The sequence below is a fragment of the Actinocrinis sp. genome (assembly GCF_035946395.1).
Lineage (GTDB): Bacteria > Actinomycetota > Actinomycetes > Streptomycetales > Catenulisporaceae > Actinocrinis.
In genome coordinates this window covers 1-46,624 of sequence record NZ_DASYZI010000092.1, presented here as the reverse complement: position 1 = coordinate 46,624, position 46,624 = coordinate 1, and the positions used below count along the sequence as shown (strand labels likewise).

The following is a 46,624-nucleotide window of genomic DNA, read 5'->3' as shown; positions in this document are numbered from 1 at the left end:
CCGGCATCAAGATCCCTGACAAGGTCATCAAGGCCCTACCGATCACCCGCCACGACTGGCACGGCGACTGGAACTACACCCTCAACCCAACCGACACACCCGAACCAGGAGTCATTGATTCACGCTGAGCCCTTAGGGCACGGGAACTGCGACAGGGTTACGACGCCGGGGCGCGCGGGCCGGGCATATTTTCGCAGTACTCGTATTCTGTTCGGAGCGGGGACGAAAGCGTTCCCGGCCTGCGCAGACGGTGTTTTCGCAAGGGTGAGCCGCCTTGACACGTTCTGTGGCGGTTGGCTACGTTGTTCCAGGCAACGCAGGATCCTGTCTTCGTTTGCGTTCGTGTTTCCGCGGTGCCGCCCATCGCGAGCCGCGCGCCGCCCCGGCGCCTTTCCCAGAACGGTGACCGTGAGCACCACCACGGAGGACAGCGGCACACAGCAGGGCGTTCGGATCGGCGACCGGCGAAAGTGGTGGGCACTGGCCGTCGTCGCGGTGGCCCAGCTGATGACCGTGCTCGACCTGGCGGTCGTCTATGTCGCGCTGCCGAGCATGCAGCGGTCGCTGGGGATCTCGCTGGCGGACCGGCAGTGGGTCGTCTCGGCGTACGCGATCTCCTTCGGCGGGCTGCTGCTGCTCGGCGGGCGCCTGGTCGATCGGCTCGGCCGCAAGCGGACCTTCGTGTGGGCGCTGCTCGCCTTCGGCGCGGCCTCCGCGCTCGGCGGCGCGGCGACCAGCGGGGGGATGCTGTTCGCCGCACGCGCGTTGCAGGGCTCGATGGCCGCCGTGGTGGCCCCGGCCGTGCTCTCCCTGGTCACGGTCACGTTCACCGAGCGCGCCGAGCGGGCCACCGCCTTCGCCGTGTTCGGCATGGTCTCCGGCAGCGGCGCCGCGATCGGGCTGATCGCCGGCGGCGTGCTGACCCAGTACGGGTCCTGGCGATGGTGCCTGTTCATCAACGTGCCGCTCGCCGTGATCGTGGCCGCGGCGGGCGCCGTGGCGCTGCGCGGCGACGAGCCCGCACCGCGCAGGGGCTACGACCTCGCCGGTTCCGTGACCGTGACGCTCGGCCTGGCCTGCCTGGCCGAGGGCTTCACCCGCGCCGAGCCCGACGGCTGGGGGTCGTCGGCCACCCTGGTGCCGCTGGCGCTGGGCGCCGCGCTGATCGCCGCGTTCGTCGCCATCGAACTGCGCAGCGACGCCCCGCTGCTGCCGCTGCGCATCGTGACCGAGTATCACCGCGCCCTGCTTTACCTGGCGGCCCTGCTGGCGAACGCGGCACAGCTGTCGCTGTTCCTGTTCCTGACCTACTACTTCCAGACCACCAGGCAGTACAGCGCGCTGCACACCGGCTTCGCGTTCCTGCCGTTCGCGCTGGCGGTGATCCTCACCGCGAACGTGAGCGCCAGCCGGGTCGTGCGGGCCGCGCCGATCACGCTCATGCTCACCGGGGCGGTGCTGAGCACCGGGGCGCTGCTGGCCTTCAGCACACTGTCGGCCGCCGACTCCTACCCCACGCGGGTCATGCTGCCGGAAGTCCTCATGGGCATGGGCGTCGCGCTCTCCCTCTTCCCGCTCAACAACGTGGTGCTGGCCGGGATCGACCCGGCTGACGCCGGTGTGGCCAGCGCGGCGATCGCCACCACCCAGCAGATGGGCGGATCGCTGGGCAACTCGCTGCTCAACTCCGTTTACGGCATCGCAGTCGCCGGATACGTCGCCGTCGGCTTGCAACGCGGTGATTCCACGGGCGCCGCGATGCGTGGATACGACGTCGTATTCCGCGCTGAGGCCGCGCTGTACGCGGTCTGTCTCGTCCTGTTCGCGCTGGTCGCCATGCACCTGCGCAAGAAGGCCGCCGCAGTGGGCTGATAGTCGATTCGGGGTCCGGCACAGGGCTTCGCCGGATATTCGGACGCAGCGACAGCCGCCAGCCTTGCGTTATGAGAATCGGCATCGCGATCAACGGAAGTCGTGGCGACATCCAGCCGTATACGGCGCTCGGGCACGCCCTCACCGCGGCCGGCCACGAGGTCGCGCTCACCGCGAACGTCGACGCGGCGCCGCTCGTCGCCGCGGCCGGACTGCGGTTCGTGCCGATGGACACGCTCGACACCCGCTGGTTCATGACCTCCGACGCGGGGCAGCACGCGCTGGCCTCCGGCACGCCGGAGGCGCTGCTGGACGGTGCCAACGCCTGGCTCACCGCCTCCCTGGACGGCATCGCGGCGGGTATCACCGCAGTGGCCGAGGGCGCCGACGCGGTGATCGCCGGCGCGCAGATCGACGACTACGCGGCCCCGATCTGCGAGGCGCTCGGCGTCCGGTTGATCGGCGGTTATCTGACGCCCTGGCTGCGCACCGCGGCCTTCGCCCAGGTCTTCAGCGCCGCGCGACAGCACGCCGCACAGCCGCGAACCGGCCCGGAGAACCTGCGCACCTATCAGGAGTTCGAGCGGGTCTACTGGCGCGGCAAGCACGACGCCGTCAACACACTGCGACGCTCGCTGGGCTTGCCGGCCGTGGACGCTTCGCTCATCCACACCGCCGCCGACGCGGATCTGACCGTCCTGCACGGCTACAGCCCGCTGCTCGTGCCGCGGCCCGGCGACTGGGGGCCGCGCAACGTGATGACCGGCTACTGGCGGCTGCGGGCCGACGTACGCGAGCGGCTCGGCGAGACGGCCGCCGTCGCGCGGCTGGAGGACTGGCTCGCGGACGGGCCGGCTCCGGTCTTCCTGGGCTTCGGCAGCATGCCGATCCTCGATCCCGCCCCGGTCCTGGAGATGGCGCTGGCCGCGGCGGCGAAGGCGGGGGTACGCATCCTGATCGGCGCGGGCTGGACGCAGCTGTCCGGGCTCGCCGACGCGCTGCCGCCGGACGCCGCGTTGGTCGGCGCGGTCGACCACGACCTGCTCTTCCCGCGCTGCCTGGCGGTCGTGCACCACGGTGGCGCGGGCACGACCGCCGCCGGGCTGATCGCCGGGCGGCCCACGTTCGTCTTCTCGATGTTCATGGACCAGCCGTTCTGGGGCACGCGCGTCGAGCGGTTGCGCGCGGGCGGCCGGCGCGCCTTCCGCGACCTCGACGTGCGGAGCCTGACCGAGGCGCTGACCCTGCTCGGCCGTCCCGAGGTGCGTCGGCGCGCGGCCGCAGTCGGCCGCCTCCTGCACGCGGAGGACGGTGTCGCGACTGCGGTCCGCGCCATTGAGACGGCGGTGGCTCAGCCGACCGGAACGTGAAGCTCTTCGAGCGCGGCGAGCGCCGCTTCGCAGCACGCCGCGTCCTGCTCCCCGGTGCCGCCGGCCACGCCGAGCGCGCCGGCCACCGCGCCGTCGCGCAGCACGGGCACGCCGCCGTGCAGGAAGCTGATCCGCGGCTCGGCCGCGACCAGGGCCTGCCGGATCGGCTCGGGGAAGACGCCGCTGGCCTCACGCGTCGGCATCCGGCAGTTCAGAGCGCCGAACGCCTTGCGGTCGGCCAGCGTGGCCGCGGCCGGGAAGATCCCGTCCATCCGTTGCGTGGCGACGGCCGCGCCCGCCGCGTCGAGCACGGTCGCGGCGACCACGGCGCCGTCCGCGCGGGCCTGCCGGACCACGGCGGCCAGCATCGTGAGGGCGTGGTCCAGCGAGAGTTCGGTCATGGTGATGGCTCCTCGGTTGAAGTGAGATCCCTGATGAAGGTGAGGATCGCGCCGGCGACCGTGTCCGGTTGCTCAAGGACCAGCATGTGGCCGGCCCCCTGGATCACGAGCAGCCGGGCGTGCGGAAGCAGCGACGCGTAACGGCGTACGGTCTCGGCGGGGACGATCCGATCGGCCCCGGCCTCGATCACCAGCGCCGGGCAGGTCACCCGGCGCAGCAGCCGCGGCTGCGGCGTGGTCAGGCCGATCGGCGCGATCAGCGTGAGCGAGCGCACCAGCGCGGGGAAGGTGGCCGCGAACTCGGCTGCGATCCAGCCCCCGAGCGAGTAGCCGACCAGGTCGAACCGGCCGCGCAGGCCCAGGGCCCGGCGCAGGTCGTCGTAGTGCACGACCAGGTCGCCCATGTCGCGCAGCCAGTCCTGCGCCGGGGTCTCGCCGCACCCGGGATGTTCGGGTGCGATGACTTCGGCGCCGGCGGCCAGCGCCTCGTGTACTTGCAGCCACTTACCGGTCATGCCCGCGCCGTGCAGGTACAGCAGTGGCGGCCCGGCGCCGCGGCGGCGCACCGCCACCGGGGCGCCCAGCACGTCGAGGAACTGCGCGTCGAGCACCGGAGGCAGCGTGAGACCGGGAGTCACGGCGTGCGTTCGGCTCGGCCGCGGCGCTCGACCCGCATCGGCAGGCCGGGCCTCGGGCGCACGATGATCCGGGCCTGCGGGCGCACCTGCTCGCGCCCGATGGCCGTGAAGCGCCAGGACTGGCTGATGGTGGCGAGCGCCAGCACCGCCTCGGTCTGGGCGAACACGTTGCCGATGCACTGGCGCGGGCCGCCGCCGAACGGGAAGTACGCGAACTTCGGGCGGTCGGCGCCGAGCGCGCTGCCGGCCAGCGGGTCACGCTCCCCCGCGTCCGGCTCGACCCAGCGCTGCGGGGCGAACCGTTCAGGCTGCGGCCACCAGCGTGGGTCGCGGTGCACGACCCACGGGCTCATCATCACCATCGCGTCCGCCGGAAGCCGGTATCCGGCCAACTCGCGCTCCCGCAGGGGCCGGCGGCCGACCGTCCAGACCGGCGGATAGATGCGCAGCGCCTCCTCGAAGACGGCAGTGGTCCAGCGCAGCCGCGGCAGGTCGTCGATCGTGGCGGGGCGTCCGGCGAGGACCTCGTCGACCTCCGCATACAGGCGGCGGGTCGCCTCGGGGCTCCCGGACAGCAGGTGGAACGCCCAGGCCAGCCCGTTGGCGGTGGTGTCGTGCCCGGCCATCAGCAGGGTCAGCGCCTCGTCGCGCACCTGCCGGTCGTCCATCGGCTCGCCGGTGTCCGCGTCGCGGGCCTGCAAGAGCAGGGACAGCAGGTCGCCGCCTTGTGCGCCGTCCGCCCGCCGCCGCGCGATCAGCTTGAACACCACCGAGTCCAGCGCCGCCCGGCCTCGCAGGAACCGGACATTGGCGGGCAGCGGGAGCCGGGCGAGCAGCCCGCCGGCGGGCATCAGCGCGTAACGCAGCGGGCCGTCGTTACGCGGCATCGCGGTGCGGATCGTCTCGGCCACGTCGCTTTCCAGCGCCACGTCGAAGACGGTGCGGGCCACGATCGCCATCGTCAGCAGCACCATCTCGCGCAACATGTCCACCTCACCGCCGTCCGGCCACCGCGCCGTGTGTTCCCGCGACAGCTCGACGAAGGCGTCGCCGTATGCCGCGATGCGCTGTTTGTGGAATAGCGGCTGGATCAGCCGCCGCTGCTTGCGGTGCAGGTCGCCGTCGCTGGTGAGCAGGCCCTGGCCGAGCAGCATCGTCAGCGGGGTCTGCCGCTTCCCGGTCGCGGTGCTGCGCAGGATGTCGTTGCCGTAGAAGCGGTTGGCGGTGACCAGCACCTCCTGGATCGCTTCCGGGTCGCTTACCAGGTAGATCGGCCGTTGCGGCAGCGGCAGCCTGACGAAGGCGCCGTAGCGTTCACGCATCGCGGCGAAGAACCGCGGCGGCTGCGTGGCCAGCGTGCGCACGGCGGAGAACGGAATGCGCTGCGGGCCGGGCATCAGCTCCGGCGCGCGCAGGGCGGTGTCGGCCATGGCGGCTACTCCTGACGGTCGGAAACGGATCGGCGGGCGCCGCCCGTGCTGCGAGCTATATACGTTCCGTGATACCCCCTGGCCCGTCCGAGCGGCGCGAGCAGCCGGAAGACCAGATCCTGCAACCAGAGCGGTGGTCCGGCGAGGTAGAGCTCGCCGCGGAAGTACATGCCGCTGGCCGCGGCCTGCAACAGCTTGGGGATGCCGCGTTCACTGGTCAGGCCGTCGGAGGCGAGCCCCCACATCGTCTGTAGCAGTTCGTCGGAACGCATCGCGGGTCGCAGTGTGCTGTACAGGTGCGCCGTGGCGGGGGTGTGGTTCACGATCCGGTGCGCGGTGCCCGGGGCGACCACGTAGGTCTGGCCGGGAACGGCGAGGATGTCCTCGCCGCCGATGCGGATGCGCACCGAGCCTTCCAGGACCTCGAAGGTCTCCTCCTGCCGGGGGTGGACGTGCGCGGCGGCGACGTACCCGCCGGAGGAGAGGTAGTAGTCGGCTTCCAGCAGTTCGCCGCCGGTCTCGTGCCGGGTGGAGCGGAAGACGGCCCGCTCTCCGGTCATGGTGTTCTCGATCACGTCTCCCGCGCGGGGCACGGTTCCTCCTGGTCGGCGCCTTGGATGAGGGCTCTTCAAACAGGGATGAGGCGGGCCGCGAGGTCCGGGCGGTCGGCCGGGCCGCGCAGCGCGATGTAGCGGTCGGGGCGCACCACGATCAGCGCCGCGCCACGCAGGCCGAGCGCCTCGGCCAGCCGCCCGCTCGGGTCGTCGACCACCCGGATCCCCGCCGGCAGCCGCGCCGCCTCGGCTTTGTCGAAGTGCTGACGGCCTGGCAGCAGGATCGTGTAGTCCAGCGGCGCGAGCAGGTCCCAGAGCGCGTCGTCGCCGACGCGGACGTCCGGCAGCCGGCTCCCGGCGCTCAGCGACGCTTCCGTCAACAGCCGTACGCGTGGCGCCGCCATGACCGTCGAGCGCGGCTGGCGGGCGGAGAGCCCCGCGAGCGCGGGCACGACCCGGCGTTCGATCAGATCCCTTCGCTGGGCGAACCGCCACAGCGCGTCACGGGCGGCGACGGCGGCGGGTAGGCGCAGCGTGCCCGCGCGGGTGGCCCGGTCGGTGGCCCGGACCGTGGCGCGGGCGGCGGGCCGCCGCTCGGTGTCGTAGCTGGTGAGCAGTTCGTCTCCGGCCCGGCCGAGGGCGACGCGCGCGAGCTTCCAGCCCAGGTTCGCCGCGTCCTGCAACCCGGCGTTGATGCCCTGCGCGCCGGCCGGGCTGTGCACGTGCGCCGCGTCGCCGGCGATCAGCACTCTGTTGTCGCGGAAGTGGGCGGCCAGCCCCTGCCGGACGCGGAAACCGGTCACCCACTGCGCCTCGGTGACGCGCAGTGGGACCGCAGCGCGCCGCGCCGCCTGCGCCGCGAGCCGTTCCAGCGGCCACTCGTCCGGGTCGGGCCGCACGCGCCCGACGTTCATGGTGATCCGCCAGAGCATGCCGTCCGGGCCGCGGTCGAGCAGCGGCACCACGTGCAGCACCCGGCCGCCGGCCAGGAAGTAGTTGACGCCGTCCGGGTCGAGCGCGGTGTCGAGCCGCACGTCGGCAGCGATCCAACCCGCCGGTTCGAGCCGCTGGTGCATCCGGATGCCAGCGCTCTCGCGCACCGCGCTCGCCGCGCCGTCGCAGCCGACCACCCACGCGGCGGTCGCCTCTTCGGCGCCCGACGGATGCGCGAGGCGCACACTGACCGCGCGGCCCTCCTGCCGAACAGCGACGCAGCGCATCCCGCGCTCGACCTTTCCGCCCAAGTCGGCCAGCCGCCGCTCCAGCAGCGCCTCCGTCTCGTACTGCGGCAGCACCAGCCCGAACGGGAAACGCGTGCGCAGCGTGTCGAGCCGGAAGCCGAGCGCGGGCCGGCCGCGGGACCAGACCGTGGAGCCGTGCAGCCGCACGCCGCGCCGCACGGCGGCCTCGGCGACGCCGAGACCATCCAGGATCTCCAGCACGCGCGGCCAGATCGCGATCGCTTTGCTGCGTGTGCCGCGCTCCCCCGCCGCCTCCACCACCCGGCACGGCACGCCGCGCCGGTACAGGTCGCAGGCCAGCGCCAGGCCCGTGGGCCCGGCCCCGACGACGATGATCGGGTCGGGTGTTGACTTCGACATCGGACCTCCCGGGCCGTGTGTCAGGGCCGCAGGTCAGGCCAGCCGGTAGAGCCGGTATTCCAGGCCCAGGCCAGCGGTGAAGCGGCCCTCGCCGACGAAGAGCGCCTGGTTGACCCACGCGTACTCCTCGGCACCGCACTCCAGGCGCGGCACGATCCGGAAGTAGTGGTCCTCGAACGCCGTCGCCTCGCCCTGCGCGATGGCCGCCGCGGCGGCGTCGTTCATCTCGATCAGGCCGTGGTACTGGGCGTAGATGATCGCGCCGTCGTCGGTCTCGAACTGGGCGCGCACGTCCATCCGGGCCCAGCCGTCCTGTCCCATCAGCGCCCAGTCGGCGCCGGCGGGCAGCACCTTGCCGTTGATCCGGGGTCCGGACAGCGCCCCGTCGGCGACGGAGAAGACCATGCGCACGCCGAACGGCCCGGCGCCGACCAGCAGCGGCGGATTGAGGGTCGCGGTGCAGGTCGCTTCGAACTGGAGGTCCATCGCGGTGTGGCCTACCCTTCGGGGTCGTGGCGGCGCAGTACGAGCGCGGTGTTGTGCCCGCCGAACGCGAACGAGTTGCTGACGGCCGCCTCGACGCGCTGCGCGCGGCCGCGGCCCGGGACGTAGTCGAGGTCGTGCCCGACGTCGGGCACGCCGTGGTTGATCGTCGGCGGGATCCAGCAGCGGTCCAGTGCCAGCGCGGTGATCGCTGCTTCGAGCGCGCCGGCCGCGCCGAGCAGGTGCCCGGTCATCGACTTGGTGGCGCTGACGGCCAGCGACTTGGCGTGCGCGCCGAAGGTGCGCAGGATCGCGAGCGCTTCGGCGGCGTCGGCCATCCGGGTCGAGGTGGCGTGCGCGTTGATGTACCCGATTCGCTCGGGCGCCAGGCCCGCGTCGGCGAGGGCGAGTTCGATCGCGGCGCCGGCGCCGGCGCCCGTCGGATCTGGAGCGGTCATGTGGTGCGCGTCGTTGGTCTGCCCGAAGCCGCACAGCTCGGCGTAGACGTGCGCGCCGCGCCCGACTGCGGCGTCGAGCGGTTCGAGGACCATGACAGCCGCGCCCTCGGCGAGTACGAAACCGTCGCGTTGGGCGTCGAACGGCCGTGAGGCCTTCTGCGGCTCGTCGTTGCGCGTCGACAGGGCCCGCATGTTGGCGAACCCGGCGACGATCGGCGAGACGAGGCACGCCTCCGCGCCGCCCGCCACCGCCGCCTCGGCGTAGCCGTCGCGCACCAGGCGCATGGCGTGGCCGAGGGCGTCGGCCGAGGCGGCGCAGGCGGTGACCGTCGCCGTGCTCGGGCCGCGCAGCGCGAAGCGCAGCGCCACGTGCGCGGCGGGCATGTTCGCGATCGAGTTCGGCACGAAGAACGGGGAGACCAGCTGGGGCCGGTCGATGTCGGTCAGCACGCCGCGGTGGATGCTGGCCGCACCGCCGATCGCGCTGCCGATCGCGGTGGCGGTGCGTTCCGGCGCGGCCAGGCCCCCGGCGTCGTCGACCGCGAGCTGCGCCGCCGCGAGCGCGAAGTGCAGCACCCTGTCGAGCCGGACCGCGTCCTTGCGCGAAACCCAGTCGCGCGGTTCGAAGTCGGGCACCTCCCCGGCGATGCGCACCGGGAGCCGGTCGGCGTCGAATCCGGAGATGCGCCGTACCCCGGAGCGGCCGGCGGCGAGGCTCGACCACAGCGCCTCGATGCCGGTGCCGAGCGGGCTCACCACGCCGATGCCGGTCACCGCGACCCGGCGCCGCGGTGGTGCGGCGGACGCGGCACGTCCGCGTGACGGGGCCGTTCGCGCCGCGCGTCCGCGCGGTGGGGTCGGCCCGCTCAATGTTCGGCGTCCGCGGCGAACCCGAAGAGCTTCTCCATGCGCATGGCCAGCCGCACGTCGCCCTTGACGTGCAGGCGACCGTGCAGCAGCAGGTCGACTCCGCGCCGTGCCGCGCTGGCCATCTCCACGAAGCCGACGCTGTCGACGGTGAGCGTGACCTTGGGCTCGGCCGCCGGGTCGGCCTCGGCCACGGCACAGTCCCGCGGGCCGATGAGCAGATCGCAGTCCACGAAGTCGTGCGGCGAGCGCCGCACCCGCCAGCGCACCAGGGTCTGGTCGAGAGACGGGTCGGGGACGTAGTACTGCGGCATGCGCCGGAAGGCGTCGCGCAGCACGTCCTCGCCGTCCGGGGTCTGCAACCAGGCGGCGAGGTCCTTGCGCGACAGCCCCTTGATGGCGGCCCGCACCTCGCCTCGGTGCCCGGAGCGCAGGCCCGCGACGCGTTCGGGGGACAGCAGCTTCGTATCAGTCATCGAGCTCTCCCGGTACGCTCAAGTTCGCGGTCGGCGGACGACGGCGCGGACGTGTTCACGGACGCGGTGGCCGTCGCGAGCGCCGCCGCCAGTTCTCCCGCAGGGTCGGTTCCGGGCAGCCGCGCTGCGACGTGCCCGTCCGGTCGCACCAGAACGGCCTCGCCGGCCGCCAGGCGGTAGTGCTCGGCGAAGGCCCCGGTGGCGTCCGTCCACGCCTGCGCCGGGCCCGCGCCGTCGCCCGGTGCCACGACCACCAGCCGCAGTGGCGCCGGCAGGGGTGCTGTCGGTCGTGATGGTGTCGGTCGCTTGGCGGCGCGCGCCGCCTCGGTCCAGCCGTCCGAGTCGGCTGTGAACAGCGCGAAGCCGGTCCCCGTGCAGTCCGCCACGGCGAGGCGGCCGTTCTCGCCGTCCAGCCAGGCGTGTGGCGCCAGCGCTCCTGGGACGGCGGCGGGGTGGTAGTCGACGATGTCCTGCACGACGGTGCCCACCGGACGCTCAGGGCCCGGATACCGGAAGCCGAGGGCCTGGCCGGCGAAGTCGAAGTGCGGCCGGTGCGACTCGATCAGCGGGGCCAGTTCACGTCGTGCCGCCCCCTCGTCGCTGGCGAGCGCGGCGGCGTACGGCACCGCGTCACGCTCCAGGAAGTCGCGCATCCGCAGGGCGTTGTGTTCGCTCTGTCTGGCGTTGAACGCGGCGACCGGACGGCGTTCGGCCTCATAGGTGTCCAACAGCGCGTCGCCGGCCCGGCCGCGCAGTACTGCGGCCAGCTTCCAGGCCAGGTTGTGCGCGTCCTGGATGCCGGTGTTCATGCCGAAGCCGCCGGTCGGTGGGAAGGTGTGCGCGGCGTCCCCGGCGGTGAAGACACGTCCTGTCGCGTCGCGCCAGCGGCGGGCGGTGGTCGTCGCCATCGTCCACGTGCGCACGGAGCGCACCGTCGGCCCGATGTCGGCGCCGACCGCGGCGGCGATCAGGGCCAGGTGGTCGGTGTCCGGGTCGAACAGCGATGCCTGGGTGTCGCCGTCGAGTGCGGGGATCTCCAGCAGCCACTCGTCCGTACGCGGTCCGACGCTGATGACGACGCCGCTGACCTCGCGGTTGGCCACCCAGTACAGGGCGCTGCGCCGGTCCTTGACCCAGGGTCCCAGCTCGCCGGTGAAGTGGATGTCCAGCAGTCGGCCGAGCACCCGCTCGGTCGCGGTCTCGATGCCGACCTGTTCGCGCAGCGGGCCGTGCAGGCCTTCGGCGAGCACCGCGTACCGCGCCACGACGGTTCCGGTCGTGCCCGATGAATCAACGCACGGCACGCGTACTCCGTGCTCGGGGCCGGCGGTCAGGGCCGTCGCGGTCCAGCCGGAGGCGAGCCGTGTGCCGGGCTGCTCGCGCAGCGCGGCGGCGAGGATCGATTCGAGCAGATGCTGGCCGCAAATGGCGGGCAGCACCGGGCTCTGCCCGGTCATCCGCATCAGGGCGCTGTCGGAGGGCAGCAGGTCGATCGCGCCCAGGTCGGCCCCTGCCATCCGGGTGACGAAGGAGATGCGCGCCAGCGAGTCGATCTCGGCGCCGGCCCGGCGCACCTCGCCATCCACGCGCAGCCAGCGCAGGATCTCCATCGTGCGGGTGTTGACCATCGTGGCCCGGGGATGAGCCGATGGCGTGGTACGCGTCTCCAACACGATCGAGCGCACGCCGTGTGCGGCCAGGCACAGAGACATGGCCAGCCCGACCGGGCCGCCGCCGACGATGGCGACCTCGGTTTCCGTCGGCGCCGTCTCGTTCACCGCGACCCCGCCGCGGCCGGGGCCCGGACCGGCGCCAGCCGTGCACGCACCGCCGCGTCGAGCCGCGAACGGCCGAGCAGCGAGACGAGCACGAGCAGCGGCAGTCCCAGCACGATGGCGCCGAGCAGGCCGGCGACGAACGCGACGGTCAGCGTGACGCGCCACGTACGCCGGGTGCTCGCGCGGATGATCCGCCCCCAGAGGGCGAATGCGCGCCCCGCGATGAGGTCGCCCGCCGCGATCGGCACGTCGACCGGCGCGGCGTCCCGCGCGGCCAGCACCTGCCGGACCCGCTCGTCGAGCGACGCGCCCGCGACGGTGTCCGTGCCGGTGCCCAGGCCGGTCGTATCCGTGCCGGCCGCGTCCGCGGTGAACCGGGCGGCCAGGGCCTCGCCGAGTTCGCCGAGCCGGGTGATCTCGCTCGCGCTGATCCCGGCCGGCGGCAGCCGCCAGATCGGCGCGCGCCGGCCGCGCAGCAGCCACGCCAGCGTCGTCACGAAGGTCACCGCCGCCGGAGCGGCGTCGATCGCCGCGACCGTGCCGAGGTAGCGGCCCTCGGCCCGCTCGACCCGGTGCCGTACGTCCAGCGCGGCCGAGTACCACATGTTGCGGCAGGCCACGACGCCGATCACGCTCTGCCCGCCGAACGATCGCAACGCCAGCAGCGAGCGCACGGGGATCGACGGGGCCAGATACCAGACCTGGAAGCCCAGCACCACCAGGTCGGCGCGCGGCGCGCGAGGCGGATCGACGTCGATGTCGACGACCGCCTCGGGATCCACGGCGTCCGGGAAGACTCCGAAAAAGCGCCGCAGCGGCCACGGGAACGGATAGGGCGCCTTCGGCCGGACCGCGATCCACTCGACCCGGCTGCCGGCCTTCTCCAACGGCGCCACCAGTGCGGTCAACGCCTCGTAGAGCTGCCCCGTCTGCGAGTACGCGTAGACCGCGAGGCTGGGCATGGCACACGGCCGCGGTACGACGGGCGTGCTGCGATCGGGTTCCATCCGGCTCAGCCCTGCCCGCGGCCGTCGGCTGTCACGGCGGTCAGGTGCATGAAGGAGACGGAGAACCGGCCGGACTCCGGCACCATGCACAGCATCGTGTCGCCCGGATCGACCAGCCCTCGGGCCAGGATCTCCTCCAGGATCACGTAGATGCTCGCGCAGCCGATGTTGCCGACCCGCGGCAGGTTGCTGTACCAGGCCTCGTCGGCGGGGCTGTGCGTGCCGCGCCTGCGCATCTCCCGCAGCACCATCTGCTTCATCCGCTCGCTGGAGTAGTGCGCGGGCAGCCAGCGCAGCCGGTCCGGGTCGAAGCGCCCGGCGGCCAGCAGCCGCTCGTACTCGTCGATGCCGACCTTGACCAGGTGCGGCAGCAGCGCGAGGTTCTGGCGCAGCGACAGCGCGCCGTCGGCCAGCGCCTCGGCCGGGGTCGCGTAGTCCCACCAGGACTTCGTCGCGGTGCTGCCGGGCAGGCCGAAGTACATGCAGGTGTCGGCGGTGTTCGCGTACGAGGTCAGCGATATCCAGTCGATGCGCAGGCTCACCCCGTCGGCGGCGGGCCGGTCGCGCACGATCGCCGCGCCCGCGCCGTCCGAGAGCATGTAGCGCAGGAAGGCCATCTCCATGGCCAGCGAGCCGTCGTCGTCGACCGGCCGCACCCCGGCCATCCGGCTGCTCTTGAACGAGCGGCTCGGGCTCTCGCAGGCCACTGCGACGGCGGTGTGCTGCTCGCCGACCGCGACGTGCAGGTACGCGCTCTTGAGCGCCATCATGCCGCTGTTGCAGACCCCGTGCGTGCTGATGATCTCGCACGGCGGGCTGCCCAGTTCGCCGTGCACCATGCTGGCCATCCCCGGAGCGATCAGATCGGGGATGGTGCTGCCCGCGGCGATCAGTTCGAGGTCGTCCAACCCGATCTCGCAGCGGGAGACCGCGTCGCGCACCGCCAGCGCGGCCATCCGCGTGTTGCTGTAGACCGTCTGCTGTTTCTTGTCGATGGCGTAGTGGCGGGTCACGATCCCCGCGTTGGCCAGCGTCTGGTCGCGCAGGCTGGTGGTCGCCCGGCCCGCCGTCCCGATGTAGTCCTCGATCTGGTCGTTGGGTATCGGCTCGCCGGGCAGGAATTTGCCCATGGCGGTGATGTACGCCGTCATCAGCTCTCGACTCCTTATGCCATCTGGTTGAGTACGAACGCGAGGATGTCGCCCACCGTGTGGATCTCGGCGATCGCCTCGTTGTCGAGCCGCACGGTGTACTTGTGCTGAAGCGCCTGCGCCATCCCGATCAGATCGAGCGAGTCGAGGCCGAGATGGTCGAACAGTTCGGTCTCCTCGGTCACCTGCGACTCCTCGACGCCGCACCGGGTGGTGAGCATCGACTTCACGTCGCCGTACAGGTCGTCTCGCAGGGCCAAGGTCCGCCTCCAGGTCCGTAGTGCCCGCGTGGTGCCGTTGCGGTCAAGACTGCCGATAACGGGTGATCCCTCACTATCCGGAGAACCCCGGCCTAAGACCCCGAATCGGCTCTTATCAGGGTTGCGCGACACCGGTCAGCTGGCCCGCCGGTCGCGCAGCGCCAGCGAGCGTTCGTGCTCGACCATCCGGGCCAGCAGGGTGCGCGAGGAGATGCCGAGCTTGGCGAAGATGCGGGTCAGGTGGGTCTCCACGGTCTTGCCGCTCAGCAGCAGCTGCGCCGCGATCTGCCGGTTGGTGCGCCCGGCCGCGACCAGTTCGGCCACCTGCCGTTCGCGCTCGGACAGCGGCAGTTCCTCGTCCTCGGACGGCGGCACGGCGACCGGCGGGGGCCGTCGGCCGAGCCGGCGCAGCTGCCGGGCGGCCTCCCGCTCGTGGCGTACGGCCGCGCAGAGCCGGAACTCCTCCAGCGCGCCGCGCAGCACACGGGCCGCCCGGTCGCGCTGGCCGGCGAGCGTGAGTGCGTACGCCTCGGCCATCTGGATGCGCCCCGTCTCGATCCTGCGGCCCAGGGGGGCGGCGGCCTGCGCCGCCCTGGCAGCGCTCTGCGCCGCGTCGGCGTACTGTCGGCGCGCGGTCAGCACGGCCGCGCGCGTCCAGCCCGCGTACGCGACGGCCATGGCCAGGCCGGTGGCCTGCGCGATCGCCTCCGCGGTCGCGGCCGCCTCTGCCGCCGCCTCCGGCTGCCCGTCGTCGAGGGCCGCCTGCGCCAGGCGGTGCTGCCACGCGCACTGCTGCGCGGGTCCGGTCCACGCGGTGTGCTGGGAGAGCCGCCGCACGGCCTCCAGGTCCACCGAACCCTCGCCGAGATCGAGCTGGATCGCGGCGCGGGCCTGCTCCATCACCGCCTGCAACGGGCTACCGTCACGTGCCGCCCGCACCGCGTCGCGCGCGGCGCGCACCGCCTCGGCCGCGTCGCCCGCCGCGGACAGGACGGCGGCGCGGATCGCCAGTCCGTGCGCGAGCACCGGTGGCGCGCCGCCGTCCCGGCCGAGTTCGATCGCCAGGTCGCTCGCCGCGGCGGCCCCGGCCAGCCGGCCGAGCGCCAGTTCGGCGCGGGCGACCAGCAGATGCGCCGGGCCGCTCCACCAGGCGCGGGCCTGGCGGGCGTCCGCCATCGGCAGCCGGCCCAGCAGTGCCAGGGCGGCGGGATAGTCCTCCAGCAGGATCTCCAGCCAGCCGAGCGCGAGCAGCGCGTGCGGGTGCTCGTCCCGCCCGCCGGGCAGGCCCGCGACGAGCGAGCGTGCCGTCTGCCGCGCGGCGCGGGCGGCGTCGATCCGGTGCCTGGCCAGTTCGCCGATCCCGAGCAGGCTTGCGGCCGCGGCCTGGCCGCCCGGATCGCGCGCGGCCTTGGTGTGCCGCAGCGCTTCCGCGGCGTGCTGACGCACCTGGTGCCAGTCGAGGCTCAGCGCGGCGGCGGACGCCGCGAGCACGAGCAGGAACCCGCTCTGCGCGCCGGCGGCGCCGCCCGCCCTGGCCAGCGCCATGCGCACCCGGGACGAGGAGAGCGCGGCGTCCCCGGTCAGCTGGTCGATCGTGGCGAGCGCGCCGATGGTGGCCAGCCAGCCGTCGGCCGGCTTGTCGGCGCCGGACCGCAGCGCCGCCTCGTACGCGCAGCGCGCTTCCGGCAGGCGGCCGGCGCCGGCCGCCGCGTCGGCGTGCGCGAGCAGGGTTTCGCGGTGCGCGGCCTGGTCGCCCCGAGACAGTTCGCTCGCTGCCCGCAGCAGTGCCACCGCCGTGTCGGGGTCTTGCACGAGGCTCTCCCGTCCGGCGCGCACGAGCACGTCGACGGCTGCGGGGTCGGGCGGGACCGCGAACCTGGCCAAGTGTTCGGCACGCTGGCGCACCGGGGCGTCGGCCAGTTCGAGCGCGGCGCGCCGATGCGCGGCGAGCCGCCAGCCCGGCGGGGTCAACTGGTAGACCGCCTGGCGGACGATCGGCCTGCGGAAGACGAACTGCCGCGGCATACCGGTCTCCCGCAACAGCCCGGCCGCCGTCAGCTCGCCCGTCGCCGCCGCGGCGGCCGCCGCCTCCGGCGCGCCGCTGACCGCGCACGCCAGGTCGAGATCGAACGCCTCGCCGAGCACCGCTGCCGCGGCCAGCACGTCGCGCGTGCCCGAGGAGAGCACGGCCAGTTCGCGGTGCACCGCCTCGGTGATGGACGGCGGCACGAAACAGTGTTCGTCCTCACCCCCCGCCTGTTGGACCGCAGCGCGGGCCAGTTCCCGCAGATAGAAGGGATTGCCTCCGCTCTGGCGCATCAGCCGCGCGCGGCGCAGCGGCCCCTCGACCGTGTCGAGCAGCGCCGCGGCGTCCTGCTCGCCGATCGGGCCGAGCCGCACCATCGCCCCGGGAAGCTCGCAGCGCAGCGAGAGCCCGGCCAGCGCCTCGCTGCCGAGGCCGCCGCGCCAGGCGCCCACGATCGTCAGCCTGCCGCGCGGCGGGCGTTCGAGCAGGTGCGCTATCAGCGCCAACGACTGCGGATCGGCCCACTGTAGGTCGTCGAGCAGGAGCACGAGCCCGGCGGGCTCGGCGAGCCGCTCCAGCAGCGCGCGCACCGCCCGATGGGCGCGATACGTGCTGTCCTGTAGGCCGACGCACTCCTGGTATCCGTATCCGGCCAGCGCGGGGAAGACGCGGGCCAGGTCCCCGACGCGTTCGCCGCCGAGTGCGTGCAGCCGCTCGGGTTCGAGCGTCGCGAGGTAGTCGTCGAGCGCGTGCACGAGCAGCCCGAACGGCACGTGGCTCTCGAACTCGCTGCCGCAGGCGCGCACCACCATCGTGCCGGAAGCCCGCGCCAGCGCGGCGACCTGCCGCAACAGCCAGGTCTTGCCGATCCCCGGCTCACCCGTGACGAACGCCCAGGCCGCGCCCCGCCCCTCGCGCTCCAGCAGCCGTCCGACCTGATCGAGCTCCTCCTGCCGTCCCACCCCGTTACCAGACCTCTGACTTTCCATCGTCCCGCTCTCCACGGCTCGTCCGGGCGGACCGTCCGGTGGCGCTCGTCCCCGTCGTCCGGCGCGCCGCGGCCCGGTGGGACCGGGGCCTCGGCGGCCGCGCTTCAATCAGAGCTCTTACCTCACGTGCACCGGTTTCCACCCGCCGCGCGTGCGCGCGCGGTCGGTCGGGCTCGAAGAGGGGTCACCGCGCCGTGACGACCATCCGGGCCTCGTCGGGACACATCAGCGCCTGAGGCAGTTCGCGCGGCGGACGGTCCGAGACGGGCGTCAACCGCCAGCGGGACGCGATGGCGGCCACGGTCGCGGTCATCTGCGCCCAGGCGTACCCGTCACCGATGCACTGCCGCTTGCCGCTGAGGAAGGGGATGTACGCGCCCTCCATCGGCTGCGGCGCACCGGGTGCCCAGCGCTCCGGGTCGAAGCGCAGCGGATCCGGGAAGGAGCGCGGATCGCGGTGCAGCGCGTACAGGCTGAACAGGGTCTCGGTGCCGCGCGGGAAGAGGTGTCCGCCGAGTTCCACCTCCGTGTTCGCCCGCCGCATGAACATCCAGCCCGGGTGATACAGCCGCAGGCACTCGGTCAGCAGCTGCCGAGTGTAGGTCAGCCTGCCCAGGTCCTCGATCCTCGGCGAGCGCCCGGCGAGCACGCCGTCCACCTCGTCGTACAGCCGCGCGGCTATCTCGGGATTGCGGCTGAGCTGGTAGAAGAGCCAGACCATCATGAAGCCGGCGGTCTCGGTGCCGGCGAACAGGATCAGGAAGATCTCGGCGGCGACCTGCTCCTCGCTCATCCCCTCGCCTGTCTCGGCGTCGCGGGCGGCCAGCAGCATCGAGAGCAGGCTGCCGTCCTGCTTCCCGCTGTCGCGCTGCTCGGCGACGGCTCCGATCACCGCGGCGCGCATCCGCCCGGTTGCCCGCTCGTACCGGCGGTTGCCCGGCGTCGGCAGCTTCTCCAGAGCATCGGTGGGCGCCATCGACCGCCATGCCAGACCTTTGAGGACGGTCGTCCAGGAGCGGCGGACCTCGGCCTGTACCCGGTCGCTGACATCCGCGGCGAACAGAGTCTTGGCGACCATCGAGAGCATCAGCGTGAGCGCCTCCTGTTTGAGCGGCACCTCCTGGCCCGGACGCCAGGAGGCGGCCATCGCGTCCGCCGACGCGGCCATCGTCTCGACGTACTCGGCGATCCGCTCGCGGTGGAAGGCGGGCTGGATCAGCCGCCGCTGCCGCTGGTGAAACTCCCCATTCGACACCGGCAGGCCGTTGCCGAAGGTTTCGCGGATCTTGTCGAAGTACTTGCCCTGGTCGTACTTGCGGCCGTCGGTGACCAGCATCCGGTGCAGCAGGTCGGGGGTGTTCACGCAGAGCACCGGCTTTGGCCCCAGGTAGATCCAGGCCAGGTCGCCGACCGTGCGCAGCGACTGCATGAAGGGCAACGGCCGGCGCAGCAGCTGCGGCACATGGCCGAGCACCGGCATCCGTCCTGGAGCGGTGGGTACGGCGGCGTCGTGCGGATTAAAGGTCACTGTGACTCCTTAATTGCGCGCCGCCCGGGATTCAGCGCAGCTGCGGCCCATGAATGTGAGAGGACAACAGGATTCTGCTTGAGCCTTCGGCGCCGCCATATCCGGGAAATCCCGATCCACTACCCCTAAGCTACGTTCACATCACCTCACAAACGTTCCGGCGAGCGGTACCGGAGCCCACATCAACGCTGCTACCTGGAATGATGACCTGCCAGAATCATAACATTGCCATAATCGGCATGGCGCGAGATCACCGTCATCCATGCGGCTTCCACAAGAAATCCGCGACTTTCCCGGCGGCTATTGACGATCCGGCGCGCCGCCGCTTTCCTTTGCGAGTATGGCGAACGAAAGGATACGCGTCGGGCGAATGGCAGATTCGGCCGGGGGCGCCGAATCCGTCGGACTGCCGCCGCAGGGTGGCCGGTCAGGCCCGGGGCACGGCCGATGACGACCGAAGCCGACGTCGACGTCGACGTCGACGTGCTCATCGTCGGCGCGGGACTGTCCGGCATCGGCGCGGCGTGCCGCATCCAAACGCGCACCCGGCACACGTACGCCGTGCTGGAAGCGCGCGATGCGATCGGTGGCACCTGGGATCTGTTCCGCTATCCGGGCATGCGCTCGGACTCCGACATGTTCACCCTCGGCTACCCGTTCCGCCCGTGGAAGGACCGCGACGCGATCGCCGACGGCGCCTCGATCCTGCGCTACATCCGGCAGACCGCGGCGGAGTACGGCGTGGACCGGCGGATCCGGTTCGGGCACCGGGTGATCGCGGCGTCCTGGTCGTCGCAGCGGGCCCGGTGGACGGTGATCGCGGCGGCCGGCCCGCAGCGGCGGCGCGTGACGTTCGAGTGCAGATTCCTCTACCTGTGCACCGGCTACTTCGACCACAGCCGGGGGCACGAGATCGACATTCCCGGCAGCGAGCAGTTCGCCGGCACGATCGTGCATCCCCAGCACTGGCCCGACGGGCTCGACCACAGCGGACGCGAGGTCGTGGTGATCGGCAGCGGCGCGACCGCCGTCACACTGGTCCCCGCGCTCGCGCGCGACGCCGCGCACGTGACGATGGTGCAGCGTTCACCCAGCTACATCGTCTCGCGCCCGGCCCGCGACCGGCTCGCGGACTGGCTGCGCGCCGCATTGCCCGGCGCGGTCGCGTACCGCCTGGTGCGCGGCAAGAACATCGCGCTCACAACGCTCGGCTACGCGTTGATGCGTCGCTGGCCGCGCAAAGCCGCGAGTCTGATCCGGCGGCAGAACGCGAAACTGCTGCCGGCCTCCGTGCCGGTCGATCCGCATTTCGCCCCCACGTACGACCCCTGGGACCAGCGGCTGTGCCTGGTGCCGGACGGCGACCTGTTCGCGGCGCTGCGCAGCGGTCGCGCCGACATCGTCACCGACCGGATCGCCGAGTTCACGCCGAAGGGCGTACTGCTGGCGTCCGGCACCCACCTGGACGCCGACCTCGTGGTCACCGCGACCGGGCTCGCCATGGTCGGCTTCGGGCAGATCCGCCTCGACGTGGACGGCGAGCCGGTCGATCCTGCCCGTCTGCTGATCTACCGCGGGATGATGTTCAGCAACGTGCCGAACCTCGTGTGGTGCGTCGGGTACGTCAACAACTCGTGGACTCTGCGCGCCGACCTGACCGCCCGTCAGACATGCCGCCTGCTCAACCACATGGAACGCCACGGTCACACCGCCTGCACGCCCCGCGCCGACGCGGCGGCCACTGCCGCACCGCTACGGCCGCTGCTCGATCTGCGCAGCGGATACGTCGTGCGAGCGGCGCAGCGGCTCCCGAAGCAGGGCGTCGGCGGGCCGTGGCGGTTCCGGCAGAACTATCTGCTCGACGCCGTCGCGCTGCGCTTCGGCCGCATCGCCCACCCCGCGCTGGAATTCACCGATCACGGGCGCTGACTGGCGCCCGCAGTCCTGAACGCGGAACGTGAGGAGAAGGGATGACCCAACTGTCCGCGCGGCCGGGCACGATACCGGCGACGATCGCGGGAATCGGCGTTTACCGGCCGCGACGCGTAGTGACGAACGAGGAGGTCTGCCGGCACATCGACTCCTCGCCGCGGTGGATCGAGCGGCGCTCCGGCATCAGGACCCGTCGTTTCGCCCAGCCGGACGAGACCCTGCCCGAGATGGGCGCGATGGCCGGGGCCAAGGCGCTGGCCGACGCGGGCGCCGATCCGGCCGACGTGGACTTCCTGGTGGTGGCGACCATGTCGCAGACCGGGCCCGCGTCTGGCCGACGCGGCGCGCTGCCCGAGGCGATCGCCGCCAGATTGGGCCTGCGGGCCGCGACCGTCGGCGTGGGCGCCGCGTGCTCCGGCTTCACGGTGGCGCTGAACCTGGCGGCCGGATCGGTCCGGTCGGGAGCCTCGCGCTGCGCCCTGGTGATCGGGACGGAGCGGATGTCGGACATCGTGAGCCCCACCGACCGCGGCACCGCGTTCCTCTTCTCGGACGGCGCCGGCGCCGTCCTGCTCGTCCCGTCTGAAACGGCGGGAATCGGCCCCGCCGTGTGGGGATCCGACACCCGGCTGGCCGAGGCGATCACCGTCGGCCCTACCCGTGAGCCGGATCGCGCAGGCCCCGAGCCGACGCTGCGCATGGCCGGCAACTCCGTCTTCCGCTGGGCGGTGACCGCACTACCCGGCGTGGTACGCGACATCCTGGACCGCTCCGGCCTGACCGTCACAGACATCAATGCATTCATACCGCATCAGGCGAACATGCGGATCACCGACGCGGTGGCCCAAGCCGTGGGCTTCCCCGAGTCCGTCGTCATCGCCCGCGACATCGCCGACCAGGGCAACACCTCCGCCGCCTCGATCCCGCTGGCCACCGAGCGCCTGCGCACCAGCGGCCGGGTGCAGCGAGGCGATCTGGCGCTGCTGCTCGGTTTCGGAGCGGGCCTCAGCTACGCCGGCATGGTGGTGACGGTGCCCTGACTTGTACTCGAACACCCGACGCGCGCGGCTGGGCGGTTCGGTGGACGCCACGCGGATCCGTTCGCCGCCAACCTCTCGCGCGATCTTGATCGGGCGTAGCTCCATTCGAGGAGCATTTGAACACCGCGGGCCGTAAGCGCGCGCCGCTGGCCACGACATATTGCCTCATGTGCTAAATCGCTCGACGACACCGTCGGCGGCGACGATCCTTCAGGGTGTGCGTCAGGACGAGATCTGGGATGCGGACACCGCTTCGCGCTATGACACTCCGGGCGAAGGCGTATTCGCGCCCGGGGTTCTCGAACCGGCGGTGGAGCGTCTCGCCGGGCTCGCGGAGGGTGGGCGGGCGCTGGAGTTCGCCATCGGCACCGGACGAGTGGCCGTGCCGCTGGTCCGGCGGGGAGTGCCCGTTGTCGGCATCGAACTGTCGCAGCCGATGATCGACCGGTTGCGGACGAAGGCGGACGAGGCGACGATCCCGGTCGTTCTCGGCGACATGGCGAGTGCGACGGCACCGGAGCCGGGCGGCTACCGGCTGGTTTACCTGGTCTACAACACGATCTCCAACCTGCTCACCCAGGCCGCGCAGATCGCTTGTTTCCGTAACGCCGCCCGGCACCTGGCGCCGGGCGGGCGGTTCGTGATCGAACTGTGGGTGCCCGAACTGCCGGGGCCTGCTCCGAGTGCTCAAGCCGTGGTTTTTCACGTGGAGCCCGGCTATCTCGGCGTGGACACGTACGACGTGGTGCGCCAGCACGTCATCTCGCATCATGTCGAGTTCGACCAGGGCAAGCAGGCGCGGTTGACGCGCAGCCCGCACCGTTACATCTGGCCGGCCGAACTGGATCTCATGGCGCAGATCGCCGGTTTCGAGCTGGAGTCCAGGCACGCGGACTGGCGCGGAGCCGAGTTCACCGCAGCGTCGCGCTCTCATGTCTCGGTCTACCGCGTGCCGGGCAGCCAGTAGTAGACGTCAGGACATCTCGGGCGCACGGTCCTCGTCGCCTTGCGCCCGGTGGCTGAGGGATGATCGTGGCGTGGCGGACGTGACATCCGGAGTGTTTGGCGGCGCGGAAGACGCAGGCGACGGCGGTCTGCCGGTGCCTCTGCTGGAGCGCAGCGTGCGTTTGGAGCACGACGCGGTGCTGATCCTGGACCGGCGGGTGTTTCCGCATCGGGTCGAGTGGGTCGTCGCGCGGTCAGGTGCTGAGGTGGCTGCTGCGATGCGGCAGATGGTGACGCAGAGCACCGGACCGATCTTCGCTGCGCTGGCCGCACTGGTGCTGACGGCGCGCCAGCAGGCGGGAAGGCCGCCGCGTGAGGCGCGTGAGGCTGAGGCGGTGCTGCGGGAGACGGGTCGGTTGTTGATCGGGGCGCGACCGACCAACAACAGTGTCGGGGACGCGGTGCGCGGGGTGATGGCGGCGCTGGATACGGCGGACGACGCCGGGATCGTCGCGCTGGTGGAGCGGGAGGCCGCTGCACAGGAGCGCTGGTTCCGGCGGCGTTGCACGGTGCTCGCGCAGCATGCTGCGGGCCTGCTGGCCGACGGCGCGCTGCTGCTCACGCACTGCTGGATGGACACGTACCTGATCGAGTTGGTGCGGGCGGCGGCGCGTGAGGGCAGGCGGTTCCGGTACGTGGCCACGGAGACGCGGCCCTACCTACAGGGCGCGCGGCTGACCGCGCACACCTTGGCCGAGATGGGCCAGGACGTGACCCTGATCACCGACGGGATGGCGGCGGCCGTGCTCAGCCCGTTCTCCGCGCTCGGCCGCGTCGACGCGCTGGTGACCGCGGCGGACCGGGTGAGCCTGGACGGGCACGTGTTCAACAAGGTCGGCACGCTGGGTGCGGCGCTGGCGGCGCAGGCCTTCGGCGTGCCGTTCTACGTGCTGATCCAGGCCCCGGATCCCCGTTCCCCCACGGCGGCGGACGTTGTCGTCGAGCAGCGCGACGGTGCGGAGGTGCTCGCCGTGCAGGGTGCGCGCACTGCTTCGCCACTGGTGGCGCGCGGCTACTATCCGGCGTTCGACGTCACTCCCCCGCAGTACGTCACGCGTATCGTCACGGATCGGGGGCCGTTCGAGGCGGGCAAGGTGTCAGCGTACTTCGACGATGCGGATGATGCGGACGGCCGACCGCCCCGGCCCGCGTCCACTGGAGCCACGGGATCTGTGAAGACACCGCCTAGTGGTCCCGGCGGGTGACCAGTTCGGCGAGGGTGAGCAGGTCTTCGGCGGCTTCGAGGTCCGGCGCGGCGAGGGTGAGGTGGTCGATCGCCGCGGACATGTGGTCGGCGGCCTGCACGTGCGCCCACACTCGGCCGCCTGCGCGATCCACGGCGTCGGCGGCGGCTTGCACCTGCGGTGCGTCCATCGCGCCGGGGTCGCGGTAGAGCGCGGCCAGTTCGTCCGCGGCGGGGGTCGCGGAGGCCAGTGCGGCGACGACCGGTAGGGACTTCTTTCGCGCTGCCAGGTCCGCTCCGGCGGGCTTGCCGGTCACGGCCGGGTCGCCCCAGATCCCTATCAGATCGTCGACGAGTTGGAACGCCAGGCCGACCTCGCGGCCGAAGGCGTTCATCGCCGTGACGGCCTCGGCGTCGGCGCCCGCGTACAGGGCGCCCAGCGCGCAGGCCGCGCCGAGCAGGGCGCCGGTCTTGGCCTGTGCCATCTGCATGCATTCGGTGAGGCTGACCTGCTCGCGGGTCTCGAACGCGCAGCCGGCGTGCTGCCCCTCGCACAGTTCGGCGACGCAGCCGGCCAGTCGTGCCGTGGCGCTGGCGGAGGCCGGGTGCGGGTCCTCGGCGAGCAGCCGCAGGGCGAGCGCGTGCAACGCGTCTCCGGCGAGGATCGCGTCGGGGACGCCGAACAGGGTCCAGGCGGTGGGCCGGTGGCGGCGGGTGGCGTCGCGGTCCATGACGTCGTCGTGCAGCAGGGTGAAGTTGTGCACCAGCTCGACGGCTGCGGCGGGCTGGATCGCGGTCTCGGGGGTGGCGCCGAAGGCGCGGGCGGCCGCCAGCACGAGGGCGGGTCGCAGGGCTTTGCCGCCGCTGCTCGCCGCGTTGTCGGCGGCGGTGCCGTCGGGATGCTGCCAGCCGAGGTGATAGGCGGCGACGCGGCGCATCGCCGGAGGCAGGGTCGCGACCGCGCTGTGCAGTGCGGGGTCCACCAAGAGGCGGGAGCGGCGCAGCAGGGTCGCGGCGGCGCGGTCGTCCTCGTCGTGGCTGAGGCGGTGCGGCGCGGAGGCGTGCATGAGTCACCCGGTTTTCGTGAGGCGGGCTGGTAGCGCCCGGCGCCACGCGGGCGTGCGCGACCCGGGAAGGGCGGCGGGTGGGGGGGTCGCGGCGCTCTTGGTTTCGGTGGTGCTGACGGTGGTGACGGGGTGGTGTCCGGGGCGGCGGGCGCGTGGCCTGGTGGCGGCGCCCGCCGCGGGCCGGGATCAGTCGCGGGGGCGGGCGATCTCCACGTTCTCCAGCACGCCGAGGGCGTCGGGGACCAGGACGGCGACCGAGAAGTAGGCGCTGACCAGGTAGGAGATGATCGCCTTCTCGTTGATGCCCATGAAGCGGACGTTGAGTCCGGGCTCGTACTCGTCGGGGATGCCGGTCTGGTGCAGTCCGACCACGCCCTGGTTGTCCTCGCCGGTGCGCAGCACCAGGACCGAGGAGGTGTGGCCGCCGTTGATCGGGATCTTGTTGCAGGGGAAGACCGGTACGCCGCGCCACGAGGGCACGCGGTTGCCGCCGATGTCGACGCTCTCCGGGTAAAGGCCGCGGCGGTTGCACTCGCGGCCGAAGGCGGCGATGGTGCGCGGGTGCGCCAGGAAGAACTTCGAGTCGCGGCGGCGGGAGAGCAGTTCGTCGAAGTCGTCGGGGGTGGGCGGGCCGCCGTGGGTCTGGATGCGCTGGTCGTAGGATGCGTTGTGCAGCAGCCCGAACTCCTTGTTGTTGATCATCTCGTGTTCCTGGCGCTCGCGCAGCGCCTGGACGGTGAGTTTGAGCTGGTGCTCGATCTGGTTCATCGGCTCGTTGTAGAGGTCCGCGACGCGGGTGTGCACCTGTAGGACGGTCTGGGCGACCGACAGGTCGTACTCGCGGGGGGTGAGCTCGTAGTCGACGAAGGTGCCGGGCAGCTCGACCTCGCCCTCGTGGCCGGCGGCCAGTTCGATGGCGGCCTGGCCGTGGCGGTCCTGGGACTGGCCGGTGGCGTCGAGGTACTGGGCGACGGCTTCGCGCAGCGCGGGCGCCTGGCCGGCCAGGGCGGCGAAGTCGGCGACGGGCAGGGCCAGCGCGGTGACGGCGGTGGCGGCGCGGGCCGTGTACTCCCAGAGGCTGTCGGGGCGGGCCAGGACCTGGTCGCCGAAGTGGTCGCCGTCGGCGAAGACGCTCAGGACCGTCTCGTCGCCGTACTTGCCGCTGCCGACGGCGGAGACCTTGCCGTGGGCGACGAGGTAGACCTCGGTGATCGGCCCGCCGAAGGAGGCCAGCACGGCGCCTGGTTCGAAGTCGCGGCGGGTGAAGCGGCCGGCGAGGGCGGCCAGGAGTTCCGCGTCCTCGATGCCGCCGAGCAGCGGCAGTTCGGTCAGGCTCGGCGGGATGACGCTGACCTGCTCACCGGTCTGGGCGAAGCTGACGCGGCCGTGTCCGGCGGCGTAGCTCAGGCGGCGGTTGACGCGGTACGTACCGCCGGAGACCTGGACCCACGGCAGCATGCGCAGCAGCCACCGGGAGGTGATGCCCTGCATCTGCGGGGCGGTCTTGGTGGTGGTGGCCAGGTTCTTGGCGGCCGCGGTGGCCAGGCTTTGCTGACGCTGTTCGTCCTGCTCCGGTATCCCGGTGGCGGTGTCGATGGTCATGCGGGGTGTGCCTCCCCTATCGTGGCAGTACTCTGCTTTGTCCGGTCGGGTTCGCACTGACCACTCTGATGCCCCGTCAGTCACACCGGTATCACTCGATCGGGCGACGCGTGGGTGATGGGGGCGCGTGGACGCGGCCGTGCGCCGTTCGCGGGAGCTGGGCGCGGCAGCCGCTGAAAATTGTCTGAAGAAATGACAACCGGACGAGCGTAGATCTCGTCCTTAGTGGGCGTGGATCACAGCGCGTGGGATGGGCGTGCGCACGACCTCGGCCAGGAGGACGCGCGCGGGCGGAATGAGGACTTCGAGCGGACGGTCGCCCTGGGCGGCCCCGGCACCGACGGGGCGATGGGCGAGACGCTTCCGCTGTATGCGGCCGAGCCGGAGGCGGCCCGGCCCGTCATGCCCGTCCCCCGCCAGGGCGGGGACGAATTCGGCGACGACTACGGCGAGTACTCCGCCGTCCCCCACGCGCGGCCCGGTGACGACTTCGACGGCGACGGCGGCTTTGGTGAGAGTGGCGACGGCGGCGGGCCCGGGCGTCCGGGGCGCAGGTTCTCGCGGCGGCGGATCCTGTTCGCGGCCGGCGGCCTGACGCTGCTGGGCGGCTGCGGGATCGCCGCAGCGGTGAAGCTGTCCGCCTCGGGTTCCGCTTCGGCCGCCGCGCCCGCCCCCTCGCCGTCGCACACCGCCTCGCCGGTGGCGGCGGCCACGCACAGCCCGTCGGACCTGTCCTCCTCGGCTGCGGGCCCGCCGTCTTCGCCGCCGCCGGATGTGACCAACCCGGGCAGCGGGATCAATCCGCGCAAGGTGCAGAGCGAGCCGGAGTACTACGTGCACGCCGGGCCGAAGGTGATCGCGCTGACCCTCGACGACGGCCCGAACAACGTTTACACCCCGCAGATACTGGAGCTGCTCCAGCAGTACCGGATCCAGGCGACGTTCTGCATGATCGGGCGTCAGGTGGCGGAGAACCAGTCGCTGGTGCGCGAGGTGGTCGCGGCCGGGCACGCGGTCGCGAACCACACCTGGGACCACGCGGATCAGTCGAGGCTGTCACTGTCCTCGGTGCGTTCGGAGATCGCGCGTACCAACGACGCGCTGGCGGCGGTGAACATCCAGCCGGAGATTTTCCGGGCGCCGTACGGCGCGTGGTCGTACATCGTGTATGAGGCGTGCGCGCTGGCCGCGCTGCGGCCGCTGGACTGGTCGGTGGACCCGCGCGACTGGTCACGGCCGGGTGTGAGCACGATCGTCACGCGGATTCTCCAGCAGACCCGCACCGGGTCGATCATCCTGGAGCACGACGGCGGCGGCGACCGGTCGCAGACGGTGGCGGCGCTCAAGATCGTGCTGCCGAAGCTGCTGGACGCCGGCTACCGCTTCACCCAGGTCTGACCCCGCTCCCCTGCGCGGCCGGCCGCGCCGCGCAGGGTTCAGCCGCACTGGATTTAGAGACACAGTGCCGACGCGGCGTTCAGTAACGCAGCGTCAGCCGCCGAGGGCCTCGGCCTTGGCTGCGCGGCGGGCGAAGATCTCTTCACGCATCTGCTCCATCTGCCGCAGCGCGTCCTTGCGGTCGCGCTTGGAGAGACGGTCGATGTACAGGTAGCCGTTGACGTGGTCGGTCTCGTGCTGGAGGCAGCGGGCGAAGAATCCGGTGCCCTCGATGACCAGCGGCGTGCCGTGCATGTCGGTGCCGCGCACCACGGCGCGGTGCGGGCGGGCGACCCTCTTGTACGGGCCTGGCACCGACAGGCAGCCCTCGTCCTCCTCGTCGAGCACGCGCTCAGCGGCCGGCAGGTCGTCGAGGACCGGATTGCACAGGTGCCCGACGTGTCGCACACCCGCGTCGTCGGGGCAGTCGTAGACGAACAGGCGCAGGTCCGCGTCGACCTGGTTGGCCGCCAAACCCACGCCCTCAGCGACGTAGAGGGTGGCGAACATGTCGTCGATGAGCGTGGCGAGCCGCTCGCTGCCGTAGTCGGCTTCGGTGACCGGCTTGAGGGGCCGGTGCAGGATCGGTTCGCCGGCGACGGTCACGCGCAACAGGGTGCCGCGCTCGGCCTGCGGGGCGCGGTGCGGGTAGGAGTCGACGAGTTCGCTCAGCACGTACACGGCCTTGGGCTGCTCGGTCGGGGTGGGCATGGTGAAGCTCGCCTTCCAGGGCTTGGCCGGGTGCTCTTCGTCCGCGGGCTGCGACCAGTATCGTCGAGCGGTACACCCGCTGGCGAACATACCCGGCGCACACGCGCCGGCTGGCCGGGGGCGCTCCGCAGACGGAAGGACGCGATGCACGAGCCGGACGGCGCGCGCGGCGAGGGCGCGGGGACGCGGCTGCGCCGCCAGCCGCGCCAGCAGCGTTCGCGCGCGCGGGTGCGCCACATCCTGGAGGCCGCGGACGCGATCCTGTCGGCTGGTGGTTTCGAGGCGCTGACGGTGCGGCGCCTCGCGCGGTCCGCCGGGGTGCCGGTCGGTTCGATCTACCAGTTCTTCCCCGACAAGTCCGCGGTGGTCGACGCGCTGGCCGGCACGTACATCGGGCAGTTCGACGCAGCGATCGAGCAGTTGGTGGCGCGCTCGGACAGGGAGCAGTGGCCGGACCCGGTCGGCACGCTGGTCGACGCGTTCGCCGGGCTGTACCGGGCGAACCCCGGGTATGTGGCGCTCTGGTCGGGGCGGCATCTCTCGCCGGAGCTGGCGCGCGCGGACGAGGCGAACAACGCGGCGATCGCGGACGGCGTGCGCCGGATCCTGGTGCGCCAGGTGCACCTGGCAGACGACGAGGATCTGGCACGCGCGGCGCGCATCGCGGTGGTGGTGGCGGACGCGCTGTTGCAGTACGCGTTCCGGGAGGGCGCGTCGGGCGACGACGCGGTGCTCGACGAGCTCAAGGCGCTGCTGCGGCTGTACCTGGCGCAGATCGTGGCCCGCCGCCCGACCGACGCGGCAACGCCCTAGTGACCCTTGGTCGCTGAGTTCTTGACGGTTGTAGCAAGTCTTGTCGGGCGTGGTTGTCTGGCTGTCCGGGGTTCGCGGTGGAAGCGCACTGACGATCTTGCTCCGGTGGCCCGGTTCACCCTGGTTCGCCAGTAAATATCGATCGGGACAAACCAGTATGGTCCGGGCGCATTTGCAAGATCTTCATCAGACTCCTAGCGCCGAGCGGGCGGATTGAGCCGCGCGTACAGGCGCCGGTTGCGCCGATACAGTTCGCGGAACGCGGCATACGCGCGGTCGTATTCGGCGCGGTTGGCCGGGTCGGGCCGGTAGACCCGCTCGACGCGCACCAGGTCCGGCATCTGGTCGAAGGTCAGCTCGCCGAGCGCGGCCAGCGCGAGCAGCGCGGCGCCGCGCACGTTGGCCAGCACCGGGTCGGCGACCTGGTGGATCTCGCGGTCAAGGATGTCGGCCATGGCCTGGCACCACAGCGGTGAGGACGCGCCACCGCCGATGAACCGCAGCGCGCCGAGCCCGCCGGGGCTGGTGCGTCCGGTGAAGCGCTCGACGGCGTCGAGCATCCAGCGTGTGTTGTACGCGATGCCCTCGAACACCGAGCGCGCCAGGTCCGCGCGGTCGGTGGACAGGTCGGCGTTGAACCAGCCGCCGCGTAGCGAGGAGTCGTCCACGGGGGTGCGCTCGCCGTTGAGCCACGGGGTGAAGATCACTCCGCGGGCACCGGGCGGGGAGGTGGCGGCCAGGGCGTTGAGCTGTTCGAGGGCTCGGTCGGGCCGCTGGTCGTGCAGGACGTTGTCGATCAGCCAGTCGACCGCCTTGCCGGCGACGTCCTGCACGGTGGCGACCCAGTAGCGGCCGGGCACGGCGGCGGGCAGCGAGGCGACGCCGGTACGCACGTCGGTCTTCTTGTACGGCACGTGGCAGCTGATCCACGCGGAGGTGCCCACGTACAGGTGCGCGTCGAGGTCGCGTACCGCGCCGGCGCCGATCGCGGCGGCGGCTGTGTCCCCGGTGCCCGCGACGACGACCGTGCTCGTGCTCAGGCCCAGTTCGGCGGCGGCGGCTTGAGTGAGCGGGGCGACGACGCTTGCCGGGGGCACCAGGTCGGGTAGCAGCCGCGCGTCCAGGCCGCACTGGCGCATCAGCGCCGGGTCCCAGTGCACGGCGCCGGGGTCGCGGTTGTCGGTGCACCAGCGCAGCACCGCCGTGTCGTACGCGGCCACGGCGCGGCCGGTGGCGCGGAAGGTGAGGTATTCGGGCACGTCCAGCAGGTACGCGGCGGCGCGGTAGGCGGCGGGCCGCTGGTGTTTGAGGAACAGGGCCTGCCCGACCGGGTCCTTGCCGGTCAGTGTCGGCGCGCCGCCGCTTTTGGCAAGCCAGGCGCGCAGCCGCCGCGCGTTGTATCCGGTGCCCGGCAACCGCGGCGCGTGGCCTGCGGCGGCGCGGCTGTAGGGGCCGCCGCGCGCGTCCATCCAGATCACCGCGGGGTGCGTGGGCGTGCCGTCGGCGGCCACGGGCACGGTGCCGCCCCACTGCGCGGAGAAGCAGACCGCCGCGACGCCCGGGGCGGGGTCGTGCCCCAGGCGCGCGGCGGCGTCGGTGAGTGCCTCTTTGGTCACGGCGCAGATGGCCGACCACCACTGCTGCGGGTCCTGCTCCGCTCCGCCGCCGGGCAGCAGCCGCAGCGGCACGGCGGCTTTGGCGTGGGCCAGCAGCGTTCCGCGCGTGTCGGCGAGCGCGACCTTCGGGCCCGAGGTGCCCAGGTCCACGCCCAGCACGTACCGCGCGGACATCGCCGTTCCCCTATGCCTGGGCCTGGGCCTGGGCGAAGACGCGGTCGAACGCGGCGAGCGCCTGGTCGACGACCTCATCGGTGTCGGCCATGGAGGTGTAGATGCGCGAGCCGGCCAGGGTGATCACGCCTTCGGCGGCGAACGCCATCGACATGTGCCCGAGCGCGTCGAGGCGCGGATTGAGCTCGGTGAAGAAGTCCGGGTCGTCCAAGCACAGGTGCAGCACGCCGGAGGTGTGCAGGTGCACGATCGAGCCGAAGTTGTACGTCACGTACGGCAGGTCGCGCGCCGTGATCAGCGCGTCGAGACCCGCGCGCAGCCGGTCGCCGGCCGCGCCGGCCTTCGCGGGCGCGCCGGTGCGGTCCATCTCCAGCAGCGCGTGGTATCCGGCGGCGCAGGACAGTGGGTTTGCCGAGAGGGTGCCGCCGACGAAGACGCGCTTTCCGGCGGCGGTCAGGCCGCCGGCGAACACGTCCATCACGTCCCGGCGGCCGCCAACGCCGCCCGCGGCCGGGTAGCCGCCGGCCACGCACTTGCCGAACACGGTCAGGTCGGGGACCAGGCCGTAGTAGCCCTGCGCGCCGCCCATGCCGAGCCGGAAACCGGTGACGACCTCGTCGAAGACCAGCAGCGCGCCGTGCCGGTCGCACAGTTCGCGCACCGCAGCGTTGTAGCCGTGCGGCGCGGGATACGTGCCGGATTCGGGGCCGACCGGTTCGACGATCACCGCGGCGGTGCCGCCGTCCTCGGCGAGCTTCTCCAGCAGCGCGGCAAGGGCGTCGGTGTCGCCGGGGGCGAGTTCGTGGGTGCGCTCCAGCGCCCCGGCGGGGATACCGGTGGCTTCCAGCGTCCCGGTGCCGGGGATGCGCAGCCCGTAGACGACCTGGTCGCTCCAGCCGTGGTAAGCGCCGCCGATCTTGATCACGTGTGCGTTGCCGGTGTACGCGCGGGCGGCGCGCACCGCGGCCATTACACCCTCGGTGCCGGAGCCGAGCATGCGGAAGCGCTGGACGGCGGGCATGAAGTCGTGGATCAGCTTGGCGAGTTTGACCTCGTACTCGTGCAGCATCCCGGTGACCGGGCCGCACGCGGCCAGCAGCTCGATGACCTTCTCGCGCACCGGGCCGTAGTTCGAGCCGAGGACCGTGGGCCCGCCGGCTTGAAGGAAGTCGATGTACTGGTTGCCGTCCACGTCGGTAAGGTACGCGCCGTCAGCCCCCGAGACGGCCAGCGGCCAAGGCTCGCCGAGCGCCAGGTTGTGCTGCACGCCGCCGGGGATGAACTGCTCGGCCTCGGCGGCCAGGGCCCGTGAGCCGGCGGCGTGCTGCTCGAACCAGGCGCGGTAGCGTGCGAGGGCGTCGGGCGGCAAGGCGTGCAGCGGGCTGTGCACGAGGCGGTGCAGCCGCTGTTCGATCGCCGGCACGTCGGGGTACTGCGAGATCGCGGAGCCGGAGCCGGGGATATCGCTGCTCATGGCGCTGCCTTGCCTTCCGTCGGGGCGCTGGCGGCCGGGGGTGTGCCGTGCGCTGCTCACGTACCGCTCACTTGCCGATCTTCTTGGTGCCGCCGTAACCGCCGGCCAGCACCTGGTTGATCACGTCGGCCTGTTCCTCGGCGGTCAGCTCGCGCGGGGTGACGCCGCCGGGGCCGGTCAGCGGGCCGTGCAGCGCGGCGCTGAGCGTGGCGGCGCGTAGGTAGGTCTCGGCGCACCATTCGGCCAGCTCCAGGTTGTCCACGGACTTGGCGACCGTGGAGCCCAGCGCGATCGAGCCGTGGTTGCGCATGAGCGCGGCCTGCCGGCCGCTGAGGGCAGCCACCACGTGCTCGGCCAGCTGCTGCGTGCCGTAGGTGGCGTAGGGGGCGACGCGCAGCGGGCCGCCCAGGCCGATCATCACGTAGTGGATCATCGGGACCTCGTCACAGACCAGGCCGATCGCGGTGGTGGTCGTGGCGTGGGTGTGCGTGATCGCGCCGGCGCCGGTGGCCCGGTAGACCGCCAGGTGCATCGGCACCTCGCTGGTCGGCTCCAGCGCGCCGTCGAGGACGGCGCCGTCCGCGAGGCTGATCACGGTCAGGTCCTCTGCCGTCAGCTCGGAGATCACCGCGCCGGTCGGGGTGACCGCCACCAGGTCGTCGCGGCGGGCGGAGAGGTTGCCGCTGGTGCCGATCACCAGTCCGCGCGCGGCCAGGCGGCGGCCCGCCGCGACGAGGGCTTCGCGTTCTTCGGCCAGCAGCATCAGGGACCTCCATAGAACATGAACGTGCGCTCATGTTTACTGTCGGGTTCATGCTCCGCGCGCGGCAGCGCGGTGTCAAGGCCGGTGCGGCAGCGGGGGCACAGTGTCAGGATCGCAGCGCCGCGATCACGGCGCCCGCGCGGCCGTTTTCCGCTGGCCGCCGCGCCGCGGCCCCGGTAGCGTCCCCGGCATGGCAGAGACAGCCGAGCGGCACCCGAACACGGACACACACGGAGATAGGGACACAAGGGACACAGTGCCCGCACCCCCGCCTTCGCCGGGCCCGCCGCCCGCGCGTGACCTGACCGGCATCGTGCTGAGCACTGGCCGCTTGGTGCTGGCCGCGCCCGGCGCCGCGGACATCCCCGCGATCCACGAGATCTGCCAGGATCCGGACATCCAGGCTTGGACGATGGTGCCCTCGCCGTACGAGTACGAGCACGCACGTCACTTCGTCGAGCAGTCCGTGCCCGCGGGCCTGGCGGCGGGCACGGACGCGGTCTTCGCGGTCTACAGCGCGGTCGGCGGGCGACTGCTGGGTATGACCGGCCTGCATGGCATCACCGGGCCCGAGGCCAGGCACGGCGCGCGTGCCGAAGTCGGCTACTGGACGGCACCGTACGCACGCCGCCAGGGCTACACCGCCGAGGCCGTGCGCGCGCTGTGCCGGTGGGGCCTGGCGGAACTCGGCCTGCAACGCATCGAGTGGATCGCATTCGACGGCAACGACGCATCCCGGCATCTCGCGGTCAAGGTCGGCTTCACCATCGAGGGCACGCTGCGCAACCGCATGGTGCACCGCGGCCGCCGCACCGACATCTGGATCGGCTCACTGATCCCCGGCGACCCGCTCTAGCCGCGACGCACCGCAACCGCAGCGGGGGCGGTAGGCACCCGGAGCCGACGATCACCGCCATGCGACGCGCCCTCTCGCCGCGCGACACAGTGCACCGGGATGCAGCCAGCGGCCGGATGCCATGCAACGTGGCTAGATCAGCGTCTAGGAGTGCACTGAAGATCTTGCTAGATCTTGCTCCGGCAGCCCGATTCGCCCTGGTCACCCTGGATCGCCAGTAAATATCGATCGGGACAAACCGGTATGATCCGGGCGCTCTTTCAAGATCTTCATCAGACTCCTAAAGCTGCACCAGCATCTTGCCGGTGTTCCCTCCACTGAACAGGTTCAGGAACGCCTGCGGGGTGTTTTCGAGCCCGTCGACTACCGTTTCGGCGGCCACGATCTTCCCCGACGCCAGCCACGGCCCCATTTCGGCGGCGAACTGCGTGAAGCGGTCCTGGTAGTCCAGCACGATGAAGCCGCGCAGCGTGAGGCGCTTGCCGATCGCGAGCCCGAGGTTGCGCGGCCCAGGCGGCGGCTCGGCGGCGTTGTACTGCGCGATCGCCCCGCACAGCGCGATGCGGCCGTGGCGTCGCATGGCGGTGATCGCTGCCTCCAGGTGCTCGCCGCCCACGTTGTCGAAGTACACGTCGATGCCGCCCGGCGCCACCGCGGCGAGTTGCCCGCGCACGTCCCCGGCCCGGTAGTCGATCGCGGCGTCGAAGCCGAACCGTTCGGTCAGCGAGCGCGCCTTGGCCTCTCCTCCGGCCGAGCCGATCACCCGCGCGGCGCCCTTGAGCTTCGCGATCTGCCCCGTGACCGACCCGACCGCGCCGGCCGCCCCGGAGACGAACACGGTGTCCCCGGCCTTGAACTCGGCCGCGATCAGCAGCCCGCCCCAAGCGGTCAGGCCCGTGGTGCCCAGCGCGCCGAGGTACGCCCCGGCGGGGGCGGCGGCGGTGTCCACGATGGTTGCCGCCGACGCCGGGATCAGCGCGTGGTCACGCCACCCGGCCATGTGCAACACGCTCGCGCCCACAGGCACCGACGGGTCGCCGGAGGCGAGCACCGTGCCGACCGCGCCGCCCTCCAGCGGCTCGCCCACCTGGAACGGCGGCACGTACGACTTGACGTCGTTCATCCGCCCGCGCATGTACGGGTCCACCGAGAGCACCTCGTTGCGCACCAGCACCTGCCCTGGACCCGGGTCCGGCAACTTCCGCTCGACCAGGCGGAAGTGCTCGGCCGTGGGCGTGCCCTGGGGCCGGGCGGCCAGATGGTATTCGCGGGCCAAGGTCGTCATCGTCGCAGGGCCTTCCTCGCCGGGGACTCGCCGGGAATTGCACGGTGCGTCACTGCTTCACCGCTTGAAACGATCTTAGGGCCAGGTGCGTTCCGGCGGCACGGCCCCTGTGGAAAAGTGCCGGGAGAGCCGCCGGGAAAACCGCCCGGGTGCCTGTTGCGTCGTGTCTCTCCCCACGGCGGGGCGATCCGTGCATGATGTGCGCCATGCCAGCACCCATCACGCTGACCGGTCGCCTCATGCGGCTGGAACCGATGTGCGAGGACCACCTTGAGCCGCTGCTCGCGGCAGCCACCGAGGATCGCACGTCGTTCGGGTACACCTATGTACCCAAGGATCGTGCGGCCGTGCGCCGCTACCTCGACGTCGCCGCGGATGACCTGCGCGCGCACGCCGGGGTAGCGTTCGCCACCGTTGATCTGCGCACCGGCCGGGTCGTCGGCTCCACCCGGTTCCGCGAGCTCGAATACTGGAACGCCGGGGTCTGGCCGCCCCGGCACGGCCACGTCAATCCCTCGCAGGTGCCGGACGCGGCCGAGATCGGCTCGACCTGGCTGGTGCCGGGCGCGCACCGCACCGGCATCAACGTCGAGGCCAAGCTGCTGATGCTCACGCACGCCTTCGAGACCTGGCGGGTGCACAGGGTCTCGTTCAAGGCGGACACCCGCAATGAGCGCTCGCGCACGGCGATCCTGGCGCTGGGCGCCACCTTCGAAGGGGTGCGCCGCGCGCACTTCCCGGCGTCCGAGGGCGGCGTACGCGACTCGGCGCTGTTCTCGATCCTGTCCAGCGAGTGGCAGGCGGCCAAGAACCTGCTGACCGCGCGCCTGGCCCGGCACGGAGTGCAGTCGCCGGAACAGCCCGCAGATCAGCCCTTGGAGCAGTCGGTGCAGCAGTCCGCGGAACAGAGCGGCGCCGCACAGCCCACGCCGGTTGCCGCATAGTCGCCGCGTAGTGGCACCCGCGGCGCCGGTTCTTCCCCGGCGCCGTGATTCTTGTCCTCGTCCGGTCGAGCGTGGCGCGCCGGAAAGCGCGCCACACCCGGCTGTGCCGTGCACTCTGGCGGCACAAAGCACAAAAGCCGTATCAGCGCCGCGTCAGTGCGGAAGCCAGCTGACGTGCCCGGCCAGCAGCACATACCCGACGAACGCCGTCGTGTCGATCAGCGCGTGCGCCAGCAGCAGCGGCGTCACCCGCCCCCACCGCCGGTAGAGCCGCGCGAAGATCAACCCCATCACCAGGTTGCCGACGAACCCGCCGAAGCCCTGGTACAGGTGGTACGACCCACGGATCAGGGCGCTGACCGAGTCGGCGCGACCGCGCGACCAGCCAGCCTGATCGAACCGGCGCAGCAGGTAGCCGAGCACCACCACCTCCTCCAGCGCCGCGTTCTGGAACGCCGAGGCCACCAGCACCGGGATGCGCCACCACACCGGTGGCAGCGACGTGGGCACCACCGTGAGCGCCGCGCCCAGGGCGTGCGCGGCCAGGTACAGGCCGAGCCCACTGCCGCCGATCACCGCCGCCACCAGCGCGCCGAGCCCGAGATCCCGCCACAGCCGCGAGCGGTCCGCACCGAGCGTGCGCAGCGACGCCCCCTCACGCGCCAGCAGGTACGCGACCAGCAGCACCGGCGCCAACCCGAACGCGATCCCATAGACCTGGTAAGACAAGTCCAGCCACGGCCGACCCGGCGCGGCCGACGCGTTGAGCGTCGCGTGCTGCGCACTCAACGCCTTACGCGCGGTCAGCGAACCGCCCAGGTCGATCAGCGCGCCGATCGCCGAGCGACCGAGGCTGAGCGCGAGCACCGCCGCCACCTCGAACGCGATCAGCCTGCGGGTGTACGCGGTCGGCCACGGCCACGGGCCGGTCTCGGCGCGGGGCGGGGCGTTGTCGAGCGCGGCCATCGGTGCGTGCCTCCTACGTGCCGCCCCGGGGCCGCTTGGGGAGCGTGTCAGGCGCGTGCGCAGCCGTGCGGGGTCCATCGGCGCAGTGTGCCACGGCAGCCTGATGACGCGTGCCGCACCACGTACCCGCGGCGGGTTCTCGGGACCGGCTCAGCAGCAGCCGCGCTTGCTGACAGCCACGATGATCGACCTCGGTGATAGCCATGGCGACCGGCCGAGGCGATCGACTGCCGACTGTCGGCGATCATCACAGCCGATCACCGACAGCGGACCCGGCCTTTACCCGGGCGACACACGAGCAGTTCGCGTAGCACGAGCTACGAGACGAACTAGTCCCATCCTCCGCACGTCGCCGAGCGAGCGAGTGATACGGAGACCAGAACAATCCGGCTCATCATCGGGCAACGGCCTTACTCGGCACCGAGAAATGCCCGATATCCCCTGATCATCCTTCACTCATTCAAGTGACGCACGGACGGTAGAACTAGCCGCAGGTGATGCCCGCGCGCCTCGGCGCCAGGCCCGATAATCCGATCGATTCACCCGATCGGCCAGGTGTGCACCGGTTCCCCGTCGCGCGCCAGCTCCGCGTATCGCGGCACCATCGCGGCGAACGCCTCGACGCGGCTCAACCCGCGTTTCTCCTCCAGATGGCGTACCTGCTCCAGCTGCCAGACCGCGCCGTTACGCCGGGTGCGGGCACGCGCCTCAATGATGCCCAGGTACAGGTCGCGCTCGTTCGGGTCGATGCGCCATTTGTCCAGCCCCGCCGCGGCCAACGGCAGCAGTTCGCCGAGCACCAACTCCGAGGCCGCCACCTGCCCGCGCCCCGGCCACAGCAGCTTCGCGCCGATGCCGTCGCGCGCGGCAGCGTGCAGGTTGTTGCGTGCCGCCGCGAACGACAGGCGCCGCCACACCGGTGCCTCCGACTCGACCAGCGCGCGCACCAGCCCGTAATAAAACGCAGCGTTCGCCAGCACGTCGAGCACCGTCGGCCCGGCGGGCAGCACCCGGTTCTCCACCCGCAGATGCGGCTTTCCGCGCGCCACGTCGTAGACCGGCCGGTTCCACCGGTACACCGTGCCGTTGTGCAGCCGAAGCTCCCGCAGGTGCGGCACGCGGCCCTCAGCGAGAGCCTGCTCCGGGTCCTCGGCGTCCAGGCGCGGCAGCAGCGCGGTGAAGAACGTGAGGTTCTCCCGGAACAGCTCCGCCGGGCCCTGGATCCACCGCTCGCCAAACCACACCCGCGGCCGCACGCCTTGCGCCGCCAGCTCCGCCGGGCGCGAGTCGATGGCCTGCTCGAACAGCGCGATGCGCGTCTCGTGCCACAGTCGTCGGCCGAACAGGAACGGTGAGTTCGCCCCGAGCGCCACCTGCGGCCCGGCGATCGCCTGCGCCGCGTTCCACGCCGGGGCGAAACCCTCCGGGTTGACTTGGAGGTGGAACTGCACCGACGTGCAGCAGGCCTCCGGCAGGATGGTGGTGAACGTCGACTCCAGCGGCTCGGGCCCGTCGATGCGCAGCTGGAAGTCCTCCCCGCGCACCGAGGCCAGCTGGTCGTTGAGCAGCACGTACCGGTCGTCGGCGGAGAAGTGCTCGCGCACCATGTGCGCGGCGTCCAGGGTCGGCAGGATCCCGATCATCGCGGTGCGCACCCCGCGGGGGGCGGCGACCTGGTCGGCGTAAAGCAGCGCGGTGCGCAGCTCCTCGGCCAGCTCGGAGAACACGGTGCCCACCAGCTTGTGCGGGGCCATGTTCACCTCCAGGTTGAACAGGCCCAGCTCGGTCTGGAAGTCCGCGGAGGCGATCTGTTCGAGCACCTCGGTGTTGACCATCGCAGGGCGGCCCTGCGCGTCGATCAGGACCAGTTCGAGTTCGATCCCGCACAGCTTGCGGCCCTTCTCGAAGCGGTCCTCCGCCAGCATGCGTTCGAACACCTGCTGACAGGCGCCGAGCCGGCTGCGGAACCTGGCCCGGTCCAGGCCGTCGAACGCCAGGTCCTTCACGGTGACGCGCTCGCCCACCGGGTCTCCCTCCCGTCCGCGCGGCGGGCCGCCGCGCCTGAACCTGTGTACACAGGTACCCGCGGCACGGCTGCTCCATACGGCGGTGAACCGCCAGGCGCGCACCCGCGCGCAGTGACGTGGAGCGCTGACGCAGAGTGCTGCGGCACCGTCGCGGGCGCAGCGTGGCGTGCGGGAGTAGTGTGACCACTGCCAGGGGCGATTCACCGCATGAACGAGGGGGCGCCGGCAGTGGTGCGCGACGAGTCGGCGATCGGCTGCGTGGGCGTGCTGGTGATCGCGACCCGGGGCCCGGCCGGGCCCGGGGAGGTCCTGGTGAAGATCCGCGGCGGCTCGGAGACGTATCTGGCTTGGTCCGAGACACCGCTGCCGCGCGGCGCGACGGTGCTGGTGGTGGAGTCGCGCGGGACGCGAACGGTGGACGTGGCCGAGTGGGACGATCCTCCCGGCCCCATGGCCGGCGAGGCCGGCTGACTGCGACTTGAGGAACTGCGGCTGAAGGAGTCGTGAGCGATGTTCGGCTACAAGGTGCCCGCCCCAGACCAGGCGATGCTGATCTCCGGGGGGCAACGGGGGCAGGGTGGCGCGCCGTTCCGCGTGGTCACCGGGCACGGCGCGTTCGTGCTGCCGGTCTTCCGCAAGGTGCGGTTCCTGACGCTGGCGATGTGCGAGGCCGAGGTGGCCGAGACGTGCGTGACGCGGCAGGGCATCTCGCTGACGGTGCGCGCGGTCATCGCGTTCAAGGTCGGCAACGACACCGAGAGCGTCGTGAACGCCGGGCAGCGCTTCCTGTCCGACCAGAACCAGATGTCCATTCTGACGGGGCGCATCTTCGCCGGGCACCTGCGTTCGATCATCGGGTCGATGACGGTGGAGGAAATCGTCACCGAGCGGCAGAAGCTGGCCACCGAGGTGCTGGACACCTCGAAGGCGGAGATGGCGAAGATCGGGCTGATCGTGGACTCGCTACAGATCCAGTCGATCGACGACATGGGCAGCGGGTACATCGACGCGATGAGCGCGCCGCACAAGGCCGCCATCCAGCGCCAGGCGCAGATCGCGCAGGCCCAGGCGACGCAGGCGTCGACGCAGGCGCAGCAGGAGGCGCAGCGCAACCAGGCCGAGTACGCCCGGCAGACCGCGGTCGTGCAGGCGCAGTACAAGGCCGAGATCGACCGGGCGCAAGCCGAGGCCGCGCAGGCCGGGCCGCTCGCGCAGGCCAACGCGCAGCGCGAGGTGCTACAAGCGCAGACCGAGCTGGCGCAGCGCGCCGCCGAGCTGCGCCAGCAGCAGCTGGTGGCCGAGGTGGTCAAGCCCGCCGAGGCCGACGCCGAGCGCATCAGGCTGCTCGCGATCGCCGAGGCCGAGCGCACCCGCATCCTGGCCGAAGCCGCGGCGTCCAACGACCGCGTCGCGCTGGACCGGATGCTGATCGACCAGCTCCCGCAGATCGTCAAGGAGGCCGCCCGCGGCCTGGCGGGCGCGAACGTCAACGTGCTCAACGGCGCGGACGGCCTCGGCGAGATCGCCGCGGGCCTGGTCAGCCAGGGCATCACGATCCTGGACTCGGTCAAGCGCGGCATCGGCTCCCCGTCCACCGAACGCACGGAGCCGATCGTGATCGAGGCCGTGGAATCGGACGGCTCACGCGACGGACAGCAGTAGCCAGAAGCAGCCAGCAGTCAGCAGCCGAGCAGCCGCCCCCACGGCGGCAACGCAACCGCGCCCCACCCGCGTCAACCGCATCGCCGCACGGCCGCACGGCGCAGGCCGGTACGCGGTGAAGCGCGTGACGTGCACCAAGGCACGGTCAGGCCGCTCACCACACATATCACCACACGTGAGGGCGCTGCGACGTTAAGTGCCCTCCACTCTCCCTGGCACCCGGTTGGCATGGCCCGATTGGGCTATACCAATCCCGCCCCATCGGGTAGTTCAAGCGCACGAGGGGGCGTATCACGCGTCGAAGGTGTCCCCCGAACCTGTCGGTGGCGCACACTACCGTGAGAGGCGAACCACCCGTCCCGAGGGAGGGACAAAATGCCTGCTATCACATCCGGCGCGGCACGATCCGGGGCTTCGGCCCTCCGCGCCACCAGGGGGAGCACAGCCGACACGGGGAGTACGACCGCACGCGTCACGCGCTGCACGCATCAGCCCGCCTGCCCGCCGTCCGACGCCGCGGACCGCTACCGTGCCCACGTCGTGGCCGCGCACCCGGAGCAGGGCTGGTCGCTGCTGTGCAACGGGGTGATCGTGTTCGACGACCTCGGCGCGCTGCTGCCCGGCCGCCGACTGATCCCGGCGCAGCGCCGCTGACGCCGAGCCGGACGAACGACGAACGTTGTCGCGCGGAACGGGACCGTCCCGTCCCGCGCGACAACGTCAAGCAGCGATCGATCAGTGATCGTCTCGCGCCGAGTTGAGCAGAGCCGGACCTACTCTTCGACCTCGTCGGCGTCCTTCAACTGCGAGACCAGCCTCTTGCCGGCCAGCTTGTACTCGCCATCGGTGAGCTCGTACATACTGATCAGCCCGTCCTCATCGTCGGCGTTCGGGGACGCTTCCCGGATGATCCAGTAGTTCGGTACACCCAATTGCGCATACACCGCGCGCTTCCTCACCGCGTCGCGTTCCTCGCTGTCCTCGGAGACAGCCTCGATGACCGCAATCAGATTGGCCGCACCATGCGTACTGGCCCTGGGATGGGGCTTGTACCCGGGCTTGAACGCGACCCCATCCGCGACGAAGTTGTGCTTGCCGGACATGTGCCGCGCGAATCCACTGTCCGCGACATACTGCTCGCCGAGGACCGCGTGGCCGCGGTCGCGCCAGTATTCAAGCGCCGCGAGCACCACGAGCCAGTGCCAACCGGTAACAGGCATGTACGTCAACTCCAAGCGGCCGGAGCACAGCTCCCAGGCCCATCCCCGGGGCACCTGGGGCAGCGCTTCGAAGGCCGACCGCGTGATGATCCCGTCCTCTGGCAGGTCGATCATCGGTTCGGTTTTCGGCTCGATCTTCTGCGCGGTCATGGTAACCATGATGCCTCCAACGTCAGTTTCATGACGAGGCTAGGTGACCCGCAGGGCACCGCACAGGCGTCGTACCTACGTCGATGCGGTGCCCCTCGGGTGATGACGCGTCAGCCTTCCGCGTGATCGGCGACCGGCGGGCAGGAGCACATCAGGTTGCGGTCGCCGTACGCGCCATCAATACGGCTCACCGGGGGCCAGTACTTGTCGGCAGCCTGCGCGGGGCCGGCGGGGAAGACCGCGGTGGCCCGCTCGTACGGGTGGGTCCAGTCGCCGACGAGGGTGGCGGCGGTGTGCGGGGCTTGGCGCAGCGGGTTGTCCTCACGGTCCCAGACGCCGGTGGCGACCTGGTCGATCTCGGCACGGATCGCGATCATCGCGTCGCAGAAGCGGTCGAGTTCGGCACGGTCCTCCGACTCGGTCGGCTCTACCATCAGGGTGCCGGCCACCGGGAAGGACATGGTCGGGGCGTGCAGGCCGTAGTCGATCAGGCGCTTGGCCACGTCTTCGACGCTCACGCCGGTCTGCCGGGTGATCTCGCGCAGGTCCAGGATGCACTCGTGCGCGACCAGCCCCGTCGGGCCGGTGTACAGAACGGGGTAGTGTGGGGCCAAGCGCGCGGCCACGTAGTTCGCCGCGAGCACCGCGACCTGTGTGGCGCGCCGCAGGCCGTCGGCGCCCAGCAGCCTGATATACGCCCACGAGATCGGCAGGATCCCGGCCGAGCCCCACGGCGCGGCGGAGACCGGGCCCACGGACCCGGCTCCGGTAGCCGCCGCGGCGGCACGCTGCGGGCCGGCGACCGGGTGCAGCGGGTGGCTGGGCAGGAACGGCGCGAGGTGGGCGCGCACCGCGACCGGGCCGACACCGGGGCCGCCGCCGCCATGCGGGATGCAGAAGGTCTTGTGCAGGTTCAGGTGCGAGACGTCCGCGCCGAACCGGCCCGGCTTGGCCAGGCCGACCAGGGCGTTGAGGTTCGCCCCGTCGACGTAGACCTGCCCGCCGGCCTCGTGCACGGCCGCGCACACGTCGGTGATCTGCTCCTCGAACACTCCGTGCGTGGAGGGGTAGGTGACCATGAGCACAGCCAGCCGGTCGCGGTGCTGCGCGAGCTTCTCACGCAGGTCGTCCACGTCCACGTCGCCGTTCTCACGGCACGCGACCACAACCACGCGCATCCCGGCCATGGCCGCGGACGCGGCGTTGGTGCCGTGCGCTGAGGACGGGATCAGGCACACGTCACGCTGCTCCTGGCCCTGGGAGCGGTGAAAGGCGCGCACCGCCAGCAGCCCGGCCAGTTCGCCCTGCGATCCGGCGTTGGGTTGCATGCTGACCCGATCGTAACCGGTGATCTCGACCAGCCAGCGTTCGAGCTGCCCGATCAGCGTCAGGTACCCGCCGGCCTGCTCCAGCGGGGCGAAGGGGTGCAGGTCGGCGAACTCCGGCCAGGTGATCGGCTCCATCTCGGTGGTGCCGTTCAGCTTCATGGTGCAGGAGCCCAGCGGGATCATCGAGCGGTCAAGCGCCACGTCGCGGTCGGCGAGCCGGCGCAGGTAGCGCAGCATCGCGGTCTCCGAGCGGTGCCGGTGGAAGACCGGGTGAGTCAGGAACGCGCTGGTACGGCGCAGCGCGGCGGGCACGGCGTCGGGAGTGCTCGCGTCGAGCGCGTGCACCTGAAGGCCTTCGGCGCCGAAAGCCTGCCACAGCGCCTGAAGGTCGGACCAGGTGGTGGTCTCGTCGCAGGCGATCGAGACGGTGTCCGGCCCGGCCAGGCGGATATCGATCCCGGCCAGGCGCGCGGCGTGCCACAGTTCGGCAGCGCGACCAGGGATCTGCACGGTGATCGTGTCGAAGAACTCCTCGTGCGCGAGGCGGTACCCGGCGGCGCGCAGCCCGGCGGCGAGCACAGCGGCGTAGCGGTGGGCGCGCCGGGCGATCGCCGTGAGGCCCTCGGGGCCGTGATAGACGGCGTACATGGCGGCGGCGACGGCAAGCAGGACCTGCGCGGTGCAGATGTTGCTGGTGGCCTTCTCGCGGCGGATGTGCTGTTCGCGGGTTTGCAACGCCAGACGCAGCGCGGGGGCGCCGTCGGCGTCGCGGGAGACGCCGACCAGGCGGCCGGGCAGCGCGCGCGCCAGGGTGTCGCGCACGGCGATGTACGCGGCGTGCGGTCCGCCGAAGCCGAGCGGCACGCCGAAGCGCTGGGTGGTGCCCACGGCGATGTCGGCACCGAACTCGCCCGGGGCGCGCAGCAGGGTCAGGGCGAGCAGGTCGGCGGCCACGGCGAGCAGGGCGCCGCGCTCGTGCGCCTGTTCGGCGATCGGTGCGAGGTCGCGCACCACGCCGGACGCGCCGGGGTACTGGGCGAGTATGCCGAAGAACTCGACGTCGGGCAGCGATCCGGCGGCCAGGTCGACGGCGAGCAGTTCGATGCCGATCGGTTCGGCGCGGGTCTGTAGCACGGCGAGGGTCTGCGGCAGCAGGTCGGCGTCGACGAGGAAGGTGTGGCCGGCGTTCTTCGCGGTGCGCCTGGCCAGGGTCATGGCTTCGGCGGCGGCGGTTCCCTCGTCCAGCAGGGAGGCGTTGGCGACCGGCAGAGCGGTCAGGTCCGCGACCATGGTCTGGAAGTTGAGCAGCGCCTCAAGCCGGCCCTGGGAGATCTCCGGCTGGTAGGGGGTGTAGGCGGTGTACCAGGCGGGGTTCTCCAGCACGTTGCGCCGGATGACCGGCGGGGTGAAGGTGCCGTGGTAGCCCAGGCCGATCATGGGGCGCAGCACCCGGTTGCGGGCCGCCAGGTCGCGCAGTTCGGCGGTCACCTCGGCTTCGGAGCGCGCCGGGGGCAGGGCGAGGTGCTCGGTCATCCGGATGGTGGCGGGCACGGCGGCTTCGGCCAGCTCGCCGAGGGAGCCGTAGCCGAGCAGCGCGAGCATCTTGGCCTGGTCCTCGGGGCCGGGGCCGATGTGCCGGCGTTCGAACGTTGCCGCGGCCTCCAGTTCGGTCAGCGGCGCCGTACCGCCGCCGGACGTGCCGCCGGGCGGATGGTGGGGAGCGGTCGTCTCGTGGTCGGCCATCGCGAGCCTCCGGGGCGGGTCCCTGCGCCACGCGACGGTCGCGCGGCGGCCTCTCCCCCTCTGTCACGGGACCTGAGAGCTTCGCCGGCCTGCCCGCCCCGGTGGGGTCGGGCGGCCGGTTTTCACCGTCGGTGGAGGCACTGCCTGCCTGTGGGCGCGGCGGCGTCCTCGCTTTCCAGAGTCGCCTGTCCCGTACGGTCTGTGTGCCTGAGAGATTCCGGGGAGGAGTTGCTCCTTCGGCGCCCGCGTGCGCGGGACTCTCCCGTCCGGGATGAACGGCTGATGACCCCACGGTATCAGCGGCGGGCGCGTATGCCGATCGTCCAACTGCGCCTCCGGCCTTGGCACGGGCACGGGGGCGCAGTCGACAATGCGTTACTGGCGTTACCGTGGCCGTCCGCACCACCACCCGACATCCCAGCACGCACGGTCACGGCGAGGGGAGGGCTACGGGACGACGTCCTCCTGCCCGGGGCCGTCCTCATCGCGCAACGCGTTGGCCAGGGACGTGGCCAACGGCATGCCGATGCCCAACTCGCGGCTGATGCGGGTGGCCGAAGGCAGGCCGCGCCAGCGCTCGACTTCGCGGGCGGCGGTGAGCAGTTCGCTCTCGCGGGTGCTGCGGCGCGGCATGGGCGGCATCGGGGGCGGGGCCTGGAACTCGACGTGCCGGGGCTCCTGGGGGCGGCGCTGCGGGCCGAGGGCCACGGCGGGCGGCGCCGCGTGCGCGGCGCGCT

The 46,624-nt window shown here is 71.9% G+C and carries 37 protein-coding genes, 2 pseudogenes and 1 riboswitch; of the genes and pseudogenes, 13 read left to right on the top strand and 26 right to left on the bottom strand.

Translation table 11 applies throughout. The annotated features are described in order from the left end of the window. Positions 1 to 408: 408 nt before the first annotated feature. Together VGS97_RS06130 and VGS97_RS06125 are read left to right on the top strand one after the other, a co-directional pair. On the top strand, positions 409 to 1,872 hold the full coding sequence (locus tag VGS97_RS06130) for an MFS transporter (protein ID WP_326852244.1): 1,464 nt from the start codon (positions 409 to 411) through the stop codon (positions 1,870 to 1,872). 71 nt (positions 1,873 to 1,943) lie between these two features. Continuing rightward, complete coding sequence (locus VGS97_RS06125; RefSeq protein ID WP_326852243.1) at positions 1,944 to 3,242, top strand: glycosyltransferase; 1,299 nt, start codon at positions 1,944 to 1,946, stop codon at positions 3,240 to 3,242. On the opposite strand, the gene VGS97_RS06120 is transcribed toward VGS97_RS06125, so the two are convergent. From VGS97_RS06120 to VGS97_RS06055, 14 genes and pseudogenes are all read right to left on the bottom strand, one after another. Next, on the bottom strand, positions 3,224 to 3,643 hold the full coding sequence (locus VGS97_RS06120; protein ID WP_326852242.1) for a heme-binding protein: 420 nt from the start codon (positions 3,641 to 3,643) through the stop codon (positions 3,224 to 3,226). The genes VGS97_RS06125 and VGS97_RS06120 overlap by 19 nt on opposite strands. After that, complete coding sequence (locus VGS97_RS06115) at positions 3,640 to 4,254, bottom strand: alpha/beta fold hydrolase (RefSeq protein WP_326852240.1); 615 nt, start codon at positions 4,252 to 4,254, stop codon at positions 3,640 to 3,642. Before VGS97_RS06115 ends, VGS97_RS06120 begins: the two co-directional genes overlap by 4 nt. Before the next feature lie 23 nt (positions 4,255 to 4,277). Then, positions 4,278 to 5,711 (bottom strand): cytochrome P450, encoded by a 1,434-nt coding sequence (locus tag VGS97_RS06110; protein ID WP_326852239.1) that lies wholly within the window; start codon positions 5,709 to 5,711, stop codon positions 4,278 to 4,280. Positions 5,712 to 5,716: 5 nt separating this feature from the next. Then, positions 5,717 to 6,304 (bottom strand): cupin domain-containing protein, encoded by a 588-nt coding sequence (locus VGS97_RS06105; protein WP_326852237.1) that lies wholly within the window; start codon positions 6,302 to 6,304, stop codon positions 5,717 to 5,719. A 35-nt stretch (positions 6,305 to 6,339) separates the two neighbouring features. After that, positions 6,340 to 7,866, bottom strand: coding sequence for an FAD-dependent monooxygenase (locus VGS97_RS06100; RefSeq protein WP_326852236.1), 1,527 nt, complete (start codon positions 7,864 to 7,866; stop codon positions 6,340 to 6,342). A 33-nt stretch (positions 7,867 to 7,899) separates the two neighbouring features. Further along, complete coding sequence (locus tag VGS97_RS06095; protein ID WP_326852235.1) at positions 7,900 to 8,352, bottom strand: DUF3237 domain-containing protein; 453 nt, start codon at positions 8,350 to 8,352, stop codon at positions 7,900 to 7,902. Between the two features lie 11 nt (positions 8,353 to 8,363). Then, positions 8,364 to 9,593: pseudogene (gene fabF / locus VGS97_RS06090) on the bottom strand (beta-ketoacyl-ACP synthase II); the annotation flags it as partial. Between the two features lie 80 nt (positions 9,594 to 9,673). Continuing rightward, complete coding sequence (locus tag VGS97_RS06085) at positions 9,674 to 10,150, bottom strand: SCP2 sterol-binding domain-containing protein (RefSeq protein WP_326852233.1); 477 nt, start codon at positions 10,148 to 10,150, stop codon at positions 9,674 to 9,676. Next, a complete protein-coding gene (locus VGS97_RS06080) occupies positions 10,147 to 11,928 on the bottom strand; it encodes an FAD-dependent monooxygenase (RefSeq protein WP_326852232.1) in 1,782 nt (593 codons plus the stop codon). Before VGS97_RS06080 ends, VGS97_RS06085 begins: the two co-directional genes overlap by 4 nt. Continuing rightward, complete coding sequence (locus VGS97_RS06075) at positions 11,925 to 12,890, bottom strand: hypothetical protein (protein ID WP_326852231.1); 966 nt, start codon at positions 12,888 to 12,890, stop codon at positions 11,925 to 11,927. Before VGS97_RS06075 ends, VGS97_RS06080 begins: the two co-directional genes overlap by 4 nt. Before the next feature lie 50 nt (positions 12,891 to 12,940). Beyond that, positions 12,941 to 14,086: a hypothetical protein gene (locus tag VGS97_RS06070; protein ID WP_326852230.1), complete on the bottom strand. Its 1,146-nt coding sequence runs from the start codon at positions 14,084 to 14,086 to the stop codon at positions 12,941 to 12,943. A 14-nt stretch (positions 14,087 to 14,100) separates the two neighbouring features. Then, the gene (locus VGS97_RS06065; protein WP_326852229.1) at positions 14,101 to 14,346 is read right to left on the bottom strand and encodes an acyl carrier protein; all 246 of its coding nucleotides are present in this window, start codon (positions 14,344 to 14,346) and stop codon (positions 14,101 to 14,103) included. A gap of 135 nt (positions 14,347 to 14,481) precedes the next feature. Continuing rightward, positions 14,482 to 17,334, bottom strand: a complete 2,853-nt coding sequence (locus VGS97_RS06060) for a helix-turn-helix transcriptional regulator (RefSeq protein WP_326852228.1) — start codon at positions 17,332 to 17,334, stop codon at positions 14,482 to 14,484. 211 nt (positions 17,335 to 17,545) lie between these two features. Continuing rightward, positions 17,546 to 18,889 (bottom strand): cytochrome P450, encoded by a 1,344-nt coding sequence (locus tag VGS97_RS06055; protein WP_326852227.1) that lies wholly within the window; start codon positions 18,887 to 18,889, stop codon positions 17,546 to 17,548. 447 nt (positions 18,890 to 19,336) lie between these two features. Here VGS97_RS06055 and VGS97_RS06050 point away from each other — a divergent pair, with 447 nt between their 5' ends. The 4 genes from VGS97_RS06050 to VGS97_RS06035 all read left to right on the top strand — a co-directional run bounded on the left by VGS97_RS06050 (position 19,337) and on the right by VGS97_RS06035 (position 24,071). Beyond that, on the top strand, positions 19,337 to 20,818 hold the full coding sequence (locus VGS97_RS06050) for an NAD(P)/FAD-dependent oxidoreductase (protein ID WP_326852226.1): 1,482 nt from the start codon (positions 19,337 to 19,339) through the stop codon (positions 20,816 to 20,818). A 41-nt stretch (positions 20,819 to 20,859) separates the two neighbouring features. Continuing rightward, positions 20,860 to 21,861, top strand: coding sequence for a beta-ketoacyl-ACP synthase 3 (locus VGS97_RS06045; RefSeq protein ID WP_326852225.1), 1,002 nt, complete (start codon positions 20,860 to 20,862; stop codon positions 21,859 to 21,861). Positions 21,862 to 22,078: 217 nt separating this feature from the next. Next, on the top strand, positions 22,079 to 22,828 hold the full coding sequence (locus tag VGS97_RS06040; protein WP_326852224.1) for a class I SAM-dependent methyltransferase: 750 nt from the start codon (positions 22,079 to 22,081) through the stop codon (positions 22,826 to 22,828). Positions 22,829 to 22,898: 70 nt separating this feature from the next. After that, positions 22,899 to 24,071 carry a hypothetical protein gene (locus VGS97_RS06035; RefSeq protein ID WP_326852223.1) on the top strand — a complete coding sequence of 391 codons (1,173 nt, stop codon included), beginning with the start codon at positions 22,899 to 22,901 and terminating at the stop codon, positions 24,069 to 24,071. On the opposite strand, the gene VGS97_RS06030 is transcribed toward VGS97_RS06035, so the two are convergent. Next, entirely contained in the window at positions 24,052 to 25,116 is a 1,065-nt protein-coding gene (locus VGS97_RS06030) for a family 2 encapsulin nanocompartment cargo protein polyprenyl transferase (protein WP_326852222.1), read from the bottom strand. The genes VGS97_RS06035 and VGS97_RS06030 overlap by 20 nt on opposite strands. A 186-nt stretch (positions 25,117 to 25,302) precedes the next feature. Further along, positions 25,303 to 26,718: a family 2B encapsulin nanocompartment shell protein gene (locus tag VGS97_RS06025; protein ID WP_326852221.1), complete on the bottom strand. Its 1,416-nt coding sequence runs from the start codon at positions 26,716 to 26,718 to the stop codon at positions 25,303 to 25,305. Between the two features lie 231 nt (positions 26,719 to 26,949). On the opposite strand from VGS97_RS06025, the gene VGS97_RS06020 reads away from it, so the two are divergent. Continuing rightward, positions 26,950 to 28,116, top strand: coding sequence for a polysaccharide deacetylase family protein (locus VGS97_RS06020; protein ID WP_326852220.1), 1,167 nt, complete (start codon positions 26,950 to 26,952; stop codon positions 28,114 to 28,116). A 93-nt stretch (positions 28,117 to 28,209) separates the two neighbouring features. On the opposite strand, the gene def is transcribed toward VGS97_RS06020, so the two are convergent. Then, a complete protein-coding gene (gene def, locus VGS97_RS06015) occupies positions 28,210 to 28,866 on the bottom strand; it encodes a peptide deformylase (RefSeq protein WP_326852219.1) in 657 nt (218 codons plus the stop codon). 144 nt (positions 28,867 to 29,010) lie between these two features. Here def and VGS97_RS06010 point away from each other — a divergent pair, with 144 nt between their 5' ends. After that, positions 29,011 to 29,679 (top strand): TetR/AcrR family transcriptional regulator, encoded by a 669-nt coding sequence (locus VGS97_RS06010; RefSeq protein ID WP_326852217.1) that lies wholly within the window; start codon positions 29,011 to 29,013, stop codon positions 29,677 to 29,679. 194 nt (positions 29,680 to 29,873) lie between these two features. On the opposite strand, the gene VGS97_RS06005 is transcribed toward VGS97_RS06010, so the two are convergent. From VGS97_RS06005 to VGS97_RS05995, 3 genes are all read right to left on the bottom strand, one after another. Continuing rightward, on the bottom strand, positions 29,874 to 31,469 hold the full coding sequence (locus tag VGS97_RS06005) for an FGGY-family carbohydrate kinase (protein ID WP_326852216.1): 1,596 nt from the start codon (positions 31,467 to 31,469) through the stop codon (positions 29,874 to 29,876). A gap of 10 nt (positions 31,470 to 31,479) precedes the next feature. Then, complete coding sequence (locus VGS97_RS06000; RefSeq protein ID WP_326852215.1) at positions 31,480 to 32,943, bottom strand: aspartate aminotransferase family protein; 1,464 nt, start codon at positions 32,941 to 32,943, stop codon at positions 31,480 to 31,482. Positions 32,944 to 33,010: 67 nt separating this feature from the next. Beyond that, entirely contained in the window at positions 33,011 to 33,706 is a 696-nt protein-coding gene (locus VGS97_RS05995; RefSeq protein ID WP_326852214.1) for a class II aldolase/adducin family protein, read from the bottom strand. Positions 33,707 to 33,896: 190 nt separating this feature from the next. Between VGS97_RS05995 and VGS97_RS05990 the strand changes: the two genes are divergently transcribed. Then, entirely contained in the window at positions 33,897 to 34,562 is a 666-nt protein-coding gene (locus tag VGS97_RS05990; protein WP_326852213.1) for a GNAT family protein, read from the top strand. A gap of 280 nt (positions 34,563 to 34,842) precedes the next feature. Here the strand turns inward: VGS97_RS05990 and VGS97_RS05985 are convergent, their stop codons facing one another. Beyond that, positions 34,843 to 35,847, bottom strand: a complete 1,005-nt coding sequence (locus VGS97_RS05985) for an NADP-dependent oxidoreductase (RefSeq protein ID WP_326852212.1) — start codon at positions 35,845 to 35,847, stop codon at positions 34,843 to 34,845. A gap of 206 nt (positions 35,848 to 36,053) precedes the next feature. Here VGS97_RS05985 and VGS97_RS05980 point away from each other — a divergent pair, with 206 nt between their 5' ends. Then, complete coding sequence (locus tag VGS97_RS05980; RefSeq protein WP_326852211.1) at positions 36,054 to 36,791, top strand: GNAT family protein; 738 nt, start codon at positions 36,054 to 36,056, stop codon at positions 36,789 to 36,791. A gap of 153 nt (positions 36,792 to 36,944) precedes the next feature. Here VGS97_RS05980 and VGS97_RS05975 read toward each other — a convergent pair whose 3' ends face one another. Then, complete coding sequence (locus VGS97_RS05975) at positions 36,945 to 37,757, bottom strand: type II CAAX endopeptidase family protein (protein WP_326852210.1); 813 nt, start codon at positions 37,755 to 37,757, stop codon at positions 36,945 to 36,947. A gap of 539 nt (positions 37,758 to 38,296) precedes the next feature. Next, on the bottom strand, positions 38,297 to 39,781 hold the full coding sequence (locus VGS97_RS05970) for a glutamate--cysteine ligase (RefSeq protein WP_326852209.1): 1,485 nt from the start codon (positions 39,779 to 39,781) through the stop codon (positions 38,297 to 38,299). A 231-nt stretch (positions 39,782 to 40,012) separates the two neighbouring features. Here VGS97_RS05970 and VGS97_RS05965 point away from each other — a divergent pair, with 231 nt between their 5' ends. From VGS97_RS05965 to VGS97_RS29435, 3 genes and pseudogenes are all read left to right on the top strand, one after another. Continuing rightward, positions 40,013 to 40,255 carry a hypothetical protein gene (locus VGS97_RS05965; protein WP_349261999.1) on the top strand — a complete coding sequence of 81 codons (243 nt, stop codon included), beginning with the start codon at positions 40,013 to 40,015 and terminating at the stop codon, positions 40,253 to 40,255. A gap of 39 nt (positions 40,256 to 40,294) precedes the next feature. Next, positions 40,295 to 41,446 (top strand): flotillin family protein, encoded by a 1,152-nt coding sequence (locus VGS97_RS05960; protein WP_326852206.1) that lies wholly within the window; start codon positions 40,295 to 40,297, stop codon positions 41,444 to 41,446. A gap of 480 nt (positions 41,447 to 41,926) precedes the next feature. Then, positions 41,927 to 42,100 (top strand): annotated as a pseudogene (locus tag VGS97_RS29435) (DUF5999 family protein); the annotation flags it as partial. A 119-nt stretch (positions 42,101 to 42,219) separates the two neighbouring features. On the opposite strand, the gene VGS97_RS05950 reads toward VGS97_RS29435, so the two are convergent. The 3 genes from VGS97_RS05950 to VGS97_RS05940 all read right to left on the bottom strand — a co-directional run. Then, positions 42,220 to 42,816 (bottom strand): Uma2 family endonuclease, encoded by a 597-nt coding sequence (locus VGS97_RS05950; protein WP_326852203.1) that lies wholly within the window; start codon positions 42,814 to 42,816, stop codon positions 42,220 to 42,222. 110 nt (positions 42,817 to 42,926) lie between these two features. After that, the gene (gene gcvP, locus VGS97_RS05945; protein WP_326852202.1) at positions 42,927 to 45,887 is read right to left on the bottom strand and encodes an aminomethyl-transferring glycine dehydrogenase; all 2,961 of its coding nucleotides are present in this window, start codon (positions 45,885 to 45,887) and stop codon (positions 42,927 to 42,929) included. Positions 45,888 to 46,072: 185 nt separating this feature from the next. Next, a riboswitch (glycine riboswitch) is annotated at positions 46,073 to 46,162 on the bottom strand. A 172-nt stretch (positions 46,163 to 46,334) separates the two neighbouring features. Continuing rightward, a partial coding sequence (locus VGS97_RS05940; RefSeq protein WP_326852201.1) for a hypothetical protein occupies positions 46,335 to 46,624 on the bottom strand: 290 nt, incomplete at its 5' end.

Coding starts and splice junctions, on each gene's coding strand:
- VGS97_RS06125 (WP_326852243.1), top strand. CDS start 1,944: ATGAGAATCGGCATCGCGATCAACGGAAGTCGTGGCGACATCCAGCCG.
- VGS97_RS06120 (WP_326852242.1), bottom strand. CDS start 3,643: ATGACCGAACTCTCGCTGGACCACGCCCTCACGATGCTGGCCGCCGTG.
- VGS97_RS06110 (WP_326852239.1), bottom strand. CDS start 5,711: ATGGCCGACACCGCCCTGCGCGCGCCGGAGCTGATGCCCGGCCCGCAG.
- VGS97_RS06100 (WP_326852236.1), bottom strand. CDS start 7,866: ATGTCGAAGTCAACACCCGACCCGATCATCGTCGTCGGGGCCGGGCCC.
- VGS97_RS06095 (WP_326852235.1), bottom strand. CDS start 8,352: ATGGACCTCCAGTTCGAAGCGACCTGCACCGCGACCCTCAATCCGCCG.
- VGS97_RS06085 (WP_326852233.1), bottom strand. CDS start 10,150: ATGACTGATACGAAGCTGCTGTCCCCCGAACGCGTCGCGGGCCTGCGC.
- VGS97_RS06075 (WP_326852231.1), bottom strand. CDS start 12,890: ATGCCCAGCCTCGCGGTCTACGCGTACTCGCAGACGGGGCAGCTCTAC.
- VGS97_RS06070 (WP_326852230.1), bottom strand. CDS start 14,086: ATGACGGCGTACATCACCGCCATGGGCAAATTCCTGCCCGGCGAGCCG.
- VGS97_RS06050 (WP_326852226.1), top strand. CDS start 19,337: ATGACGACCGAAGCCGACGTCGACGTCGACGTCGACGTGCTCATCGTC.
- VGS97_RS06045 (WP_326852225.1), top strand. CDS start 20,860: ATGACCCAACTGTCCGCGCGGCCGGGCACGATACCGGCGACGATCGCG.
- VGS97_RS06030 (WP_326852222.1), bottom strand. CDS start 25,116: ATGCACGCCTCCGCGCCGCACCGCCTCAGCCACGACGAGGACGACCGC.
- VGS97_RS06025 (WP_326852221.1), bottom strand. CDS start 26,718: ATGACCATCGACACCGCCACCGGGATACCGGAGCAGGACGAACAGCGT.
- def (WP_326852219.1), bottom strand. CDS start 28,866: ATGCCCACCCCGACCGAGCAGCCCAAGGCCGTGTACGTGCTGAGCGAA.
- VGS97_RS06010 (WP_326852217.1), top strand. CDS start 29,011: ATGCACGAGCCGGACGGCGCGCGCGGCGAGGGCGCGGGGACGCGGCTG.
- VGS97_RS06005 (WP_326852216.1), bottom strand. CDS start 31,469: ATGTCCGCGCGGTACGTGCTGGGCGTGGACCTGGGCACCTCGGGCCCG.
- VGS97_RS06000 (WP_326852215.1), bottom strand. CDS start 32,943: ATGAGCAGCGATATCCCCGGCTCCGGCTCCGCGATCTCGCAGTACCCC.
- VGS97_RS05995 (WP_326852214.1), bottom strand. CDS start 33,706: ATGCTGCTGGCCGAAGAACGCGAAGCCCTCGTCGCGGCGGGCCGCCGC.
- VGS97_RS05990 (WP_326852213.1), top strand. CDS start 33,897: ATGGCAGAGACAGCCGAGCGGCACCCGAACACGGACACACACGGAGAT.
- VGS97_RS05985 (WP_326852212.1), bottom strand. CDS start 35,847: ATGACGACCTTGGCCCGCGAATACCATCTGGCCGCCCGGCCCCAGGGC.
- VGS97_RS05980 (WP_326852211.1), top strand. CDS start 36,054: ATGCCAGCACCCATCACGCTGACCGGTCGCCTCATGCGGCTGGAACCG.
- VGS97_RS05975 (WP_326852210.1), bottom strand. CDS start 37,757: ATGGCCGCGCTCGACAACGCCCCGCCCCGCGCCGAGACCGGCCCGTGG.
- VGS97_RS05960 (WP_326852206.1), top strand. CDS start 40,295: ATGTTCGGCTACAAGGTGCCCGCCCCAGACCAGGCGATGCTGATCTCC.
- VGS97_RS05950 (WP_326852203.1), bottom strand. CDS start 42,816: ATGACCGCGCAGAAGATCGAGCCGAAAACCGAACCGATGATCGACCTG.
- gcvP (WP_326852202.1), bottom strand. CDS start 45,887: ATGGCCGACCACGAGACGACCGCTCCCCACCATCCGCCCGGCGGCACG.